Raw genomic sequence first — 41585 nt, 5'->3', positions numbered from 1 at the left:
TTGGGCATGGTGGTATTGGTTTAAAATGCTTATTATATTACAGTTTTAACTATAGTATTGTTCAAGAAAAATCGATTACCAATGCGGCTAAAAAGCTAGGTATCACGGTACCATCGGTAAGCAAGGCGCTTAAGACATTAGAGCGTAATGTTGGTATTGCCTTATTCGTTCGCACAACACGTAAACTACAATTAACCGACGCTGGCGAACAACTTTATAGCCAAACCCGAGAACCGATTTCTAGGTTACAAAACACTTGGCAGCATATTGGCGATCAGTATCAACAACCAAGTGGTCTTGTACGAATCACTTTATCACAGCTACATTTCGAACTGATATTTAAACCTTTTTATGCAGAATTTTGTGCGCGTTATCCAAAGATAATTTTGGAATTTTCTATTAATAATGCTAGTGTGGATTTGATAGAAGCAGGGTTTGATTTGGGGGTAAGATTTGGTAATAACTTGACTGACAACGTGGTGGCTAAGCCCATTTATCCTGCGTTTCGGCAAGGGCTGTATATTTCTTTAGACTATGCAAGCAAATACGGCATACCAAAGACCTTAGATGATTTACAACATCATCGGATGATTGGCTTTCGTTTTATGAGTAGTAATCGAATCGAGCCCTTATTTTTGCAGATAAATGGGGAAAATAAATTACAACCCATTGAAAACACGCTAATTTTTAATGACTCTGAACAAGTATTAGATGCCACTTTGCAAGGACTGGGCATAGGGCGAATCTTTGAACCTTTAGCAACTAATTCAGCGCTGGTACCCGTACTTGAAGAACATTGGATAACCTTTCCTGCCAATTATTTATACTATTTGCCGACACCTGTTAAAGCTAAAAAAATACAGCTTCTCATTGATTTTTTAATGGAGAAATTTGGTAGTTACGCCTCATCTTAAATTAACAACCTACATTGATGACAATGAAAGTGGATAGTGACTAGTGAATCGCCACTTGCTCATGTTTATAGTTTTGATAGGGATACTTTAAAAGGATTTTTTTTAGGACATGAAGGCTATTTAAAATAAGCAATGAAAATCAAAAAAAATTCAGTTTCATCTCTTTTAAATTTGAGTGGGGGTCAAAACCTACTTGCTCAAAAATTAACCAAGGCACAATTTGGGCACAAAATGGGCACACAAGATTTTTAAGCGATTTTTCTGTGCCCAAAATCACAAAAGTGGTCAAAATTTCAATTCTCGAAAAACCACGTAAACCCTTGATATCACTGCAATAAAAAAACCCCAATCAATCGACTGGGGCTTTTGGAATATGGTAGGCATAATCTGACTCGAACAGACGACCCCCACCATGTCAAAGTCGCTAGACCAATCTACCCTATTTGATATTAATGTACTTTAATACTCAAAGCTTTGATACGAGTGGGTTTAACTAAGCGTTCAAGAATAACATTAATGTGATTTAATGACAATTAAGAAAATTATCTTGCAGTTTGGTCACGCAATATTGCGTGTTTTTTAACCCCCACTCTCTCGATATTTTTGATAAAAAAACGTCAATTTCGTCTTATTTTTATTTAAATTTTTTAAAAAAATTATTAATAATTAACCGAACAAAATTAAATACCTCTACTTTAAATGAAGAGAGGTTTAACGAAAGCGATGAAAGCAAGATTGGTAAATTGAAGGCTCGAATTTAAATGACGCTCACAGTTTGAGCGTGTAGATAATTTTGTGTAATTGCCTTTTGTAAATACTTTAATGTTGTTTTAAGTTGGAGTATTTACACTTTGACTGTTTTTGATAGGCTGTTATCAAAAACAGTCAAGGGATTAGTAAATAATTAACTCACAAAGCATCAAGCGGATAAGCGAGTATCGCTGTTCACACCGTCTTCAATCGGTAATTCATCGATGCGAGACCATTCATTCCAAGAGCCAAAATAAATTTTTAACTTGTCATAGCCTGCTTGTTTAAGTGCCAAAAAGGTATTCGATGCTCTCGCACCTTTAAAGCAATAGATGATGATTTCATCGTCTTTACTGATACCCACCGAGTCACATTCGGCTTTTACTTCGCTTGGAGTTTTCATAACCGCCCCTTGTGCGGATGGTTTCATAAAACGATACCACTCTATCCAACGAGAAGTCGGGATTCTGCCCTTACGTGGTGCAAAATCGACACCATAAGGGCTTGAGCTTTCACCAATCCATTCCACCACATCACGCACATCGAGTAAAACAGTATCGTCTTTTACCGCAGTTAGCACTTGTTTATAATCTGCCATGACCTCATTTTCGGTCAAATTGTCTGGAAACTGGGCGGGCGTTGGGACGGTATTTTCGGTAGAAACAGGTAAGCCTGCAGCGACATAACCTTGATAACCACCGTTTAATACTTTGATATTTGGGTAGCCAAGCCAATGTAATAAAAAATAACCACGACAAGACTGACCAAAACCATTGTTTAACGCATCTTCGTAGAAAATAACCGTTTCTTCACCACAAATACCTGCTTCGCCCAATTTTTGTTTGAAGGTGTCTTTCATATCACGAATACCTTGTTCATCGGACGTCGCCAAAAAAGTGAAAATTTCTCGCAAATTCACGGCATTGGGAATATGCCCTGTCTGATAGCTGTCTGCATCTCGAGTATCGATAATCACGGTTTTGGTTTGTTTGGTTAAAACGTCTAAATCAGTCGGTGAGATGATGATGTCAGTTAATTGCATGGCGTACCCCTTATGAAAATCGGATGAAAAGAAGTTTAAGATAGCAAGGTCAAACCAGACGGCTTGAGCCTTGAGGTGGAGCAAACAATTAGTAAGATTTGTAAGGTAAGAATTTACCTGATAAAGCGATATTCACACGGTCGCCCGCTGGGTTGTTCTCACGTTGGATATCCATTGAAAAATCAATCGCACTCATGATACCGTCGCCAAACTCTTCGTGAATCAACTCTTTCATGGTCAAACCGTACACGCTAATCACTTCGTATAAGCGATAAACCAATGGGTCAGTCGGTACTGATGTTGGTAGGCTACCTTTGTAAGGTACGACTTTGAGCCATTTGGTTTCGTCTTCGGTCAGGTCAAAGATTTTGGCAAGAATTTTGGCTTGTTCGTCGTTAAACTGCATTTGACCCAAGCAGCCCGCGGTCACCCACTCTTTGCTCAAGCCCACTTCTTTAGCAATGCCTTCCCATGTCAATTGTTTGACAACTTTGGTAGCAACGATTTTTTCAGTAACTTCAATACGACTTTTAATCATGGTAATCTCCTTGGTGGGTGTTGTGATAAATCTAGCCTTTCAAATTCGGTTCAATGCAGAGTCAAGCTTGCTTGATGGACTACTTGTAATATCTTCGCTCACTTCCCTTGTCTTAAAATGAATTTAGTTGGCTATAAAACAAATTAAAATGTCCCTGCAAAAAAGTAAGTTTTAATTTCTTACAGTGTTATTGTTTATATAGCAAAGTCTATGCCAAATTTTTAAGTGATTGATTTAAAAAATATTTTTATAAATAACAATATCTGATGTATAACAAATCCAACAAAATGTTATCTTTGTCAATGTTGTTAATTTTGTCATTTAAAACCATAAAAAAACCTGCCAAATCAGCAGGTTTTTATAAGAAACGCTTAAATTACAACTGTTTAGTAATTAGCGCATCATCTTCACTGGCTTCCAGCCCTGGATATACCACTACAGGCTCTGGCAGATGGTAGCCTTCGGCTTGCATTTGCTTGGAGCGATGTACCAAAAAGTCCAGCAAATGATTACGCAGGCGATAAAATTGCGGGTCGTGGTGCATGCTTTCACGGCTACGAGGTTTAGGGATGGTATTCATCACAATCTCAGCAATGGTGGCTTGCGGTCCATTGCTCATCAAAAAGATGCGGTCAGCCAGTAAAATCGCTTCGTCAATATCATGGGTAATCATATACACGGTTTGCTGGGTTTCATTGACGATTTTTACCAGTTCGTCTTGGATTTTACCTCGAGTTAAAGCGTCCAATGCTCCAAACGGCTCATCCATAAACAGCATTTTGGGAGCAACCGAAAACGCCCGAGCAATACCAACCCGCTGCTTCATACCGCCTGATAGTTCAGAAGGTTTTTTATTTAACGCAGGTTGTAGTCCGACCAAGCCGATATAATGCTCAACTTTTTGATCGAGCTCTTTCTTTTTCATATTGGGATAACGCGATCGTAACGCAAACAAGATATTTCCTCGCACCGTGAGCCACGGCAACAAGGCGTGACCTTGGAACACCACACCTCTATCAAGGCTTGGTCCTGTGACTTCTTTTCCACTCATAACAATCGTGCCGTTGGTGGAATTTTCTAGCCCTGCCAAGATGTTCAAGATGGTAGATTTACCACAACCAGAATGCCCAATCACGCAAACAAATTCATTTTGATCAATGTTAAAGTTAATGCCTTCAAACACGTTTGGATGAGCTGGGGTGTAGCGTTTGGCTAAGTTTCGCACTTCAATCAATGGGCGTTGTGTGACTTTGGCTGAAGTAGCCGTTGAAACAGTATTTTTCATTCTATTCTCCTTACTCCACATAACTCACGGCTTTTTGTAAGCGAACAAACGCCATATCCAGTAGCATACCCACCACGCCAATGATAAGTACCGCAAAAATCACATTACCCAATGACAAGTTATTCCATTGATTCCATAAATAATAGCCAATCCCTGTGCCACCCACCAACATTTCGGCAGCCACAATCACCAACCATGCAATTCCCATTGAAATTCGCATCCCTGTGATAATCGCAGGAGCAGCGGCAGGTAGCATAATTTGAAAGGCTTTTCGCATCTGTTTGACTTCTAACGTGGCGGCGACATTTATCCATTCTTTACGCACGTTACTGATACCAAAGGCAGTATTCATCAACATTGGCCACAAAGAGCAGATAAAAATTACAAAAATCGCCGATAAATTGGAATCTTTAATGGTATATAACGCAATCGGCATCCACGCCAAGGGCGAAATCGGCTTTAATAGCTGGATATAAGGGGTTAATACTTTGGACAATAAGGGCGAAATACCAATCAAATAACCCAACGGCAACGCTACCAACACTGCAAGCAAGTACCCTGCTAGCACCCGCCCCAATGAATAGCCCAGTTGTAGCCCAATGCCTTTATTATTTGGACCTTTGTCATAAAATGGGTCAGATAACTGCGTCCACACCAACTTGGCAAACTTGGCAGGGGTCGGAAAATCCGATGGCTTATCAGGAATAATTTTGCCATCTTCGGACAAATCGCCGACCAAAATAGCGTATTCTTTTTGCTCAGGTGTGGCATAATTTGGCACTTGCTTGGGTTTTGCTGACCCCAAAAACCACACCACAACAATCAGCATAGCAACGGCAATCGACACAATTAGTGGTGCGTGTGGCGACATAGGTTTCTTCATTTTGACCCCCTATAGACATGAATGGTATAATTAAAATTTAGAAATAACAGCAATAAAATCCCCTGTTGAATGGCGTAAATCGCCAACCCTCACACCAACTTTTTAATGGTAAATTGATTGACATATTGCTCTGGCTGTCTTGGGTCAAACGGCTTGCCCATGACACTAAAGCCTTGATAATCATCGTGATGAAGATAATCGAGTCCCAACTGTGCCATTTGCTTTTTGGCATCGGTGAGCATCATCACTTTTTCGGTCAAGTCTTGGTAATTAATATGTGAATTGATATAGCCCCAGCGTCGCATTTGAGTGAGCATCCACACCCCCATCGAGTACCATGGCATGGCGTCATAACCTGTGCGATTTGGCACGTTTAGGATATGCCCATCTCCATCGGCAAAATGCCCTGTCAGCACTTGGCGTACCACGATTTCAGGCTGATTCAGGTAGCCAGCTGTCGAAATAACTTTGGCAATCTGTTGGCGATTTTCACCTTTATTGGCTTCGACGGTCGATTTTAAAATTGCTCGATACAATGCCAAAAAAGTATTGGGATTTTGCTGAATAAAGGCTTCGGATGTCCCAAATGCACAGCAGGGATGACCGTCCCAGATGTCCTTGGATAAGGTATGGATGTAACCTGCTTTTTCATAAATCGCACGTTGGTTAAACGGCTCAGGACCAAAAAAGCCATCAATATTGCCTGCCAATAAGTTGGCGACCATTTCAGGCGGTGATGTCACCCGTAGCTGCACGTCAGTGTCAGGGTTAATGCCATGCTCTGCTAAAAAATAACGCAGCAAATAATTGTGCATCGAATGCACAAACGGTATCGCAAACACCATACCTTTCCAGTTTTTGGGATCACGGTTGTTGATGTGCTTCATTGACATGGTCAAAGCTTGGCCATTGATGTTTTGCAGTGCCGCCAGCTTCATGTTTTGCTGTGCTGAACCTTTGCCCATGGTAATCGTAAACGGCATAGGGGCAAGAAAATGACTGGCGTCCAGCTCATGATTGAGCATACGGTCACGCACCAATGCCCAACCTGCCACTTTGGTTAAATTCACCTTTAAACCTTGCTCAGCATAGAATCCCATCGGGTCAGCCATAATCAACGGCGTGGCACAGGTAATGGGAATAAAGCCGAGCTTGAGATTTTTCTTCTCGATATTGCCCACGGTTTTGGTTTCGGCTGCCATCGACTGCAATGCCCCAATTGGCAATACGGTGGCGATGGCTGCCATTGCTGTGCTTTGACCAACGGCTTTTAAAAATGCTCGGCGTTTGGCGTCGTGGGGAAACAAGGCTTTGACTGCCGCTGCTTCAATAAAATCTGCTCCGACCAGTTCAGCATCGGTGGCTCGATTAGCATCGAGTAGCCATTGGTGGCTGCGTTGGCATTCGCTCTCATTGGCGTGTTTACCACAACTGCAACCTAGCACTTGTTTATCATCATATGGGCGGAATAGATTTTTTAACATAAATTTTCCTTTACAATGCCAGTTGCTAAAACTATTTATATTAGCTAAGCCGATTTTGCGTATTTGATAACAATCTCGGCTTGGGTGTCACCATTGTGGACTTGTTGCATGACCAGTTGGCTGTCATCTTGGTCAGCAATCGACCAATCTTGCTCTCGGTTAGGGCTGCCCGATATCATCACCGAAATGCCTTTGGTTTTGAGACGAATCACAGGGTTGGTGTGCTGATATGGTTCGTAGGCTTGCCCCGTCACTTGGGCGGCAATGGTGCGAGCTTGGGCATGAATCGGAGCAATAAAACGGCAAGGGCTACCATCAATATCCACACAATCACCTAACGCATAGATATGCTCATTGCTAGTTTGCAAATTGGTAGAATTAACCTTGATACCTGTGCGGGGGCTAAAGTCTAAGCCTGCTCTCTGTGGCAAACGGCTATCAACAGTCAATCCTGCCGAGACGATGACTTGGTCGGTAGCGGTTTGGTACTCGAGGCCTTGGCTATCACGACTCGATAGAGTGTAGCCATTGTCAATTTTACTCAGCCCTGTCACGCTGTGTTCGGCAAGATAGCGAATGCCTTGCTCTGCGAGACACTGTGCCACCAATTTAGCGGCAATCGGCGGTAATATGCCTTGTAATGGATAAGCGGTTCTATCCACCAAAGTCACTTGATGCCCTGCTCGTGCCACGTCTTCGGCAAGCTCAGTGCCTATCATTCCCGCTCCAACAATTAACACTGCTTGGGGTTTATCGGCAAGCGTCTGTTGTAAACCGCTAAAACCATTTAAATGGTTAATCCGCCAACAATAGCTGGCTGGCAAAACCTCTGGCACAAATGGTGATGCTCCTGTGGCAAACACCAGTTTGTCATAGCTAAACACGCCACGAGTGGTGTGGATTTCTTTAGCTTGGCTGTCAATATTGAGAGCAAAAGCTTTGGCAAGCAAGGTAATATTCAGCTCGGCGGCGGCTTGGCCGCCTGTGGTTTTGATGATTTTTTCGGTAGTCATTCCTTTACTAATAGCAATCGACAATTCAGGTTTGTGGTAGCGATTGGCATCACACGAACTAATCATTAACACAGGCATACTGGTATCTAGACTACGTACCGCTTCGGCAACTGCCCACCCTGCCATACCTCCACCCAGAATCACCACGCCATAATGGTTGTCGATGGCAAGAGTCTGTGGTTGTGCCACGATATTGACCGTGCGTGGCACATACAATTCAAAATCGCCTTTGCCCACACCACATAGCGGACACACCCAGTCGTCTGGAATGTCGTCAAATTTGGTAAACGGTTCAATTCCGCTGTCGGGGTCACCTTCTTTTTCGTCATAAATCAGACCACAAGCAAGGCATATATATTTTTGCCAATTATCATCATTAGCGACTGTTGCTTTTATCTCGTTGTTTATGTCGGGGTTCATGCGGGCATCTCCTCAGTCATCAATTGTTGGGCAAGATAGCGTAGGTGCTTAATTGCAGGGGTCACAATAGCGACAAACTGAGCCTCACGGACACGACGTTGTGGGGCTGCAGAAGCCAAATACCCTCTTGCTCCTGTGTGCATCAAGGCAGCCTCACTGGCTCGTAGGCAGTATTTGGCCGCGTTAATACGCAAATTAATCACATCAAGCAAATAATCTTGACTGGTTTCAAATGGTGTTTGTGCAAGCTTTAAGGTGTGTTTGGTAGCTCCATCGACCAAGGTTTGCAGTCCGCCTGCTTGGTCTTGTAAAAACTGATTGACATGCCCTAATTGATTTTCCACGCTCAAAATATCGTCAATACAGCCATCAATCACGCCAAGTCCCATACCCATTTGCATTAGGATAAATACAGGGCGTATTTTTAGAATAAACGGTTTGGCAGGGTCAGCGATGATGTCATCATTGGGTACAAAATACTCATTTAAACCAATCCCGTAAGTACCGCTGCCTTCCATGCCACTAAACGTAGGACATTGACGTAGCTCAACCCGCTCATCCAAGCGTAATAAAAATAAAATATCGTAAGGCGTGCTACTGTCTTGGATGCTGGCGACGGCACCGCAGTATTGACCACGTCCGATATTACTCACCCAAGGCAAGCTCCCCGAGATGATATAACCACCCGCAACTTTTTTGGCTTTCAATGCCATAGGCTCAATATCTGTCCATGCTTTCATCGGGTTAGATAACGCAGTGCCGCCCAGCGTTTCACCAGACATATGGGTTTTGAGTACCGCTTGCTGACTGGCTGACTTGTTATTGGACAAGTCCAAGTAAAGACCGCAAGTATCCTGAGCCCACGTCATAAAACCTGTCGTGCCACACGCACGGCTGATGGATCGCATCGCATCTATCGCCACATCAAAGCGTGAGCCTTGCGATGACATATGTGCTGCAAACGCCCCTGCCGCCCCAAGTTGTGCCATTTCAGCAACAGGATAATAGCCCTTATCAATCTCGTAGGCTTTGGGGGCTAACATCGTTTGGGAAATATATGCCACATCTGCCAGTACCTTGTCGCTATCTGACCACTTAGGTTCAAACACTGCGGGCTCAAACATGGCAGGTGAGTTTTTTAAAAAAGCATCATCTAGGGTTGTCATTTGTGGTTTTCCTTTTGGTACTTATACAATTGGGCTAAACCCAATTAAAACAGGATAAACTGGCTAAATTTGAATCAATCTTTATCAGTTAATCTGCCAAAGCTTTGTTTTAACAGATTAACCTTATGACTAACAGCTTATATAGTTGAGATACTGAAATCCGCAACTGGGTTACGCATGGTGTTGGCAACAGGTGAGAAATAGTTGGCATGTTTTACGATTTCTTCTAATGTTGCTTTGTCGGCATCGCCTTCAATATCAACTTTGACACGAATCGCCTGAAAGCCCATCTGCTCAGGTTTACGCTCAGCTCCGCCTGCACCCCATGCCGCTGTATTACCGATATCCGCTTCTAGGTAAACTTCAAGTTTGCTTAGTTTGACTTTACGGTGTGTGGCAACGGCAGTGATACCGACCGTCAAACAGCCACCCAACGCACTAAGCACCACTTCACCTGGAGCAGGAGCAGTGTTCTCACCAAACAAATGGTAAGGCTCATCAACAACCACGCCTGGGTGACATGGGTCAGGATTGGTTAAGTAGCTGATAGTGCGGAATTTACCAACCGATACAGTATGTACTTTGTTGGTACCTCTGCGTTCTGGGTTTTCACGACCTGCGGCAGCGAATTTTTCAAGACCTTCTGCGTCGATTGGGCGTAAGTAAGTAACATCTGACATGGTTCTACTCCTTATGATAAATTTTTTTAATACAACTTGGGTTGCCCATAAGCTATAGCAAGGGCCGTGCCAAATTTATAAATTATTGTTTTTATTATTTTTTTTATTAATGCTAACAAAAAAATTGACAAATCAGACAATTTGTCTAGTTATATTGTTCACTTTGTCAAATTTGTTAATTTGTTGTGTCAAAATTTATGGCTAAAAATCATTGACATACTCGCCATGACATTGCTATGGTAAAAAAAGGGCAGTTTTTATCCCAAATTTTTTGACAAAGCTTTTGTGTAAGAAATCACTAATAGCGTACTCATACCAAACTGGCACCACACCGATAACACACCATGAAAAAAACGGCGAACGACAGCAACTGGCAAGCCATTGAAATGCTTTTGTTGCAAGAAACCATGAAGCAAATCGGCAAAGACGGCAAACCCGATGCGGCGATTAATACCATGCTGCACCTGATGAGCGAGCTGATTGGGCTTAATCGTGGGCGGATTGTGTTGGCGGACACTGATGGACTGCTGCGTATTCATTACAGCTATGGCTTGACCGCCGAGCAAGTAGCCCTAGGGCAATACTACTCGCACGAAGGTATCACAGGGGCGGTATACAGCAATAGTCATGCCCTCATGGTGCAAGATATCCACTCGGACAATATCTTTTTGGGACGGGCGGTTAGCCGAACACAGTTACCGCAAGAGAAAGTGTCATTTATCGCATTACCGCTTAAATCCAATAATCACACTTTTGGCGTGTTAGCATGCCATCGGTTACGCATGAGTGAACGCACTTTGTACCGTGACATGGCGTTGCTTAACACCTTGGCGACCTTGTGCAGTCAGTTGCTCCATTGGCAGACCATCAATGACGCCACCACGCAAAACCTTATCAACCATAACGAAGCGTTAAAAAAAGCCTTGCAAAGCAACACTCGCACCTACGGTATTATCGGCTCATCGCCTGCCTTACTCAAAGCCATTCGAGAGCTTGAGCAAGTATCCGACAGCAACGCCAACGTACTGTTACTTGGTGAATCAGGTACAGGTAAAGAGCTATTTGCTCGGGCATTGCACACCGCAAGCCCAAGGGTGAACAAACCCTTTATCAAGGTCAACTGTGCGGCAATCCCTGAGAGTTTGTTTGAAAGTGAATTGTTTGGGCATGAAAAGGGGGCGTTCACAGGAGCGACCAGTGAACGGGTAGGACTGTTTCAGCAGGCGGACGGTGGCACTATCTTTTTGGATGAAATTGGCGAGCTTACCTTGCCTGTGCAAAGTAAGATTTTACGCACTTTGCAAGAAGGCACGATTACTCGTCTTGGTGGTCGCAAAGAAATCAAAATTGACGTGCGTATAGTCACCGCCACCCACAAAAACCTTGCGGAAGCGGTGCAACATGGCGATTTTCGCCAAGATTTGTATTACCGACTATATGTGATTCCGATTATGTTGCCTGCCCTGCGAGAACGACGTAGCGATATTCCTGAATTGGTAGCGTTTTTCTTAAAACGTATCAATCAACAAAATCGTCGCAGCGTCAACTTGACTGCCGAAGCGATTCAAGCACTACAACAGTATAATTGGCCTGGTAATATCCGCCAATTACAAAATATGCTTGAACGCTTGGTATTGCTGTCGCATGGCACGATTGTCGATGCGATGACGGTGGAAAAACGCTTGGCACAGCAACACGAAGAAAACCTTACGATTGAAGTCGAAGCGTATTCGCCTGTTAAAGATGACAAAAACAGTAAATCAAAAAAAACCAAAGTACCGATGACCTTTGATACAGACTATGAGATTCGCCCTTATATGCAGGCGATGTCGCACAATCTGGATGAACTGAACGCCGTGCTGGTGCGATGTCGGGGCAACAAAACTCAAGCCGCCGCCATGCTTGGCATGACTCCAAGACAATTTAATTACCGTTGGAAAATCTTAAACCAAGCACCGGCAAGCTAAGCCGTAACCGCAAACTGGGAGTAAACAAGATGATGCAAATTCACTCATTTTTGGACACTACCACAGAAACCTTTACCCATGTATTGGTCGATGAAACCACACAACAATGTGCCATTATCGATCCTGTGCTAGACTTTGACCCAAGTGCAGGCAGAATCAGCCACGAAAATGCCAATAACTTGATTGCCTTCATCGAGCAGCAGGCCTTGACGTTGGTATATATCATCGAAACCCATGCCCATGCCGACCATTTATCCTCTGCCCCATATCTCAAAGCCAAGCTTGGCGGACAAATCGTGATTGGTAAATCCATCGACAGCGTACAAAAAACCTTCAAGTCGATTTATGACTTGAGTAGTCAGTTTAAAACCGATGCCAGCCAGTTTGATATCTTGACCGAGGAAGGCTCAACGCTCAGCTTGGGAAGTCTGATCATCACAGCCATGCACATGCCAGGGCATACGCCAGCTGATATGGTATATTGGGTTGACGATGGGCAACGCAAGGCAGTGTTTGTTGGCGATACCTTATTTGCCCCTGATGTGGGGACGGCTCGGTGCGATTTCCCCAATGGTAGCAGCTCAGATTTGTACGATTCGATTCAGAGATTATTGTCGCTACCCGACGATACCTTGCTGTATCTGTGCCATGATTATCCGCCCAAAAATGGTCGACAACATACCCCAACCACCACCGTAGCTGATGAAAAACAACGCAATATTCACGTCAAGCACGGTACCAGTAAAGCCGAATTTATACAAATGCGAGAAACTCGGGACAAAGATTTGCCGATGCCAAGGCTGATTTTGCCATCAGTACAGGTCAATATCAATGCAGGCGAATTACCCAATGCCCATGCCAATGGGATAAAATATTTGAGCATTCCATTGAACCAGTTTTGACTTAAAAGGTGTGAGCCGTTGTACGCCTTAACAAGGTCAGAATATTGGGAAAGCATGGCAGAACAAAAAGGAAATGCCAGACAGCTCAAAAAGTTTGTAACGCTATCTTCAGTTATATTTGCAATAATCAATATCAAAACAGGTTGGATCTATAACGCCTTTGTAATCAACGTGTTTAAACGAGTATCGTCGGTTGCAAAGTATCAACCCGTATCGATAATCAGCTGGTTTTAGATGCCCTAAATCAAGCGCTTAACGCTCTTGGCTGACCAAGCGGAGTGGTTCGCCATTCTTATGAAGGTAGCTAGTACGTATCGATTAAATACAGTGTTTCTATTAAATAAGAAGGTAGTGGCTTGAAAAGTATGCTGACTAAAACATGAATATGCTAAAAGTTAGTAAATCAAAGCTTTCAGAGGTCAATTGATATTATAAGTTTTTAAATAACATACTTTTCAAACCACTACAAAAAAAATTAGGATTTACTAGTCGCCGCTTTGCTTTCCTCATCAGTTGGGGCAACCAAATCATATTGTTTCATTAATTGATCATATTTACCCGACGCTTTAATTTTGGACAAACCTTCATTAATTTTATTGTAAGTCTCAGTATCACCTTTTCTGACAGCGATGCCACCAAGAATCGGAATGAACTTATCTGTACTTGAAATCATCACTCGATTATTGAGTTTTTTGACCGCTTCTTTGGCAACCCCTACATCGTCATACTGGGCATCAACTGCACTAGATAATAACGCCTGTATAGCTTGCGGTGACGTTTCGAATTCTTTGATAGTAATGGCAGGTTTTCCTTTGGACTCACAGCTCTCTTTGGAAAACTGTTGAATTTGCAATGGGTAAATGGCACCTTTTTGGGTAGCCACCGATTTGCCACACAGCTCATCACGTGTCTTCGGTTTGAAATCCCCCTCTGTCCTTACTAATAGCGCTTCATATGTTTTAAAGTAAGGGATCATATCGACTTTTTGCAGTCTTTCAGGCGTAATATATAAACCAGAAATAATCGCATCAAACTTTTTACCATCTAGACCTGGAATTAGATTCGAAAAGCGAGTATCTATATAATTTGGTTTTGCACCATTCTCAGCTAGAATCGCATCCATGATATCAATATCAAAACCTTTAGGTTGATTATTTTCCATATATTCAAACGGTGGAAAGGTAATATCACTACCCACTATCATTGTGACTTCATTTGCACCATTTGCTTGTGTAACAGATACAGTGGTAGATGACTCAGAGCTATTTGCTGCACTATTGTCAGTTTTTGTTTGCTCCGCAGATTTGCTACAACCTATTAATGATGTACTAACTAAACATATTGCCAATAATTTTCTACCAGAAAAATTTTTCATCGCTGTTATTTTCATGACAAACTGTCTCCTTTAATAAAATGATATAGTGAAAACATATTAAATTAAGTTTTCATATTCGTGGGTAACGTATTCGCTAACGCATGCTATGATTTGATTATTAGCTATAAGTAATGACCATGATGATAGTTATACAAAAAAACTGAGCTGTAAGCAATTTTGAAAAAATGATTCACTGCTACTGTAAATCCTATTTAATTATCGTCATTTATTCCTAGTTTATTCGCTATAGTAATAATTCCTTTATCTAAATCTTGATAGGAGTAAACGTATGAATTCATTAAACAATACCTTGTTAATTGATGAGCAACAATCCCGCATCAATCTTGCTGCCTGTTTTCGTTGGTTTGCTAGACTCAATATGCATGAAGCAGTGGCTAATCATTTTAGTGCCTCTGTGTCTGCTGATGGCAAAAAATTCTTAATCAACCCAAAATGGCAACATTTTTCTACCATCAAAGCTAGTGATTTGATTCTTTTAGACGCCGACGATCCAAGTGAAGAGTTAATGGAAAAAATCGACCCAACGGCGTGGGCAATTCATGGTCGGATACATAAGCTACGTCCTGATATCAAATGTGTGTTGCATCTTCATCCCATCTATGCAACAGCGATATCGACGCTAAAAGACCCAACTATTAAACCGATTGATCAAAATACTGCACGTTACTTTAATCGAGTATCGTATGATATGTGCTATCAAGGTATGGCAGACTCTTTGGCAGAGGGTGAGCGGTTAGCAAATTTATTGGGTCAACATACTCGGTTAATGATGGGGAATCATGGTGTTTTAATTGGTTCTCACAGCATTGGCGTTGCCTTTGATGATATGTATACCATTGAACGTGCTTGCCAAATTTTGGCAACAGCCTATTCAACTAACCAGCCCTTGAATATTTTGGCTGAAAAAACAGCTGAGAAAACAGCTAAAGATTGGGAGTCAATTGAAGATTTCAGCGAAGCCCATTTCGAAGATGCTAAAAAACAATTGCTGATACAAGAGCCTGAATTCGCTAAATAACTTAAACACAGTTAATATTTCAACATTTAGCAGACCAAGTTTTTCGGGCAGCCTTGTAAGTAAGCACAAATATTTTCTTCAATTTCGATGACTAAACGATGTTGTGCTTCTTGGCTTGCCCAAGCGACATGGGGAGTTATAAGTAAGTTGGGTAATCTAGTAGTTATCATGGGATGATTTATCGCAGGTGGTTCTTGAGTTAAGACATCCGCAGCATAGCCTCCTAGATCACCTGTTAATAGTGCATGGATGACAGCATTTTCATCAACCAGTCCACCTCTGGCAATATTAATTAACAAGGCATGCTTTTGTAGCATTAATAACGTTTCTTCATCAATCAAGTGATAAGTATCTCCATTTAACTCACAGTGTAATGAAATAATATCTGCTAGCTGAATAGCTTGCAAAAAAGGTATATAACCTTCTCGACAATGTATCGCATTTTTACGTTCACTAAATATCACATTTATACCAAATGCCTTAGCCTTATTGGCCAGTGCCTTGCCACTTGTGCCACTACCAATAATTACCAAGGTCTTTTGATACAACTCATAAATTGGCGTTTCTAAATAACAAAAATTATCACATTTAGACCATTTGCCACTCTTTACTGCTTCATCGTAGCCACTAAAATTTCTAATTAAATTTATCATTAGCATAAAGGCGTGTTCTGCTAAGCTATGAGATGCATATTCTCTGACATTGCATAGATGAATGCCTTTGGATTGAAGCAGTTGAATGGGTTGTTTATCGTAGCCTGTTGAGCATAAAGCGACTAATTGAAGTTTAGGGTTGTTGGATAAAACTTGTGGTGTTATACAGAGGTCATTAAGAATTATAATCTGTTGGTTTTCGACATCCGATTCAAACTCAGATTGCGAGAGATGGTTAAATTGGTTAAAACTAATAGAGCAAGGTAACGTTTGTTTATCAAAACTTAGCGTGCGGATGAGAGAGTGGGCTTCTGCAAAAGCGATATTAATTGTTTGTGACATTTAGTTTCCTTATCTGTATGAATCTTAGTATTAAAAACTAAGATTCATACCTTAATGCGAATCAATGTTTTCTAATAAATTGTTTAAATCGCTCATTTCGGCTATGTTCTAGCTCAGCAGGTGAGCCCTGTTCAACAATATGGCCTCCTTCCATAAAAATCACCCTGTCAGAAATTTTGAAAGCAAAATTCATTTCATGCGTTACAATAATCATCGTTAAGCCCTCTTTTGCTAGCTGTTCCATAACTTTTAAAACCTCATTGACAAGTTCTGGGTCTAACGCTGAAGTTGGTTCATCAAACAAAATAATGGAAGGTTGCATCGCCAAAGCTCTAGCAATCGCCACACGCTGTTGTTGGCCACCAGATAATTGATGTGGGTATTTATTAGCATGAAGTTTCATACCGACTTTGTCTAGCATAGCGATAGCGGTAAGCTGGTTAATTCCTTTATCATTCATGCCATGATATTCAGGGGCTAGCATCACATTTTCCAAGACAGTCTTATGAGGAAATAAATTAAAACTTTGGAACACCATGCCAACATGAATAATTTGTTCTTTATATGCTGATGAGTTTTCTGTTAATGTTTGGTCTTTCAAGAATGGCTTACCCATTAAATTGACTGTGCCTTTGTTCAAACTTTCCAAACCATTTAGCGTGCGGATAAATGTCGTTTTACCAGAACCCGATGGCCCAATAACCGAAATAACTTCACCCCACTTAACATTCAAATCAATACCTTTTAGAACTTTATGATCACCATAGGATTTATGAATATCAATAGCTTCTAAAGCATAATCACCAATTCTTTCATTGTTTAAGAATTCATAATTAGCTAGAGATTTATTGGTGGTGGGGATAGGTATTTCATCTTCTTTTAATAAAGGTGGGTTCTTATGGGTGATATCAATGAATTTTTCGAATTTACCAATGAGCCAACCAAACACTGTCACGATAAGCACGTAAAAGAATGCCACGGCTAACATGGTCTCTAGAACTAGGAAGTTTTGAGTGTAGAGACGTTGTCCAACGAGTAGGATCTCGGTCAGTGATATGACTGATACTAGCGACGTCAATTTAACAATCGTAACAAATTCATTGCTTAAGGTAGGCAGTGAGATACGTAATGCCTGGGGTACAACAATTAAACGTTGGATTCCCGCAGTCTTCATTCCCAATGCTTTACCTGCCTCTATTTGACCTTTGTGAACTGAGTTGAGTCCACCACGATGAATTTCTGCGATATAGGCAGCTTCACTTAGGGTTAGTGCAATGAGGCCAGACAAAAAAGAAGAAGCTAAGATAACACTGGTTTGTGGGAATACTTGTGGCATATTATAGATAAATACCAATAACACCAAGAGTGGTAAGCTACGAAAAAACCAGATATAGCCGCCACTTAAAGTAGAAATGATTTTGATTTTAGACTTTTTACCCAGTGCCAATAAAAATCCTAAGACGATGCCTAATATCCAAACCAATACACTAAGTTCAATCACTGTTAAAGTGGCTTGCCAAAAGTCTTTATTTTTCAATAGACCAAATGTATATGCCCAATCAAAATGCATTACTTTCTCCTCTTTTTATAAAATCCACGTTATAGCAGTGTGGATAACAGTTTTTGCAAAAATACATCACATATCTCAAGCTGGGCGATGCTAACATGTTCATTGGGTTTATGAGCGACTTCAATCGTTCCTGGTCCGCACACAATAATTGGACAATGCATTTGTTGTTTAAATAGACCACCTTCTGTGCCGAAGGATATTTTGGTCGGCTTAGACGGAGTTGATAATAAGCCCTGCACCATTTGTACTGCATCCTCTTGGCATGACGTGTCTAAACCTGGATATTGATTAATATTTTCTACATGAATTTTTGCAATGGATGCTTTTTTTGAATAGTTTTCTAAGATATGTTGCTGGATCTGTTCAATACTATCTTGAGTGACATTACGAATTTCATAATCTAGCTGACAAAGATTTGGCACAATATTTAACGCTTTTCCACCATAAATTTTCCCCACATGAATAGTGGAATAAGGAACATCAAACCCTAAGTCTTGGCTACCGACATTGGCTAAATACTCTTGAGATTCGATTAGGCTTTGCACAAACTGTGTGGCAGTATGAATGGCATTATCAAAATTTGGGGCTAAGGCTGAATGCCCTTCTTTACCAAAGCAGAATACTTGAAATACCGCTTTACCTTTATGCCCAGTAGCAACCTCCATCATGGTAGGTTCGCCAATGATGGCAAACATTGGTGGTATAATTAAACTTTCTAATTTGGTTAAAATACTTCTGACACCAACACAACCTATTTCTTCGTCATAAGACAAACATAAGTGTAAAGGACGTTGTAGTTGTTGCTTAGATGCTTTTTTAAACATAACCAAAGCACAGGCTATAAACCCTTTCATATCTGCTGTACCACGACCAAAGACGAGATTATCTTGAATCGTCATACTAAAAGGGTCAGTTCGCCAATTCTGCCCTTCTACAGGCACTACATCAGTATGACCTGACAACAAAATACCTGCTTTATCTTTAGGTCCTGTGGTTGCAAATAAATTAGCCTTGGTTTTTTGCTCATTGAAATCTAGAGTAATCTCAATGTTTGAGCTTGCTAGATACTCTTTAATATAGTCAATAAGTAATAAATTACTTTTATAAGAAGTTGTATCAAATGCGATTAGTTTTTCTAGCACTTCAAGATATTCTGTTTGATATTGCATTAGTCACCTACTTCTATTGACTGATTTTTGATATGCGCTTGTGAAAAATAGGCAACACTCATCCCTGGGATATATTGATTTGAAATAAAAGCCTGACACCGACTAATAAACGCTTGACATATCTTGCCTATATTGGCGTTAACGGGTGTTGCAATCCCTATTTTCATGGGTCGTACATCGCCTGAAATTCTTACCATCACAAGCTTCTTGCCATCAGGCGAATAATCCATTTTTGGACGAACGTTTAAAATGGTATAACCAATATTATTTCCTACCATTGAACGAATTACATCAACATGTTTTGACGTTTCAACAACATTGGGCTGTAGTTTTTGATGGCGAAATAAAGACAAGAAGTAATCATTACTGTAAGGCATATCTAACAATATCATGGGATAGTCAACCAATTCCTTGAGTGTTACTGCCTGTTGCTTTGCCAATGGGTGTGATTCTGCAAGCAAAACATAGGGGGGTAAATCTGCTAGTGGCATAAAGTTGATATAATTACTATCAATATGCAAATCATATAACAATGCCACATCTAAGGTATTCTGCATCAAATCTTGGGTAAGCGCTTGATGATCATCAATCACAGTTTCCAAATTAACTTGTTTGTATAAATTTGAAAAACCATGAATAATTTCTGCATAAATCATGGGTGCAAAAGCGGAAAAGCACCCCACCTTAAGCGTGCCCCGCATTGCCCCTGAAAAATCAGCAGATAATGCGTAAAGTCCAGATGATTGACTTAAAATCACCTTGCACGCTTGCTTTATTTGTTCACCAATGTCTGTCAAAACCAAACCTTTGGCATGTTGTCGAATAAATAACTGGACGTTTAATTCACTTTCAATGTGTGCAATTGCCGCAGAGATAGAAGGTGAAGATACATGAATTCTCTCAGAAGCAATAATGATACTGCCACTTTCGGCTACTGCAACAAAATACTCCATTTGGCGTAACGTTATTCGACTTAACACAATTAACCTCATTTAACAGATGTTATAAATCACCTGGTACACCATAGCTTGGCGAAACTGTTGGGTTTAACGCTCTCATGACATAATCGTTGATTTGTGGCTCATAGATTTGCCAAGCCTGTTCTAAATCTTCAATAGGCGTCTCTGACCAATCAATACGGAGGTCGATGATAGGCCATGTCATCTTATCAACCACTAACAGTCCTGCTGAATGTACAGGTCCTGCTTCGCCACCTGCTTGGTAACCTGCAACCAAACTATCAAGTAAACGTTTTCCTAGATTACCTTCACTTTTTTCAAAAGTATCAAGCATAACTTTAGGAATGTCTTGATTAGCCAAGAGATTGCCAGCACAGGCCGCTTCTTTACCTTTAACAGCATTAAATATGCCAAGCGTATGCTCTCCACTGAAAACAAAGGGTTCATCTTGACCATTTAATGCCATTAGCTGGCGATATTGGATAAAATCGGTACTTTTAACCAACTCTGCACCAGCGTCGGTCGGTGTAAGATTGTATTGCATCATCTCTAACAAAACCTGCGAGAGATTTGGATCAGTAATATTTTGGCTGGCCACGACGCCGATACCAGTTTTTGCACGGATACAGCGTGATGCTACAGCAGGAGATGATGAGCTAATAGATGCTCCAAATTGCCCTGTTTTTGGGCATCTTGCAACAATAGAAAAAGTCATAGAAGTATCCTTATTTAGATATTAGTCTGGAATAACCGCTGTTGCATCAATCTCAACAAGCCATTCTGGTCTAGCCAACGCCGATACCACAATGCCAGTAGAAACAGGGAATACCCCTTTTAGCCATTTACCAACTACTCGGTAAACCTCTTCACGATAACGTGGATCAGTAATATAAATCGTGATTTTACAAATATCTTCTAACTCACCACCTGCCTCTTGAAGCAACATTTGAATATTATGCATTGCCTGTTCAGCTTGCCCTTTGGCATCACCAATACAGACACTTTCACTCGTGTCTAGGTTTTGCCCAATCTGTCCACGCAAAAATACAGTACGACCTTTTGCTACAACGGCTTGACATAGGTCATTATCGAGATTTTGTTCAGGATAAGTATCTTTAGTATTAAAGGGGCGGATGCGTGTATGTTTCATTATTTACCTCTTTTCTTGGTTCTAAAAACTAAAAGATGGTTGAAATACTGGTAATAACCAGTAATCAAACTGTTGAAATTTAGTATGCCCTAAATGTGTGAGATAACAATTTGAATTTTCCTTTGTACTGATTCGGTTATTCCATATCGCTAGTAATTAGAATTTCTTGAATCAATCGTTCGTATGATACGATTTCCAATTTTTTGACAAAGAAACTATTATTCAACTTGTATTTATACACAGTGTATGACTGTGACATTTTTAAATATTGCTTGTATGTTTTTTACAGAAGGGAGCGAATCATGACTAATAATATAACGAAAACGGATACTCTCGTTATTGGTGCAGGTCAAGCTGGTATTGCAATGAGTGAGCATCTGGGCAATCTACATATTGACCACATTGTTTTAGAAAAAAATAGAATTGCAGAAGCTTGGCGATCCAGACGATGGGACTCTTTAGTTGCTAATGGTCCTTGTTGGCACGATAAATTTCCTAATATGGATTTTCCACATAATCCAGAAACATTCGTGTCCCATAACGAAGTGGCGGACTATTTTGAAAGTTATGCCAAAAAAATTAAAGCCCCCATTCGCACGGGTATAGAAGTGTTAAAAGTAGAAAAAATCCCTAGTAATATGGGCTTTAATGTCCATACAACACAGGGTGATTTTATAGCAAAAAATATTGTCATTGCTACAGGTCCTTTTCAAAAACCTGTTATTCCACCTATTGCACCAAATTGGAAAGATTTGTATCAGATTCATTCAGATCAATATAAAAATCCAGAACAACTACCAGAAGGCAATGTATTGGTTATTGGTTCAGGGTCATCTGGTGTGCAAATCGCTAAAGAATTGAATAGCTCTGGTAAAAAAGTATTTTTATCGGTGGGTCCACATGAACGACCACCTCGCCGTTATAGACAGAGAGATAATGTTTGGTGGTTAGGTGTTTTGGGAACGTGGCAAGAAAGTACTCCGCCACAACGTCCCATCAAAGGTTTTGCGGTAAGCGGTATGAATGGTGGAGAAACTGTGGACTTTAGAAAGTTGGCACATGATGGCATTACCTTGGTTGGTATGACAGATAAATTTGAAGATAATAAAGTGTATTTTCACAATGACTTGGTTGATAACGTTACCAGTGCAGAAGAAAACTATTTAGCCACTCTCGAAGCAATGGATAAATATATCGAAGCAAACGGATTGGATTTACCTGAAGAACCAGAAGCCAAGGTTTTTCTACCAATACCAGATTCAATTTCAAACCCAATTACTGATCTTGATTTTGACAAAGATAATATTACAAGTGTAATTTGGGCTTCTGGTTTTGGCTTTGATTATCATTGGTTGAATTTTGATATATTTCAAGAAAACGGCGCACCTAAGCATAATAAAGGTATCACAGATGAGCCTGGCATTTACTTTGTAGGCTTGCCGTACTTATCAAGTAAAGGCTCTAGTTTTATTTGGGGGGTATGGCATGATGCTAAACGCATTGCTGACTACATTGATATTCAACATCAATATCATAACTATCAATCACCTCAAGTAGAAAAATCTTCTTCTATTTAAATCTTGTGTATTTTCTAATAGGATTCTTATAATATCAAAGGTTGATCACATGAAAACAATATTAACATCCACTATAGAAGAGAAATGTGCTTGGTTCGGCAGTGAAATTTCCCATAATAATGATTGGATAATTAAGTTTGATGATTATTTATTGTCAGTTTTGGATGAAGCACTTCAGCATATCACCAATTTGGGGAAAAAAGCTCCTCACTTTAATAAAGATGATATACATATTAAAGATGAAAAATTTTTAAATTTTATTGAAGAAATATCGGATCAACTTGAGAATGGCTATGGCTTTGTTGTAATAAAAGGCTTAGATGTCAAACGATTTAATGAAGATGAGCTTATAGATATTTATTATATTTTGGGCTTATATTTAGGCATACCTGTAACTCAGAATATGCAAAATCAACTCTTAGGCTATGTAGAAAATGTCGGGGATATAAAAAATAAACAAACGAGAGTCTATCAAACAAATGCTAATTTACCCTACCATTCTGATATGTCAGACGTTGTAGGTCTTCTATCTATAAGAAAAGCAAAAGAAGGTGGGGAAAGTAGTTTAGTAAGTTTTGCGACAGTTTATAATATAATTTTAAAAGAATATCCAGAGTATCTAGCCTACTATTATCATCCAGCCTATTATAATCACCTTGGTGAAGATGAGCCGTCATTAAGTCCTATATTTAGTTATTGGAAAGGCAAGCTAGCATGTCGGTATCTAAGACAGTATATTGAGGTTGGTCATGAAAGAAAAAATATTCCATTATCTAGAGTTCAAATAGATGCACTTAATATTTTTGAGGAAATAAGTCACCGAGACAATTTAAGAATCGATATGATGTTGGAACCTGGTGATATACAGTTATGTAATAATTATATTGTGATGCACTCTAGGACCTCTTTTTTAGATTATGATGAGAAAGATAAACAGCGTAAATTAGTGAGATTGTGGTTAAAAATGCCTAACGCAAGGAAATTAGCTCCTGATTTTCCTGGCAGAAATGGCTTTTCTCAGGAGTAAAATGAAATGAGGGTTTAGTAGTTTTCAAAAAACTGTGTCTTTCCCATAAATTGTCAAATAAAACAGGAATTAGACCATGCGAAAATTTGACTTTAACGAAGCCTTAAAAGCGATTCAATCCGGCAAACCCATTACAGGCAGTGATGGGTACTAGCCCAATCATGAGATAACTAACCAAAGCAGCACCATCGACTGAAATAGACAGTTATCTGCAGCAGAATCCTACAGGTAATCGCCGTAATGGCTACAGCAAAAAGACGGTAAAATCAGCTGAACCCTATAAAGTACTCCCCAATGTTTAGACCCATCAATTACCGCCATCAAGTATACAAAGCCCTTGGCTAGGCGAATGTAGGTGATATCCGTACGCCATACCTGATTACATCGTGTAATGGGCAAACTCATCTCGGGGGTGAGCTTGGTTTGGTGCTTTTTAATCAGTCATTCAGGCATAGCCTTCGTCTTGCGCGCGGGCGAAGCAGTGCTTCGCTATTTCCTCAGACAATGCCCTAGCTGAAAGTGTGAATAGACTATACAAAGCGGATGTGATTAATTATTTAAAACAAACCTGGGAAGGTGTAAATGATGTTGCTCTCGTAACCCTTGATTGGGCACAATGGTACAACCTTGAACGGTTGCATTCTACTAATGAATATGTATCGCCTCTTAATGCGGAAAAATATCTACTATTGTTCATTAGTTCCGTCAGGCTATGCTGCTTGACTCAAGCAAACTTGTCTCCGATAAATTCGGGGTGGTTCATCGTTTCAAATCACAGCACAGAAAATACTATGTTAAAAGAATCATTGCCTAGCTTTGTTTTGCAATGGACGACAATAGTTTGTCTAGTTGTACTTTTGCCGCTTCATATTGGCGTTGGTAGTCTGCTAACGCTGTTAATTCCGTCGTTAATTCCAATGTTGCAATTTCTAATGGGTCTTTAAAATAGCATTTTGGATTTAGGTCATACTTATATTGTGCAATTTGTGCTTGCGTCACCTTAACCGCAACGTTATTTTCAGTTGGATTTTTTATAAAGTCGATGATTTTTGCGATTGATTGTTCCGCTATTTCACCGCCGTATTTGCGATTAACCTGTATATTTTCTGCCGTCATCAACCAAAACGCGTCGGTTGTTTTTGCTGTATTTAATACCACTAAGCATACGTTGGCTTGACTATATTGCAAAATTCCCAGCGGCAAAAGGGTCACGCTTTCAATCAGATTGTGATGCACCAATGCTTCTCGCACAGCAAGGTCATACCCCCCTTTAAATAACCAGCCGATAGGCAATATTAGGTATGCCCTGCCCTTATCGTTGAGATGATATAGATAAAGCTGAACCCATAGACTTTCGGAGGCACTGCTGGGAATCGTATGAAAAACATTTAAAGGCTGTAGATAGTTAACCTCTGTTAACGCAAACGGCTGAATCTCATTGCCAAAACTTGGTAAACAAATACCAATATCTGCTTGATGGCTTTCTTCTTTTGCTGTCAAACTGTCCAAAATTTTTAACTCAGCATCACTCTCAACCATGGTTAATAACAATCGGCTTAGCAAGGCAGGCAGCATGTGAATTTCTCGCAAAACAAGCTTGCCAGGTGCTAGGCTAAAGCCACTATTTGCCACGCCACTTGCCCCATCGTATAGCGTCAATCCGTGCGTCTCACCAATAATCCCTTTTAATAGCAGGCTAATTGCCAATGGGTCGCCCCATTGATTTTTGATAGACAGCGTATGTAATTTTTGATACAGCAATGGCGTGATTTGCTGAGCATAGGCTTGTGCTGTTAAAAATTGCTGTCGCAGTTGGCTAAAATCCGCTTGAATACACTGCCATGGATTGGCGGTATCCGATAACAATTTGATGAGCGATGCAATAACAAAATCCAAATCTTGGCTATCATAAAACTGTCGTAATATTTGCTCGATTTTCACATTGGGTGTGAGCAACGACTGGTCTGTTAATTCCTTTGCCGCAAATTCATCAGGTAAAGCTTTGGCATCGTCTTTAGCGGTCATCAAGTTGCCAACCAAATCAGCAATTGGATTTTGCAGCGGCTCATTGAGATACGCCACATAGGCAGATACTATCATCACCAACATGGCATTTTCAGCAGTGAGCTCTCGTCTGAGTGATTGATAGTTTTTATCAAAAACGGCATTAAAAGTCGATATTTTTGTATTATTTGGTGATTGTGTCCTACTGGTCATGATGACTACCTTGGGGCATTAAGGTGTGAAACACGGCAGAAGCGGTGCGTTGATGTTGTTGCATCAGTTGGTTTAACGCTTGCAAAGTAACTATATTTTGCCAAAAAAAATCGGCTAATTTTTGTTGGTTCTCTTGGCTTGGCACATCAATTTGCCAGTCTTTAAGCCGCCCCACTGAGATAGTCGCGGTAATTGTCGCCCTATTATGGCTCGCAAGCCAGGTTTGCCCGTATTCGCTATTAAGTAAGCTAACCAAGACCTCTGGTACTAGCAAATTAGGTTTGGCTCTCAGTATAAAACAATTTACCCCCACCACAAGCGGTATATCACCCATATCCTGCGCTCGCACAATGACTGAGCGCATATTAAAACCACGAGCCACCAATAACACATCACCCACTTGTAGTTGCTGTGTGGTGAATACCTCAGGTGAAATAGCGACCAAACTGTCGGGATTGTTATCAATCTCAAGCGTGCCCAAATCGGTAAAATTTTGCGCGGTCAGTTGTCTGACGGTGATGAGATTGTCACCTTGATTGATAAACTTTTTATTTAAACCAACAAAAATTTTGGCAAGGTCTTTTAGTTGCATGAGAGTTCCAATCTAAAGTTTACATATCATCGGTTGATGGTAATATCGCTTTTAACGTCTCATCCGTAATAAGCATAAAATGGGTAAAATAACGCAGTAATGCCGAAAATCGCCACGAATTTGTTCGATTTAGCTGATTATCTGGCGTGGCTATGCCGATTAAAATTGAAGTCTGGCTGTTATCATTTTTATATCGAAACTTAAGCGTCGTTTGCACTTCTTCAAGTTTTTCTGTACTCAGTTGGGCATTGATATCTTCAAATTGATTATCATTATCGCTAAATAACTCATGCCTATCAAATAGTTGATGACGTTGTAAGATAGTCAAAATCGGTTCATCACAACTGATCATCCAGCGATTTTTGGGCAATATTGTAATCGCAATCGGTAAAAACTTCAGCAGGATTTGCACTTCGCCATAACTTTTACCAAACGGTATGGAAGAATCGGTGGTCGTCATTCTATCGGCAAGGGTACGGATAAAAAACTGCCAATTAGGTAAATCTTGTCGTAAGATGTTGGCATTTCTGAGCATCATACCGAGCATTCGCCGCTCAAAATTTGTTTGAATGTCAATCATACTGTACCGCGTATTGTCTCGCAAAAACCGATAGTGACGACGTTCTGTCATTAGCTTTTGGATGGCGAATGCTTTTTGTTTAATCAAGCCAATATTTTGTATCGATACTCCTGTCTCATCGCCAATCACATTGCTATCAGCCTTTGGATTTTTTTCCAAATGTTCTAACACGGCTTGAATTTGTTGGGGTCGGTAATTGAGCAGCGGTGAATCGCTGTGCTTTGGTAAGTTGCGTCCAAATATTTCATCATTAAAATTGAGATTGGCGATTGCAAATGACGTTGATTTTCGTAGCTTTCGTTTTAAATTTTCTCGAAATAATAATGCACGTATATCAGCGAGTTGTACATCATGGCGTTTTGAAATTGCGCGGTGTTGCAAATTGGTAATGTTTATCCAACTATCGTAAGGCAAGCCGATATTGGCTTTGCTAAGTTCATAAGTTGCCGTGAGCATCGCAAAGTGGTTGTAATATTCAAAACTACGTTCTGGCGATAAATGCCCCATCAGCCCCGAAATGGCATACCATTTGTCAGTATGGTATTTTTGCACACCCAATAAACTTTGGACAATCTGATCAATATGTTTGGTATTTAGACCTGTTAAAGTTTGCGTCAATGCGTCATCTGCATTTAGCGCGAGAGCTAAGTTGCTAATCGCTGTATGCCGAAATGCATGAAAGGTAAACTTGGTATCAGCGTTTTGGGTACTAGTGTTTTGGATATCAGCATTTGGGGAAATATCTTTGACAATTTTATCCAATAATTTTAGGGGCGTATGGCTGGGGATTGGGGTATTCTCAGTAGATAACGTGAATAAATATTGTTGCTGCTTGCTGATATGATTGCTTTTGACATACTCAGTAAAAAACTCAAGTTCCTGTAGACTTAATAAAGCATAAAGTGCCACTCTTCGAATACTGCCTTCGGTTTTGGTTTTGCGATAATTGTTTGGACGTATCAGTAGCGATGGCTCATCGGTGCCAATCGCTTCAATATCGCTAAAACGTAAGCCAAGTAGCTCTTTTTTTCGCATCCCTGTGCGATAAGCAAGGATAAATAATAACAAAAACATGTCTGCTTCCATCGGGTCAATCGAGCGACGGATTTGTAATAAGATACGTTGGTATAGGTTGGGCGAAATCCACTCGGCACGTACACACCGCATGGCGGTGGCTTCAGGAATATCTGCCTCGACAAAACCGAATTTTTCCATCCCAAAATTATGCAAGCGTTTTAGCAATTTGGCAGAATAAGCAATGTCCTTGTTTTTAAGCTTTGATTTTTTAAAATCAACGATTTCTTCATATAACTCTTCAAAATCATCTGCCTCCCAACCTTGTAACTCACTGTCACCCACAAAGTATAGCCACTCGTAGCCAATGGTGAATAGATATTTCTCAATACTTTGTAAACTGGTTTTTGAACGCTCTTTAACCAAATCAATGACCCATGCCAATAATACTTTTTCAGCCTGCGTTGCCACCATTTCTTGCATATCGACAAGCTTATACCGCACTTTATCTCGCTTGGATAAACTATCAAAATTGGGAATAGTGATATGATAGAGTCTGGCATTTGGTTTTCGCAGTACTTTTCGAATATTGATTAAAACATCGGTTTTGCGTTGTTCCGCTTTCTGGGAAAGGGTCAAGTTGTCGATATTTTTACGGTTATTTGCGGTGATGGTCAGCGTGAGTAACTCATCAATATCATAAACCTTATCATGATTGGTAAAATTGCTGTCATGAATCGTTAAAAAACTCTCAATTCTTAAACCAGTGGTTACTTGCCGACCTTGTAACACCATGGTTAGCGCATGGTCGATATGTACATCTCGCAATCGCTCCCAATGAGAACTGGCTGACTGTAACAACCGAGAAAATGACGGGATGGTTAAATTGGCTTGTTTAAGTAAAGGGGTAATTACGTTAAATAAAAGCACATGAATATTGAGATTGCCTAGCATTGACGCATCGATAGGGTCATGTCGTAGGGCTAACAGCCAACATTGACTCATCGGGTCAATACAAATTTGTTGGCTGTTATAAATACCACCATCATCAAGTCGTTCATTGCCGTAGTTTTTATTGGCATAGCGGATTTGGGTCAATAAACGATAATTTAGGTAAGGTTGAAAGTCATTGTTTAGCAAATTGATTAGCCATGCGTGCAGCATTTTTGCATCATTGATACCACCAAACGCAATACCTGAGAATATCAGCCAACCAATTTTTTCTTCGATTTTAAATTTCTTGGTGGTTTGCCAATGATTTTTTACTACATCTAAAATTTTATTAAACTGCTTACCGTGTCTGACATAAGATTCCGTAATTTGTAGCGGGTTAATTTTTGATGGCATGGTTTGGGGGGCTAGCACTACCCCAAAGTAGTGCTCATTTAACCGAAAATTGGTATTTTGATACGCTACAAATTGCTGTAATAGTTGCCTAGCGTAGCGATAAATTGTCTCACTCGCCCCGTACTCAGCAAATAATAAAGTGTTGGCTTTTTTAATAAAAATATCAAAACCTTTATTTGACAGGCTTTTATAGTCTTTTTCAATCTGATATAAATCTCGCAAATACTGCAAATACGCATTTGACGAAATATCGCAACAGATTTGTTTGATGTATAGTAATGCTTGAGCCTTTTGCCATTGATATTTGATACTTTCAATTTTGCGAATTGGTGATTGCAAATGCCGAGGATTTGCCAAAAGCGACTCATCGGCTTGGGTTTGGTACCACAAACATTGCAATGTCTGCCAAATCGGATGATAAGCTTTGTGCCAAACACCCCAGCGGCTAAATTCTGATGGCATTTGGCTATAGTTAGATTTTTTAAGCTGTCGTTTTTGTTGTTGCGTCAATCTTTGTTTTTTTGCTGCTTTTCTCATCTAATGTCTCATCGGGTTTAGAAGATTGCTCTGGTAATAGATGTAATAACTTGTCTATTTTTTGAAACTTTGCTTTGATGTCATTCAAGCCTAAATCGTTGGCTATGGCCTCAAACACATCAGCTAGTGCGTAGATAGCGGATTTACTCCCCGATGAGTATCGACCAAAAAATTCTTGGCGATGTTTTTCATGACCGATGACACCATTGATAATGGGCATTTCGACACCGCGTTTTTCAAGCTGAACTCTCACAAAATGCCGAGTAAAGTAGGGATCTATGTCAAAAAAAGGTTTGATAAATTCTGCAATCTGACCACGTTTTACTGTCGCTATTTTCTCGCCTTGTTCACAAATTAAGTTAATTAGCATATTGTCGCTATCGTCATGTTCATACAAAATCGGTTTGATCACTTGGTTGACCCATTTTCTACGATGGAGCAATTGGGCAAATTTGGCGAGAAACCAGCGGTAGAACGTCAACGTTGTTACTAGCGTTGGGCAGATTGGCACTAGACGATGATTTCTCACGGAACGATTGGGTTTGTCAGAAATAAGGATTTGAGCAGAATATTCATTTAAATCAATATCATGAATATGGGTGATACGATTATTGGGACGAATCCCTGTGGTGAGACAAAAAATCAGCCAGACATAACTACTGACGTTATTAAATAGTTCAAATTTTGATGCACTGGTGATGACGGCTGTATGAAAAATATCATCAAGTAATGATTTGACAAATGATAGTGTGAGTGCTTGCCCCGAGCCTGTGGTATAGTCTTTTTTTGTTTCTAAAAATCCCAAGTCAAATGACGTATCTTTTCTCAGCCAAACCAACGCATTTTTATAATGGGTGATTAATTCATTTAGCATATGACTGCTATAAAATTTTGCAGGTGCGGATATTGGCGGGATTCGGCAGATAATTTCAGCAATATGGCTATTACTACCCTCGATATAACGAGTCAAGCTAACTTGCAAGGCTGACTCAATACGATGTACTGATAGGTACGGCAAACTCAACTCTGTTCTCACTTGAGCGATATAGTCTCGAACATCAGTCTGTGTGGGTAATAATCGTTTATTCGCTAAAAATCCTACAAGTTTAATGGGCATTGGCAGCTCAATCTCTGCTTTCTCATTTTCAAAAATGTGGGCTTCAAATTTCTTTTTACGTGCAGTAATTTCAAAGGATGCGTGCAAATAAACTTTGGTCTTTAATAGCTTAAATATCCCAGAGTGTCTCACAAAACCTTTTGTCATAAGCGATTCGACAGGAATAGACGTGATCATTGATAACAGTAAAACTGTGGCTAATGTTTTAAGCTTAAGCTGGTCACGACTTAATATTTCTTCTTGTAACTGACAGTCTTTTACTAGCCTTGCAAAAACGAGCTGGTAGGCTTTTGGCGAAAGCAGATAAACACTTGAATTTAGCATCAATTCACGCTGGCTGATAAACATTTGCCGAACGGATAAATCAACCATTTGCAGCGGTGCATTGTAACGAACCAAAGCATTGGGGATGGTTTGATACTCAAGTAACGGCTCACCCGTGTTATCGACTGTCACTTCGGTTGAACTGGCTGTCGATTGCTCAGTATCTTTACTTTCAAAACACACTGTCTGCAGTGCGGGCTGATAATTTTCAACATCATCCGTGGTATTCAAATTTGGATTAGATTGAAAAGTGGGTTGGATAAAGTCCCGAGCGGATAAATTTTGCTGTGGCTTTTTTTTGCGGGGTTTTCGTTTAGCATTTAGCTTTTTGATTTCTCTATCAATTTTTTTACGACGCTTTGGATTAAGCGCAACTTCAAGACACAATCGGATTTCAGTCGCTTGGTTGCGACGCGTTTTATTATTGGTCTGAATTTCTAACTCAACCAAAAAATCCCTCAATGAGTCAATTTGCAAAGTGCATGCAGGGTCGTCCGAAAAATCGGGGAGATTTTCTAAAATCCAAGTTTTTATGGGTGTTTTATAAAAACACGCAATCTTTAAGCGTTTGATGATACGTTGATAATAAGATTTTAATTTGTGATGCTTCAGTACTATTGCCAAATAAAAAGCAATTTTTGTCCAGCCGATTTGTTGTGGCGCTAATTCAAACTTTGAAATCAAAAAAGGCAACTTTAGGAGATTTGGCAGCTTATTTAATTCACCTCTTTTCGCTTCTATACTTTCCAATATATTAATTTTGAACGCTGTTTGAATTTTTTCGATTTTTTTAGTTTCAATATCGCCATCTCGCACGATTTTTTGTGCGATTAAACACGTCATCACCAGATTTTGAATCAGCTGCTCTTTTGCTTTTGTGTCTGCTTTTTCTTCAACAGGGTAATTTTCGAACAACAAGATGTCTTTTATTAAGCTTTGAAAATCATGCCGTGACAAAAGTGGTAGTTCTGAATTAGATTCTTCAGCATTTTCAGTCATTTTTATTCTCTAATTCTTGCTGACGATGCTGTGCCGTACGCATCTTTACGTTAATGAGATTGTAAAAACAAGTTTTTGTAAACTTGGCATTCGGGTAAATCTTTTTCCATGCAAGTGGATTAATAAGCAAATCAAGTGCATCATAAATTTCGTTTAAATTTTCAAATGATTTGCTGTTGCGACAAATAATATCGAGCGTTTCAAATATCACATTCGATAAAAAATTAAAGGCTGCAATATCTTTTACCTCAATAATTTTCAAATTATCTTCACCTGTTATCATTGATTGATAAGTTAATTCGGTCAGGACGTTATTCAAAATTAAATTATGGGTGAACTGGTAACTCTTCTTGTCCTTTAATACAACTGTGTTTATTGATTTTGCACGCAAATATTCTGTTTTTATTTGCTCAATATTCAAATTACAAACGAGATAATTTAGATAAAAATCCTTCCAATCCAATACATTAGGATGGACATCCATATCTTGTTTAGATAGATAACTTAGTAAAATATTTTGCATTTTATAAATAGTAATATAATTACGATTTTTTAATTATAGCCAAAATTTCTAACAGAAAGACCCCCACACGCATTTTTTTGAGTTGTTTTTTTGTTAAAATTAGCGGTAACTTTATTAATTCAAAAATTTGCTAATAGATAAATGACCATGCTGTTTTTGATTTTTATAAAAAAACACCGCTAGATTGCGGTGTTTTTTAAATGCGAAGGCTAATTAAAATGGTATTTCATTATCAGGTTCAACTGATGCAAAAAATCCCTGTAAATCTACGACACCTCTATTGATAAAGGCTAAGCATTGTGCACATTGCCAATCTAAAAAATGGCTGTGATATAAAAAGCATGCTCACTATACCCAGCCATAATTGACATAGTAAAACAGTAAATCAAAGGCTTTAAAATGGTTTGTTAGCTTTTTCGAAAAGCAGTAAGTCTTTTGAAATACTCTCCTAAACCTCTGTCTAAAGCAATTGTTGTTCCCTTCAATATCAACCGTATGGCGTTCATCCACCTTCTTAAAATCGAAATCAAAGGCAGTCAAAAAGCTATTCCGGCTTACTGAGCGATTATTTAAGTGAGCAGCTACGCTCGCCTTCAGTCAAATTTGCGTAAGTCCTAAAATATATTCGGCTACTTATTAATAAATTAAATAGTAATAACTCAAGCATATCTTGAATTTAAGCATACGAAGAATCCATCTTTTTAGCACTTTAAAATATTTGATAGTAACCACTCCTTACAGGCTCTTGATAAGATCAAAATAAAAAGGCTGTGAATAAATAATTCATAGCCTTTTTTATATATAACTTAAATTAAAGCTTCCAGATAATGTTAGGTAATTTTGAATGCTAACGATACATGCGAACTATTTTGCGCTGGCTCCATCCACTTTTGGGATATAGTTTTGATTTTGGTATAAAAACGTGCCGCATCAGGTCCGTAGAGATGTGACTCACCAAATTTTGAACGACGCAAGCCACCAAAGTTAAAATAGCTGACAGGCAATGGCACAGGCACATTGATTCCAATCATTCCGGCTTCAACTTGATTGATAAATTGGTTGCTAGCATGACCATCATTGGTAAAAATCACTGCACCATTGCCATATTCATGCTTATTAGTTATATCAATTGCTTCTGCTAAGCTTTGGGTGGGTATAATGCCACGGACTGGACCAAAAATTTCGTATTTGTATAGATCCATTTCGGTGGTCAGTTTATCAAACAAGGTGGGCGCAACATAAAACCCATCGGCATGTTCAGGATGGGTATAATCACGGCCATCAATGACCAGTTCAGCGCCTTGTTCAATTGCAGTATCAATGGCTTTTAGCACGCTTTGTTGTGATTCTTTTGAGATTACTGCACCGTAATCAGCGGTTGGGTCGTTGTAGGCACCGACTTTTAGGTTATTAATCTTCTCAATCACTTTTTTTCGTAAAGCTTTTGCCGTTTCTTCACCGACTGGTAGCAACAATGACACTGCCATACAGCGCTGACTGGCTGAGCCATAGGCGGATGAAACAAACGCGGTGGCTGCAGCATCTAGATCAGCATCAGGCATAACAATCATATGGTTTTTACCACCCGTAAAGCAGGCAACACGTTTACCATAGTTGGTGCCTGTTTGGTACACATATTCGCCTACATGTGTTGAGCCCACAAAGCTAATGGCAGCAATACCGGAATGTCTTAGTATAGCATCAACGGCAACTTTATCACCTTGTACGATGTTAAATACGCCATCAGGCAGTCCTGCTTCTTTAAACAAGTCCGCATAAAATAGTGCCGCGCTCGGTACTTTTTCAGACGGTTTCCAAATGATAGCATTACCAACCGCGATTGCCATGGTCATCATCACAGCAGGTACCATAATCGGGAAGTTAAATGGGGTAATACAGCCCACCACACCGATAGGAATACGGATAGAGTACACATCAATATTGCCCGCAACATTGCGTGAATATTCGCCTTTGGTGACTTGTGGCTCATTACAGGCAAATTCAATTCCTTCGATAGCGCGTCCGATTTCACCTTTGGCATCTTCAATAGTTTTGCCATGTTCTCGTCCGATGATTTCAGCAAGCTCATCTGTTTTGGCGATCATTAATTCGCGAAGCTTAAAAATTACCTGTAAGCGTGTAGCATGAGAAGATGCTGCCCATTTTTTGGCATTTTCTGATTGGGCAGCTTTCACTGCTTTGTCAATAATAGCCTCATCGGCATATGCACACTGTGCAATCACTTGACCAGTCGAAGGGTTATAAATATTACCTGTTCGGTCTGAATCGGTAATATGCTGTCCGGCAATATAATGTCCAATTATTTGCATGTAAAATTCCTTTTTAATTAAAATTTTTATTTACTTATAGACTTCTTTCGAGTCACTTTTCATCAAGAAGGTACATAAGATACCAATGACAGCCATGCTGACTAAATAGACCGTAACCAATGTTGGCTTACCACCACCCATAGCAAGGAGCTTAGTAGCAATCATTGGTGCAAAACCACCTCCCAAAATACCCGCAAGCTGTACAGAAATCGAAATGCCGCTATAACGAATTTCAGCGGGAAACTGACGGGCAAACAGAATGGATTCAGGCGCATACATAATCGGGAAAATTACGCCCACACCCACCACTAAGGCAGTCCAAACCATCATAGGATCTTTAGTACCAATCATATAGAAAAAAGGATAACAATATAATGCCAATAATAATAATCCAAACATGAAGAGATTGCGTTGACCGACTTTATCAGCAATATAACCACAAATGGGCATAGTAAAAATGGCCAATCCAGCACCGCAGATGATGGCAAATAATACATCTTGGCGTGGAATTTTTAATTGTGTAGTCGCATATGCCAAAGAAAAAGTCGAAGCTAGATAAAACCAAGCATTTTCAGCAGCGCGCGCAATGATGATAGAAAACAACTCACGAGGATGGTTACGAAAAACTTGTAGTGCAGGAATACTTACATGCTCTTTTTCCGCTTTTACCTTTTCAAAATCTGGTGACTCAGGCACTTTGGCACGGATGTAGGCACCGACAAGTAGTAATACTAAACTAGCTAAGAAAGGCAAACGCCAGCCCCAGCTAAATAAATCTGCTTCAGGCAATAAAGAAACAGCGCCAATAGCTAGGGAGGCAAGCAATAATCCGAAACCAGAGCTGGTCTGCGGTAAGCTGCCCCAAAAACCCTTACTACCCACAGGGGCATGTTCAACTGCCATCAAGACTGCGCCACCCCACTCACCGCCCATTGCCATACCTTGCAAAAAACGCAGCACAATAAGTAAAATCGCAGCCCAATAGCCAATGCTGGCGTAAGTGGGTAATAGTCCAATCAGTACGGTGGGAATACCCATCAGCAGTAAGGTCATAATAAGCATGGATTTGCGACCAATTTTGTCTCCAAAATGCCCAAATACAATGCCACCTAATGGACGACCGATAAAGCCTATGGCATAAGTACCAAAAGAGGCCAGCGTACCCGTTAGCGGGTCTAAAGCGGGGAAAAACAATTTGTTAAAAATCAGTGCTGCAGCAGTCCCGTAGATAAAAAAATCGTACCATTCGATGGTGGTACCGACCATGCTCGAGATGCCAGCAATTCGATGATGACCCTTAGTGGCGACTGGGGCAGAAGTATTGATAGGTTCAACATATTCCATTGACACAACTCCTTTGTGTGTTGAGCAAGTCATTTGCTCAATTATTATCCTAAAATAAATTTCCATTTCACATGGTTTTCAGTGTAGGTTTCACAAAATGCTGAGTCAATAATACGTAAATACTTAAGTAATTTTAATTCTTAAGTTTTAGCAATTAGAAGAAGTTTACAAAAAATTATAATCCCCCCCAAAACTGGACCGAAAAATTGTAATAGTAACCTAATCTTTAAACATATAAAAAAATACCGCCAAGTTAGGCGGTACTTATGAAGATCATATTTAAAATGGACAATCATCATCTTCTATATTTACTAAAAAACTGTGTAAATTAATCACCCCTTTTTGCTTAAATATTTTGCAGTCATCACATTGCCAGCTCATAAAATCATCTGGATTAGGTAGTTTACATGGATTATTTAACTCATACATTTTCCCGCATGCGTCACAGCGGATATAAGAATCGTAAGCTTTTACCATCGATAGTCTCGTGATAAGCTCTTCAGAAGTGACATCATAATGCTGGCATATATGTTTAATATGCCATTCAAGCGAAAGTGGATGTTGATTTGGATAATTAAAAGGTTGCCAATAATCCTGGCACATTTTTAATGAATAGCCATTTAGCATATTATTTGTCAGTAATCGTACACGCATTTTAATGCACCTCTTCTATAAACTCTGAAAAATTGGCGTAAAATAGTCGACGAAGCTGACGATATCTTTCAAAATCCGTTTCATCACTATCAATTAATGGCAACTGTTGCTGTACCCAAACCATTAGCGCTTTATGTGATTTGTATTTTTGTTCATTGAGCCATTCAGACAGCTTATCGTCATTAGCAATACCATACTCAGTAATCAACTTTCTTGCCAAATCACAGGCAGTTTGGCTGACAAAATTCAAATTATTATGCGGTTTAATGGTTTGACGCAATTTTTCATAATCAATAACCAACACGACTATTCTCCTTGCTCTTTATTTTGACTACTTGCTATCAAAGCTTCAAAGGCACTGCCATCACGGCGTGTCATATTCGGTACATAGCGGCTATAAACCTTAAACAACATGGTAGTATTGGCGTGACCCATCTGCCTTGCGATCCATTCTGGCGCCTCCCCTGCCGCAAGCCATAGCGTTGCAGCCGTATGGCGGGTTTGGTAGGCATTACGGGCTTTTAACCCTAACAGTCGAAGCGTGGGATGCCACACTTTACGATTGACATTGTGATAATCGAGTGGCTCTCCTTCTCGATTGCAAAACACGAATTTTGAGCGACCATGTGTGACTTTGTACTGCGCTTGTAGCGCTTCATAAACCCAAGGTGACATAGCAATATCTCGATTGGATTCTTGGGTTTTGGGCTTACCAATTACGCCTTTGACATACGCTTGGCGAACACGGATTTCACGGCGGTCAAAATCCACATACTCCCACGTTAGTCCATCAATTTCGCTGGTTCGCATGCCGGTGAAAAACCTTACGGTGTAATAGTTTTTATAGTCTTTACGCACGCCATTGATAAATTTCCAAACCTCTTCAATGGTGAATGGCTCAATATCAGGCTTATCAAGTTTTAAAACCTTGATATCCTCATAAGGATTTTCAAATTTATAGCGTTTTGCCGCTTCTTGCAGTATCATACGCAAAGTGGTCATTATCGAATTAATTCTGGCTGCTGACAGATGCTTGTTAGCTGTTCCGTAGGTCACTTTGCCGAGAGAAGTACGGAACGCTAACACATCTGCCCTTGTGATAGCGATAACACTGCGTTTGCCAAAATGTGGCACCAGATACTTATCCAAAATATCTTTGATTTTGCCGATGTAGCTTGCTCGCCATTCAATTTGCTTTTCTTCAAACCAAGTTTCAGCAAAGTCCTTAAATACGGGCGTGTCAGATTGAAAACTTTGCACACGCTCTTTGACTGCCATCAGTTCAATGCCTTTCTCACTTTTTGGGAAGTATTTGAGATAATCAAATAGTCCAAGGGTGATTTCTGCTTCCATTTTTTGGATGATTTTTTCCAGTTTTTTTCGATTTTCGGGCGTGTCGATTAGGTTGGTTGTTTCTCGACAGCGTTTATTCAAAAAGCGAAAATCAACAACAAGTTTATCGTAGCGCTTTCTAATTGAAGCCATTTATTTTCTCCCGTTTTATTGTAAAGCCATTGCATTAATGGTACCCAACAAGGTGTTACGCATATCTTTTTCAATTTGTTCCCATATATATAAGATTTTACGACCACCAAATGGACGAATATAATGCACTCCTTCAATGAGCACATTATCCTTAAGGGTCACACGAATTGTGCGTGGCGTATACTTAATGCGTTCAGAAAGCTCTTCTGTTGTCAGATATGTTTGTGTCATAATAACCTCTTAAGAAATGAAATTTATTATATATCGAATAACAAAATTGTTTTATGAAACTATTTTGTTATTCGATAGAAGTACTTTAATGCAAAATGTAGTTCAATGCAAGTACTTTTTAAGTCAATTAAGGTTTTTTATATGATAAAAAGTAATTTACCGGTACTTTTGGCAGAAAGACGTTTGAAAGTGGCTGATTTAATTCGAATGACAGACATCAGTAAATCAACGATGCACAAGATTTATAACGATCAAACCACACGAATTGATTTTGAAACGATTGATAAAATCTGCGAAGCACTTGATGTGCAGGTGGGAGATTTGTTCCAATATGAACCTAATAAAACAGGTAGTTAAATTGTTGGATAAGTCAGATAGTGAATTTATTTTTAGTAATTTATGAATAGGCTATTATTTTTTTGCTAGTTACTAATGAGGCTGATAGATTTAGAGCGTTAAAACTTAAAGCCACATTTTTTTAAGAAAGGTAAGTAATCAGCGATTTTTTTAGCATCTTTTTGTAGTTCATTAGATAAGCGATTGATAAACTCATTCATAGATTCACCCGAACGAGCAAATTTACCCCCAAAGTTATTGTCATTGGCTAGTAATTTAGCAAATTTATTAGCTTGAATGGGTGTAAGCGTTTTCATCTGCTGAATTGAAGCTGTTGCACCACTATTGGCTGATTCAAATTTTGATTTAACAGACTTAATAGCGATTTCAAAGTGGCTAATACTCCGTCCCGTTTTTGTGGTTCTAAGTGTTAATTTGAACTCGCCTTGTTTATTGATTTGTTCAATAGCAGGTTCAAGTACACGGCGCTTAAATTCTGAAATTTGTGGGTATTTGTTTGCGACACCGAAAAATTCTTTCCATTCAAACACGCTCATGGCAGGGACTTTTCTGATGTCTTGCCATTTTTTCACTAATTCATATAGACGTTTACTGCTACAGCCTGTAAATTCAATGGTTTTAACATAATCATATTTTGTGTAGGCCTCATTGGTTCTTTCAATCAAAAATGCTAATGGGTCAGAAAAGTGCAGAATAATATAGCCAAGTTGGTCTTGATAAGAAATTCCCTGTAGCCAATTGTATTCGGCTCGTAACGTCGTAAAATGAGAATGATTTGGCTTGATGACAGTTAGCTTATCTTCTTCTTTTTCAGTGTGGCGAGTTAAGTCAAGATATAGGGTAAATTTAAGTTTCTTATTGCCTAAGGTATTCGCAGCTTCTTTGAGAGTTTGGTACGCATAGTTATCACTCACATTATTAGCCGCCGCAAACTCTTTAGCACTAATCATCACCTGTTTACCACCTGTTTTTTCTTTGTGCAGTTTATTGACTGCAAGCGTCATCAAATCATGTTCGGCAAAAGTCAAATCATAACCCGCCTCAATTAAAGTATTGGATTTGGTTATCATAATTTGGCTATTACCTCTGCCATAAAAGTTTAGCTCAGACACGTTTTTACTCAACACAATATAAGTGGTTAAATTATAAAAACGCTAAAAATTTCGCTCAAAATATAATGTACCTTAATGTACAGGACTTACAGAAGCATAACAAAAATCCATGATGCTTGAAAATTTTGTCTTAACCAAGAATTTGTACATTAAAGGTAAGAATCTGTACAGGTAAGGGTAAGAATCTGTACAATTCATTCCAATAATTTGTACAGATTAAGGTAGCAATCTGTACACATTTAAACGCTGAAATGCAGTGATATGGCGATATAGTGAATTATCTATAACTCTTATAATATTGATAACTCTTAAATCAAGATTTTTTTGATAATTAAAATCCATAACAACCAAATTTTAACAATTGACTAAATAAAAACCTCAATATAAGTTATGAGATTAAATTTTTCTAAACGTCACTATTTGTCGTTTTACTATAAATACCCTATTGCATTCATGAACATGGTTTGACAGACTAAAGAAAAATCAACTTATGTCATCTCTATCATGTCAAACGCCAATCCCTATACCGACAATAGCTTTACGTCTTCTGACTTAAAGACCATCCTGCACTCCAAACGTGCCAATATCTACTACCTACAATACTGCCGCGTCATGCAAAAAGACGGGCGTGTGTTGTATCTTACTGAAGCCGAAAAAGAGAATCTTTATTACAACATCCCGATTGCCAACACCACTTGTATATTATTGGGCACAGGGACATCAATTACCCAAGCTGCCATGCGGATGCTGTCGCAAGCGGGGGTATTGGTCGGGTTTTGCGGCGGCGGTGGTACGCCTTTGTTTATGGGAACCGAAATCGAATGGATGACGCCGCAGTCAGAATATCGCCCGACTGAATATGTATAGTTAAAGAAATCTAGAAGTGCTACAATAACAAAATGGCATACTCAACCGAC

General features: G+C 39.6%; 34 protein-coding genes and 4 pseudogenes. 9 read left to right on the top strand and 29 right to left on the bottom strand.

All coding sequences use genetic code 11. The features are described from left to right. Positions 1 to 914 (top strand): LysR family transcriptional regulator (locus tag RT084_RS10680; protein WP_313099940.1); only part of this gene is annotated, 914 nt, incomplete at its 5' end. Between the two features lie 919 nt (positions 915 to 1833). Here the strand turns inward: RT084_RS10680 and RT084_RS10675 are convergent. The 8 genes from RT084_RS10675 to RT084_RS10640 form a co-directional block, all read right to left on the bottom strand. Next, the gene (locus RT084_RS10675) at positions 1834 to 2706 is read right to left on the bottom strand and encodes a sulfurtransferase (RefSeq protein WP_313099938.1); all 873 of its coding nucleotides are present in this window, start codon (positions 2704 to 2706) and stop codon (positions 1834 to 1836) included. Between the two features lie 88 nt (positions 2707 to 2794). Continuing rightward, positions 2795 to 3244, bottom strand: a complete 450-nt coding sequence (cynS, locus tag RT084_RS10670) for a cyanase (protein ID WP_204155523.1) — start codon at positions 3242 to 3244, stop codon at positions 2795 to 2797. 376 nt (positions 3245 to 3620) lie between these two features. After that, positions 3621 to 4529, bottom strand: coding sequence for an ABC transporter ATP-binding protein (locus RT084_RS10665; protein ID WP_313099935.1), 909 nt, complete (start codon positions 4527 to 4529; stop codon positions 3621 to 3623). Positions 4530 to 4539: 10 nt separating this feature from the next. Beyond that, positions 4540 to 5412: an ABC transporter permease gene (locus RT084_RS10660; protein ID WP_313099932.1), complete on the bottom strand. Its 873-nt coding sequence runs from the start codon at positions 5410 to 5412 to the stop codon at positions 4540 to 4542. A gap of 89 nt (positions 5413 to 5501) precedes the next feature. Next, a complete protein-coding gene (locus RT084_RS10655; protein WP_313099930.1) occupies positions 5502 to 6896 on the bottom strand; it encodes a CmpA/NrtA family ABC transporter substrate-binding protein in 1395 nt (464 codons plus the stop codon). 44 nt (positions 6897 to 6940) lie between these two features. Beyond that, positions 6941 to 8329, bottom strand: coding sequence for an FAD-dependent oxidoreductase (locus RT084_RS10650; protein WP_313099928.1), 1389 nt, complete (start codon positions 8327 to 8329; stop codon positions 6941 to 6943). Next, on the bottom strand, positions 8326 to 9495 hold the full coding sequence (locus RT084_RS10645; protein WP_313099925.1) for an acyl-CoA dehydrogenase family protein: 1170 nt from the start codon (positions 9493 to 9495) through the stop codon (positions 8326 to 8328). Before RT084_RS10645 ends, RT084_RS10650 begins: the two co-directional genes overlap by 4 nt. 137 nt (positions 9496 to 9632) lie before the next feature. Continuing rightward, entirely contained in the window at positions 9633 to 10175 is a 543-nt protein-coding gene (locus tag RT084_RS10640; RefSeq protein ID WP_313099922.1) for an OsmC family protein, read from the bottom strand. A gap of 344 nt (positions 10176 to 10519) precedes the next feature. On the opposite strand from RT084_RS10640, the gene RT084_RS10635 reads away from it, so the two are divergent. Together RT084_RS10635 and RT084_RS10630 are read left to right on the top strand one after the other, a co-directional pair. Continuing rightward, a complete protein-coding gene (locus tag RT084_RS10635) occupies positions 10520 to 12142 on the top strand; it encodes a sigma 54-interacting transcriptional regulator (protein ID WP_313099919.1) in 1623 nt (540 codons plus the stop codon). A 29-nt stretch (positions 12143 to 12171) separates the two neighbouring features. Further along, positions 12172 to 13044, top strand: a complete 873-nt coding sequence (locus RT084_RS10630) for an MBL fold metallo-hydrolase (RefSeq protein ID WP_472776864.1) — start codon at positions 12172 to 12174, stop codon at positions 13042 to 13044. Positions 13045 to 13519: 475 nt separating this feature from the next. Here the strand turns inward: RT084_RS10630 and RT084_RS10625 are convergent, their stop codons facing one another. Beyond that, positions 13520 to 14434: an ABC transporter substrate-binding protein gene (locus RT084_RS10625; protein ID WP_313099916.1), complete on the bottom strand. Its 915-nt coding sequence runs from the start codon at positions 14432 to 14434 to the stop codon at positions 13520 to 13522. A gap of 274 nt (positions 14435 to 14708) precedes the next feature. Here RT084_RS10625 and RT084_RS10620 point away from each other — a divergent pair, with 274 nt between their 5' ends. Beyond that, entirely contained in the window at positions 14709 to 15458 is a 750-nt protein-coding gene (locus RT084_RS10620; protein WP_160001188.1) for a class II aldolase and adducin N-terminal domain-containing protein, read from the top strand. A gap of 26 nt (positions 15459 to 15484) precedes the next feature. Here the strand turns inward: RT084_RS10620 and RT084_RS10615 are convergent, their stop codons facing one another. The 7 genes and pseudogenes from RT084_RS10615 to RT084_RS10590 all read right to left on the bottom strand — a co-directional run bounded on the left by RT084_RS10615 (position 15485) and on the right by RT084_RS10590 (position 21301). Then, positions 15485 to 16453 carry an NAD(P)-dependent oxidoreductase gene (locus RT084_RS10615; RefSeq protein ID WP_313099912.1) on the bottom strand — a complete coding sequence of 323 codons (969 nt, stop codon included), beginning with the start codon at positions 16451 to 16453 and terminating at the stop codon, positions 15485 to 15487. A gap of 61 nt (positions 16454 to 16514) precedes the next feature. Then, positions 16515 to 17261 (bottom strand): amino acid ABC transporter ATP-binding protein, encoded by a 747-nt coding sequence (locus tag RT084_RS12465; RefSeq protein ID WP_472796095.1) that lies wholly within the window; start codon positions 17259 to 17261, stop codon positions 16515 to 16517. Between the two features lie 117 nt (positions 17262 to 17378). Beyond that, positions 17379 to 18023: pseudogene (locus RT084_RS12460) on the bottom strand (amino acid ABC transporter permease); the annotation flags it as partial. Between the two features lie 29 nt (positions 18024 to 18052). Continuing rightward, a complete protein-coding gene (gene argE, locus RT084_RS10605) occupies positions 18053 to 19192 on the bottom strand; it encodes an acetylornithine deacetylase (RefSeq protein ID WP_313099906.1) in 1140 nt (379 codons plus the stop codon). After that, positions 19192 to 20145 (bottom strand): LysR family transcriptional regulator, encoded by a 954-nt coding sequence (locus RT084_RS10600; protein ID WP_267460937.1) that lies wholly within the window; start codon positions 20143 to 20145, stop codon positions 19192 to 19194. The genes argE and RT084_RS10600 overlap by 1 nt, the downstream gene beginning before the upstream one ends. A 49-nt stretch (positions 20146 to 20194) precedes the next feature. Next, the gene (locus RT084_RS10595; protein ID WP_160001183.1) at positions 20195 to 20866 is read right to left on the bottom strand and encodes a DUF1028 domain-containing protein; all 672 of its coding nucleotides are present in this window, start codon (positions 20864 to 20866) and stop codon (positions 20195 to 20197) included. 21 nt (positions 20867 to 20887) lie between these two features. Continuing rightward, positions 20888 to 21301, bottom strand: a complete 414-nt coding sequence (locus RT084_RS10590) for a RidA family protein (protein ID WP_160001182.1) — start codon at positions 21299 to 21301, stop codon at positions 20888 to 20890. Between the two features lie 302 nt (positions 21302 to 21603). Here RT084_RS10590 and RT084_RS10585 point away from each other — a divergent pair, with 302 nt between their 5' ends. The 3 genes and pseudogenes from RT084_RS10585 to RT084_RS10575 form a co-directional block, all read left to right on the top strand. Continuing rightward, positions 21604 to 22878 carry a flavin-containing monooxygenase gene (locus tag RT084_RS10585; protein WP_313099897.1) on the top strand — a complete coding sequence of 425 codons (1275 nt, stop codon included), beginning with the start codon at positions 21604 to 21606 and terminating at the stop codon, positions 22876 to 22878. A gap of 49 nt (positions 22879 to 22927) precedes the next feature. Then, positions 22928 to 23905 carry a TauD/TfdA family dioxygenase gene (locus RT084_RS10580; protein ID WP_313099895.1) on the top strand — a complete coding sequence of 326 codons (978 nt, stop codon included), beginning with the start codon at positions 22928 to 22930 and terminating at the stop codon, positions 23903 to 23905. A 491-nt stretch (positions 23906 to 24396) separates the two neighbouring features. Then, a pseudogene (locus RT084_RS10575) lies at positions 24397 to 24558 on the top strand (integrase core domain-containing protein); the annotation flags it as partial. 157 nt (positions 24559 to 24715) lie between these two features. On the opposite strand, the gene RT084_RS10570 reads toward RT084_RS10575, so the two are convergent. From RT084_RS10570 to RT084_RS10520, 12 genes and pseudogenes are all read right to left on the bottom strand, one after another. Next, positions 24716 to 26122, bottom strand: a complete 1407-nt coding sequence (locus RT084_RS10570) for an N-6 DNA methylase (RefSeq protein ID WP_313099892.1) — start codon at positions 26120 to 26122, stop codon at positions 24716 to 24718. Continuing rightward, positions 26112 to 26714 (bottom strand): restriction endonuclease subunit S domain-containing protein, encoded by a 603-nt coding sequence (locus RT084_RS10565; RefSeq protein ID WP_313099890.1) that lies wholly within the window; start codon positions 26712 to 26714, stop codon positions 26112 to 26114. The genes RT084_RS10570 and RT084_RS10565 overlap by 11 nt, the downstream gene beginning before the upstream one ends. Before the next feature lie 19 nt (positions 26715 to 26733). Then, positions 26734 to 30192: a tyrosine-type recombinase/integrase gene (locus RT084_RS10560; RefSeq protein ID WP_313099888.1), complete on the bottom strand. Its 3459-nt coding sequence runs from the start codon at positions 30190 to 30192 to the stop codon at positions 26734 to 26736. Further along, a complete protein-coding gene (locus RT084_RS10555; protein WP_313099886.1) occupies positions 30137 to 32632 on the bottom strand; it encodes a hypothetical protein in 2496 nt (831 codons plus the stop codon). Before RT084_RS10555 ends, RT084_RS10560 begins: the two co-directional genes overlap by 56 nt. Then, positions 32625 to 33155, bottom strand: coding sequence for a hypothetical protein (locus RT084_RS10550; RefSeq protein ID WP_313099884.1), 531 nt, complete (start codon positions 33153 to 33155; stop codon positions 32625 to 32627). Before RT084_RS10550 ends, RT084_RS10555 begins: the two co-directional genes overlap by 8 nt. 348 nt (positions 33156 to 33503) lie before the next feature. Next, positions 33504 to 33704, bottom strand: a pseudogene (locus tag RT084_RS12455) (IS1 family transposase); the annotation flags it as partial. A gap of 281 nt (positions 33705 to 33985) precedes the next feature. Further along, positions 33986 to 35485, bottom strand: coding sequence for a CoA-acylating methylmalonate-semialdehyde dehydrogenase (locus tag RT084_RS10545; protein WP_313099882.1), 1500 nt, complete (start codon positions 35483 to 35485; stop codon positions 33986 to 33988). Between the two features lie 30 nt (positions 35486 to 35515). Next, the gene (locus tag RT084_RS10540) at positions 35516 to 36829 is read right to left on the bottom strand and encodes an MFS transporter (RefSeq protein WP_313099880.1); all 1314 of its coding nucleotides are present in this window, start codon (positions 36827 to 36829) and stop codon (positions 35516 to 35518) included. 279 nt (positions 36830 to 37108) lie between these two features. Further along, positions 37109 to 37483: a hypothetical protein gene (locus RT084_RS10535; protein ID WP_313099877.1), complete on the bottom strand. Its 375-nt coding sequence runs from the start codon at positions 37481 to 37483 to the stop codon at positions 37109 to 37111. Between the two features lies 1 nt (position 37484). Then, positions 37485 to 37787: a hypothetical protein gene (locus tag RT084_RS10530; protein ID WP_062332074.1), complete on the bottom strand. Its 303-nt coding sequence runs from the start codon at positions 37785 to 37787 to the stop codon at positions 37485 to 37487. A 2-nt stretch (positions 37788 to 37789) separates the two neighbouring features. Next, positions 37790 to 38968, bottom strand: a complete 1179-nt coding sequence (locus RT084_RS10525; RefSeq protein WP_312115833.1) for an Arm DNA-binding domain-containing protein — start codon at positions 38966 to 38968, stop codon at positions 37790 to 37792. A gap of 15 nt (positions 38969 to 38983) precedes the next feature. Further along, the gene (locus RT084_RS10520; protein WP_095356849.1) at positions 38984 to 39199 is read right to left on the bottom strand and encodes a hypothetical protein; all 216 of its coding nucleotides are present in this window, start codon (positions 39197 to 39199) and stop codon (positions 38984 to 38986) included. A 141-nt stretch (positions 39200 to 39340) separates the two neighbouring features. Here RT084_RS10520 and RT084_RS10515 point away from each other — a divergent pair, with 141 nt between their 5' ends. Next, positions 39341 to 39556: a helix-turn-helix domain-containing protein gene (locus RT084_RS10515; RefSeq protein WP_095356848.1), complete on the top strand. Its 216-nt coding sequence runs from the start codon at positions 39341 to 39343 to the stop codon at positions 39554 to 39556. A 98-nt stretch (positions 39557 to 39654) separates the two neighbouring features. Here RT084_RS10515 and RT084_RS10510 read toward each other — a convergent pair whose 3' ends face one another. Continuing rightward, a complete protein-coding gene (locus RT084_RS10510) occupies positions 39655 to 40626 on the bottom strand; it encodes a RepB family plasmid replication initiator protein (RefSeq protein WP_313099871.1) in 972 nt (323 codons plus the stop codon). A 546-nt stretch (positions 40627 to 41172) separates the two neighbouring features. Here RT084_RS10510 and cas1f point away from each other — a divergent pair. After that, positions 41173 to 41532 (top strand): annotated as a pseudogene (cas1f, locus tag RT084_RS10505) (type I-F CRISPR-associated endonuclease Cas1f); the annotation flags it as partial. Between the last annotated feature and the right edge of the window lie 53 nt (positions 41533 to 41585).

The sequence above is a fragment of the Moraxella sp. CTOTU48717 genome (assembly GCF_032057165.1).
GTDB classification, from domain to species: domain Bacteria; phylum Pseudomonadota; class Gammaproteobacteria; order Pseudomonadales; family Moraxellaceae; genus Faucicola; species Faucicola tetraodonis.
The sequence above is the reverse complement of the archived record's forward strand: the minus strand, read 5'-3'. Positions and strand labels throughout refer to the sequence as shown.

What these genes read in the sequence shown, in the direction of transcription:
- RT084_RS10585 (WP_313099897.1), top strand. Translation starts at nt 21,604, where the DNA reads ATGACTAATAATATAACGAAAACGGATACTCTCGTTATTGGTGCAGGT.
- RT084_RS10525 (WP_312115833.1), bottom strand. Translation starts at nt 38,968, where the DNA reads ATGGCTTCAATTAGAAAGCGCTACGATAAACTTGTTGTTGATTTTCGC.
- RT084_RS10635 (WP_313099919.1), top strand. Translation starts at nt 10,520, where the DNA reads ATGAAAAAAACGGCGAACGACAGCAACTGGCAAGCCATTGAAATGCTT.
- RT084_RS10535 (WP_313099877.1), bottom strand. Translation starts at nt 37,483, where the DNA reads ATGCGTGTACGATTACTGACAAATAATATGCTAAATGGCTATTCATTA.
- RT084_RS10510 (WP_313099871.1), bottom strand. Translation starts at nt 40,626, where the DNA reads ATGATAACCAAATCCAATACTTTAATTGAGGCGGGTTATGATTTGACT.
- RT084_RS10580 (WP_313099895.1), top strand. Translation starts at nt 22,928, where the DNA reads ATGAAAACAATATTAACATCCACTATAGAAGAGAAATGTGCTTGGTTC.
- RT084_RS10615 (WP_313099912.1), bottom strand. Translation starts at nt 16,453, where the DNA reads ATGTCACAAACAATTAATATCGCTTTTGCAGAAGCCCACTCTCTCATC.
- RT084_RS10570 (WP_313099892.1), bottom strand. Translation starts at nt 26,122, where the DNA reads ATGACCAGTAGGACACAATCACCAAATAATACAAAAATATCGACTTTT.
- RT084_RS10640 (WP_313099922.1), bottom strand. Translation starts at nt 10,175, where the DNA reads ATGTCAGATGTTACTTACTTACGCCCAATCGACGCAGAAGGTCTTGAA.
- cynS (WP_204155523.1), bottom strand. Translation starts at nt 3,244, where the DNA reads ATGATTAAAAGTCGTATTGAAGTTACTGAAAAAATCGTTGCTACCAAA.
- RT084_RS10565 (WP_313099890.1), bottom strand. Translation starts at nt 26,714, where the DNA reads ATGCAACTAAAAGACCTTGCCAAAATTTTTGTTGGTTTAAATAAAAAG.
- RT084_RS10520 (WP_095356849.1), bottom strand. Translation starts at nt 39,199, where the DNA reads ATGACACAAACATATCTGACAACAGAAGAGCTTTCTGAACGCATTAAG.
- RT084_RS10540 (WP_313099880.1), bottom strand. Translation starts at nt 36,829, where the DNA reads ATGGAATATGTTGAACCTATCAATACTTCTGCCCCAGTCGCCACTAAG.
- RT084_RS10660 (WP_313099932.1), bottom strand. Translation starts at nt 5,412, where the DNA reads ATGAAGAAACCTATGTCGCCACACGCACCACTAATTGTGTCGATTGCC.
- RT084_RS10515 (WP_095356848.1), top strand. Translation starts at nt 39,341, where the DNA reads ATGATAAAAAGTAATTTACCGGTACTTTTGGCAGAAAGACGTTTGAAA.
- RT084_RS10590 (WP_160001182.1), bottom strand. Translation starts at nt 21,301, where the DNA reads ATGAAACATACACGCATCCGCCCCTTTAATACTAAAGATACTTATCCT.
- RT084_RS10550 (WP_313099884.1), bottom strand. Translation starts at nt 33,155, where the DNA reads ATGCAAAATATTTTACTAAGTTATCTATCTAAACAAGATATGGATGTC.
- RT084_RS10650 (WP_313099928.1), bottom strand. Translation starts at nt 8,329, where the DNA reads ATGAACCCCGACATAAACAACGAGATAAAAGCAACAGTCGCTAATGAT.
- RT084_RS10600 (WP_267460937.1), bottom strand. Translation starts at nt 20,145, where the DNA reads ATGGAGTATTTTGTTGCAGTAGCCGAAAGTGGCAGTATCATTATTGCT.
- RT084_RS10655 (WP_313099930.1), bottom strand. Translation starts at nt 6,896, where the DNA reads ATGTTAAAAAATCTATTCCGCCCATATGATGATAAACAAGTGCTAGGT.
- argE (WP_313099906.1), bottom strand. Translation starts at nt 19,192, where the DNA reads ATGCAATATCAAACAGAATATCTTGAAGTGCTAGAAAAACTAATCGCA.
- RT084_RS10675 (WP_313099938.1), bottom strand. Translation starts at nt 2,706, where the DNA reads ATGCAATTAACTGACATCATCATCTCACCGACTGATTTAGACGTTTTA.
- RT084_RS10595 (WP_160001183.1), bottom strand. Translation starts at nt 20,866, where the DNA reads ATGACTTTTTCTATTGTTGCAAGATGCCCAAAAACAGGGCAATTTGGA.
- RT084_RS10555 (WP_313099886.1), bottom strand. Translation starts at nt 32,632, where the DNA reads ATGACTGAAAATGCTGAAGAATCTAATTCAGAACTACCACTTTTGTCA.
- RT084_RS10620 (WP_160001188.1), top strand. Translation starts at nt 14,709, where the DNA reads ATGAATTCATTAAACAATACCTTGTTAATTGATGAGCAACAATCCCGC.
- RT084_RS10625 (WP_313099916.1), bottom strand. Translation starts at nt 14,434, where the DNA reads ATGAAAATAACAGCGATGAAAAATTTTTCTGGTAGAAAATTATTGGCA.
- RT084_RS10560 (WP_313099888.1), bottom strand. Translation starts at nt 30,192, where the DNA reads ATGAGAAAAGCAGCAAAAAAACAAAGATTGACGCAACAACAAAAACGA.
- RT084_RS10645 (WP_313099925.1), bottom strand. Translation starts at nt 9,495, where the DNA reads ATGACAACCCTAGATGATGCTTTTTTAAAAAACTCACCTGCCATGTTT.
- RT084_RS10665 (WP_313099935.1), bottom strand. Translation starts at nt 4,529, where the DNA reads ATGAAAAATACTGTTTCAACGGCTACTTCAGCCAAAGTCACACAACGC.
- RT084_RS10630 (WP_472776864.1), top strand. Translation starts at nt 12,172, where the DNA reads ATGATGCAAATTCACTCATTTTTGGACACTACCACAGAAACCTTTACC.
- RT084_RS10545 (WP_313099882.1), bottom strand. Translation starts at nt 35,485, where the DNA reads ATGCAAATAATTGGACATTATATTGCCGGACAGCATATTACCGATTCA.